Source organism: Terribacillus jepli, assembly GCF_047228925.1.
In the GTDB taxonomy this organism is placed as follows: Bacteria; Bacillota; Bacilli; order Bacillales; family Amphibacillaceae; genus Terribacillus.
The window spans coordinates 228,228-285,898 of record NZ_JBFEGH010000001.1; the positions used below are offsets into that span (position 1 = coordinate 228,228).

Annotated in this window: 58 protein-coding genes, 1 pseudogene and 1 other annotated feature (2 of these 60 cut by a window edge); of the genes and pseudogenes, 32 read left to right on the top strand and 27 right to left on the bottom strand. The window is 42.8% G+C overall.

Annotation, left to right across the window (positions count from 1 at the left end; genetic code table 11):
* The 4 genes from AB1K91_RS01185 to AB1K91_RS01200 form a co-directional block, all read right to left on the bottom strand.
* Positions 1-528, bottom strand: the beginning of a protein-coding gene (locus AB1K91_RS01185; RefSeq protein WP_413087503.1) for a DUF5068 domain-containing protein. It extends 816 nt beyond the left edge of the window; the window shows 528 of its 1,344 coding nt (coding positions 1-528); its start codon is at positions 526-528; its stop codon lies beyond the left edge, outside the window.
* Between the two features lie 523 nt (positions 529-1,051).
* Complete coding sequence (locus AB1K91_RS01190) at positions 1,052-2,056, bottom strand: FecCD family ABC transporter permease (RefSeq protein ID WP_093726166.1); 1,005 nt, start codon at positions 2,054-2,056, stop codon at positions 1,052-1,054.
* Positions 2,053-3,048 carry a FecCD family ABC transporter permease gene (locus tag AB1K91_RS01195; RefSeq protein WP_413087504.1) on the bottom strand — a complete coding sequence of 332 codons (996 nt, stop codon included), beginning with the start codon at positions 3,046-3,048 and terminating at the stop codon, positions 2,053-2,055. Before AB1K91_RS01195 ends, AB1K91_RS01190 begins: the two co-directional genes overlap by 4 nt.
* A 42-nt stretch (positions 3,049-3,090) precedes the next feature.
* The gene (locus AB1K91_RS01200; RefSeq protein ID WP_413087505.1) at positions 3,091-4,005 is read right to left on the bottom strand and encodes an iron-hydroxamate ABC transporter substrate-binding protein; all 915 of its coding nucleotides are present in this window, start codon (positions 4,003-4,005) and stop codon (positions 3,091-3,093) included.
* Positions 4,006-4,215: 210 nt separating this feature from the next.
* Between AB1K91_RS01200 and AB1K91_RS01205 the strand changes: the two genes are divergently transcribed.
* Positions 4,216-5,262 carry an NAD(P)/FAD-dependent oxidoreductase gene (locus tag AB1K91_RS01205; RefSeq protein ID WP_413087506.1) on the top strand — a complete coding sequence of 349 codons (1,047 nt, stop codon included), beginning with the start codon at positions 4,216-4,218 and terminating at the stop codon, positions 5,260-5,262.
* A gap of 352 nt (positions 5,263-5,614) precedes the next feature.
* Entirely contained in the window at positions 5,615-6,028 is a 414-nt protein-coding gene (locus tag AB1K91_RS01210) for a YjdF family protein (protein WP_413087507.1), read from the top strand.
* A gap of 37 nt (positions 6,029-6,065) precedes the next feature.
* Here the strand turns inward: AB1K91_RS01210 and AB1K91_RS01215 are convergent, their stop codons facing one another.
* Together AB1K91_RS01215 and AB1K91_RS01220 are read right to left on the bottom strand one after the other, a co-directional pair.
* The gene (locus tag AB1K91_RS01215; RefSeq protein ID WP_413087508.1) at positions 6,066-7,124 is read right to left on the bottom strand and encodes a tartrate dehydrogenase; all 1,059 of its coding nucleotides are present in this window, start codon (positions 7,122-7,124) and stop codon (positions 6,066-6,068) included.
* The gene (locus tag AB1K91_RS01220) at positions 7,121-7,327 is read right to left on the bottom strand and encodes a DUF3951 domain-containing protein (protein WP_413087509.1); all 207 of its coding nucleotides are present in this window, start codon (positions 7,325-7,327) and stop codon (positions 7,121-7,123) included. The genes AB1K91_RS01215 and AB1K91_RS01220 overlap by 4 nt, the downstream gene beginning before the upstream one ends.
* A gap of 307 nt (positions 7,328-7,634) precedes the next feature.
* Here AB1K91_RS01220 and AB1K91_RS01225 point away from each other — a divergent pair, with 307 nt between their 5' ends.
* Positions 7,635-8,966, top strand: a complete 1,332-nt coding sequence (locus AB1K91_RS01225) for a hemolysin family protein (protein ID WP_413087510.1) — start codon at positions 7,635-7,637, stop codon at positions 8,964-8,966.
* A 40-nt stretch (positions 8,967-9,006) separates the two neighbouring features.
* Here the strand turns inward: AB1K91_RS01225 and AB1K91_RS01230 are convergent, their stop codons facing one another.
* Both AB1K91_RS01230 and AB1K91_RS01235 read right to left on the bottom strand, forming a co-directional pair.
* Positions 9,007-10,383: a DUF4179 domain-containing protein gene (locus AB1K91_RS01230; protein WP_413087511.1), complete on the bottom strand. Its 1,377-nt coding sequence runs from the start codon at positions 10,381-10,383 to the stop codon at positions 9,007-9,009.
* Between the two features lies 1 nt (position 10,384).
* Positions 10,385-10,936 (bottom strand): RNA polymerase sigma factor, encoded by a 552-nt coding sequence (locus tag AB1K91_RS01235; RefSeq protein ID WP_413087512.1) that lies wholly within the window; start codon positions 10,934-10,936, stop codon positions 10,385-10,387.
* A 511-nt stretch (positions 10,937-11,447) separates the two neighbouring features.
* On the opposite strand from AB1K91_RS01235, the gene AB1K91_RS01240 reads away from it, so the two are divergent.
* The 4 genes from AB1K91_RS01240 (at position 11,448) to AB1K91_RS01255 (ending at position 15,970) form a co-directional block, all read left to right on the top strand.
* Positions 11,448-12,215 (top strand): DeoR/GlpR family DNA-binding transcription regulator, encoded by a 768-nt coding sequence (locus AB1K91_RS01240; RefSeq protein ID WP_413087513.1) that lies wholly within the window; start codon positions 11,448-11,450, stop codon positions 12,213-12,215.
* A complete protein-coding gene (locus AB1K91_RS01245; RefSeq protein ID WP_413087514.1) occupies positions 12,215-13,501 on the top strand; it encodes a four-carbon acid sugar kinase family protein in 1,287 nt (428 codons plus the stop codon). Before AB1K91_RS01240 ends, AB1K91_RS01245 begins: the two co-directional genes overlap by 1 nt.
* Positions 13,502-13,514: 13 nt before the next feature.
* Positions 13,515-14,525, top strand: a complete 1,011-nt coding sequence (gene pdxA, locus AB1K91_RS01250) for a 4-hydroxythreonine-4-phosphate dehydrogenase PdxA (RefSeq protein WP_413087515.1) — start codon at positions 13,515-13,517, stop codon at positions 14,523-14,525.
* A gap of 98 nt (positions 14,526-14,623) precedes the next feature.
* The gene (locus AB1K91_RS01255) at positions 14,624-15,970 is read left to right on the top strand and encodes a gluconate:H+ symporter (protein WP_413087516.1); all 1,347 of its coding nucleotides are present in this window, start codon (positions 14,624-14,626) and stop codon (positions 15,968-15,970) included.
* Between the two features lie 43 nt (positions 15,971-16,013).
* Here the strand turns inward: AB1K91_RS01255 and uppP are convergent, their stop codons facing one another.
* Complete coding sequence (gene uppP, locus AB1K91_RS01260) at positions 16,014-16,826, bottom strand: undecaprenyl-diphosphatase UppP (protein ID WP_413087517.1); 813 nt, start codon at positions 16,824-16,826, stop codon at positions 16,014-16,016.
* A gap of 186 nt (positions 16,827-17,012) precedes the next feature.
* On the opposite strand from uppP, the gene ftsW reads away from it, so the two are divergent.
* Together ftsW and AB1K91_RS01270 are read left to right on the top strand one after the other, a co-directional pair.
* On the top strand, positions 17,013-18,143 hold the full coding sequence (gene ftsW / locus AB1K91_RS01265) for a putative lipid II flippase FtsW (protein WP_413087518.1): 1,131 nt from the start codon (positions 17,013-17,015) through the stop codon (positions 18,141-18,143).
* 2 nt (positions 18,144-18,145) lie between these two features.
* Positions 18,146-19,327, top strand: coding sequence for an FtsW/RodA/SpoVE family cell cycle protein (locus AB1K91_RS01270; protein ID WP_413087519.1), 1,182 nt, complete (start codon positions 18,146-18,148; stop codon positions 19,325-19,327).
* Between the two features lie 54 nt (positions 19,328-19,381).
* On the opposite strand, the gene AB1K91_RS01275 is transcribed toward AB1K91_RS01270, so the two are convergent.
* Both AB1K91_RS01275 and AB1K91_RS01280 read right to left on the bottom strand, forming a co-directional pair.
* Positions 19,382-20,125, bottom strand: a complete 744-nt coding sequence (locus AB1K91_RS01275; RefSeq protein ID WP_413087520.1) for an SDR family NAD(P)-dependent oxidoreductase — start codon at positions 20,123-20,125, stop codon at positions 19,382-19,384.
* 560 nt (positions 20,126-20,685) lie between these two features.
* Positions 20,686-20,889, bottom strand: a complete 204-nt coding sequence (locus AB1K91_RS01280) for a hypothetical protein (protein ID WP_413087521.1) — start codon at positions 20,887-20,889, stop codon at positions 20,686-20,688.
* Positions 20,890-21,025: 136 nt separating this feature from the next.
* Between AB1K91_RS01280 and AB1K91_RS01285 the strand changes: the two genes are divergently transcribed.
* Both AB1K91_RS01285 and AB1K91_RS01290 read left to right on the top strand, forming a co-directional pair.
* Entirely contained in the window at positions 21,026-22,807 is a 1,782-nt protein-coding gene (locus tag AB1K91_RS01285; protein ID WP_413087522.1) for a LytS/YhcK type 5TM receptor domain-containing protein, read from the top strand.
* Positions 22,779-23,492, top strand: coding sequence for a LytR/AlgR family response regulator transcription factor (locus AB1K91_RS01290; RefSeq protein WP_413087523.1), 714 nt, complete (start codon positions 22,779-22,781; stop codon positions 23,490-23,492). The genes AB1K91_RS01285 and AB1K91_RS01290 overlap by 29 nt, the downstream gene beginning before the upstream one ends.
* On the opposite strand, the gene AB1K91_RS01295 is transcribed toward AB1K91_RS01290, so the two are convergent.
* The 5 genes and pseudogenes from AB1K91_RS01295 to AB1K91_RS01315 form a co-directional block, all read right to left on the bottom strand.
* Entirely contained in the window at positions 23,487-23,759 is a 273-nt protein-coding gene (locus AB1K91_RS01295) for a transposase (protein ID WP_489686326.1), read from the bottom strand. The two genes, AB1K91_RS01290 and AB1K91_RS01295, sit on opposite strands and share 6 nt — an antisense overlap.
* Before the next feature lie 68 nt (positions 23,760-23,827).
* Positions 23,828-24,451, bottom strand: a pseudogene (locus AB1K91_RS01300) (transposase); the annotation flags it as partial.
* 162 nt (positions 24,452-24,613) lie between these two features.
* Positions 24,614-25,180, bottom strand: coding sequence for a transposase (locus tag AB1K91_RS01305; RefSeq protein ID WP_413087524.1), 567 nt, complete (start codon positions 25,178-25,180; stop codon positions 24,614-24,616).
* A 70-nt stretch (positions 25,181-25,250) separates the two neighbouring features.
* Positions 25,251-25,832, bottom strand: coding sequence for an IS110 family transposase (locus AB1K91_RS01310; RefSeq protein WP_413087525.1), 582 nt, complete (start codon positions 25,830-25,832; stop codon positions 25,251-25,253).
* A 260-nt stretch (positions 25,833-26,092) separates the two neighbouring features.
* Positions 26,093-26,830: an SDR family NAD(P)-dependent oxidoreductase gene (locus AB1K91_RS01315; RefSeq protein ID WP_413087526.1), complete on the bottom strand. Its 738-nt coding sequence runs from the start codon at positions 26,828-26,830 to the stop codon at positions 26,093-26,095.
* 145 nt (positions 26,831-26,975) lie between these two features.
* Here AB1K91_RS01315 and AB1K91_RS01320 point away from each other — a divergent pair, with 145 nt between their 5' ends.
* Positions 26,976-27,578, top strand: coding sequence for a TetR/AcrR family transcriptional regulator (locus AB1K91_RS01320; protein WP_413087527.1), 603 nt, complete (start codon positions 26,976-26,978; stop codon positions 27,576-27,578).
* 70 nt (positions 27,579-27,648) lie between these two features.
* On the opposite strand, the gene AB1K91_RS01325 is transcribed toward AB1K91_RS01320, so the two are convergent.
* A complete protein-coding gene (locus AB1K91_RS01325) occupies positions 27,649-29,064 on the bottom strand; it encodes an MFS transporter (RefSeq protein ID WP_413087528.1) in 1,416 nt (471 codons plus the stop codon).
* Positions 29,065-29,722: 658 nt separating this feature from the next.
* Here AB1K91_RS01325 and AB1K91_RS01330 point away from each other — a divergent pair.
* Positions 29,723-30,148, top strand: coding sequence for a MaoC family dehydratase (locus AB1K91_RS01330; protein WP_413087529.1), 426 nt, complete (start codon positions 29,723-29,725; stop codon positions 30,146-30,148).
* Positions 30,149-30,183: 35 nt separating this feature from the next.
* Here the strand turns inward: AB1K91_RS01330 and AB1K91_RS01335 are convergent, their stop codons facing one another.
* Together AB1K91_RS01335 and AB1K91_RS01340 are read right to left on the bottom strand one after the other, a co-directional pair.
* Positions 30,184-31,044 (bottom strand): GNAT family N-acetyltransferase, encoded by an 861-nt coding sequence (locus AB1K91_RS01335; RefSeq protein ID WP_413087530.1) that lies wholly within the window; start codon positions 31,042-31,044, stop codon positions 30,184-30,186.
* Between the two features lie 56 nt (positions 31,045-31,100).
* Positions 31,101-32,165 carry a tetratricopeptide repeat protein gene (locus AB1K91_RS01340; protein ID WP_413087531.1) on the bottom strand — a complete coding sequence of 355 codons (1,065 nt, stop codon included), beginning with the start codon at positions 32,163-32,165 and terminating at the stop codon, positions 31,101-31,103.
* Positions 32,166-32,387: 222 nt separating this feature from the next.
* Here AB1K91_RS01340 and AB1K91_RS01345 point away from each other — a divergent pair, with 222 nt between their 5' ends.
* Positions 32,388-32,513: a hypothetical protein gene (locus AB1K91_RS01345; protein ID WP_413087532.1), complete on the top strand. Its 126-nt coding sequence runs from the start codon at positions 32,388-32,390 to the stop codon at positions 32,511-32,513.
* A gap of 229 nt (positions 32,514-32,742) precedes the next feature.
* Positions 32,743-33,159, top strand: a complete 417-nt coding sequence (locus AB1K91_RS01350; protein ID WP_413087533.1) for a YbaN family protein — start codon at positions 32,743-32,745, stop codon at positions 33,157-33,159.
* A gap of 46 nt (positions 33,160-33,205) precedes the next feature.
* Here the strand turns inward: AB1K91_RS01350 and AB1K91_RS01355 are convergent, their stop codons facing one another.
* A complete protein-coding gene (locus tag AB1K91_RS01355) occupies positions 33,206-33,589 on the bottom strand; it encodes a VOC family protein (protein WP_413087534.1) in 384 nt (127 codons plus the stop codon).
* Between the two features lie 770 nt (positions 33,590-34,359).
* On the opposite strand from AB1K91_RS01355, the gene AB1K91_RS01360 reads away from it, so the two are divergent.
* The 3 genes from AB1K91_RS01360 (at position 34,360) to AB1K91_RS01370 (ending at position 35,874) form a co-directional block, all read left to right on the top strand.
* Complete coding sequence (locus AB1K91_RS01360; protein ID WP_413087535.1) at positions 34,360-34,776, top strand: MarR family winged helix-turn-helix transcriptional regulator; 417 nt, start codon at positions 34,360-34,362, stop codon at positions 34,774-34,776.
* A complete protein-coding gene (locus AB1K91_RS01365; protein ID WP_413087536.1) occupies positions 34,761-35,105 on the top strand; it encodes a DUF3147 family protein in 345 nt (114 codons plus the stop codon). Before AB1K91_RS01360 ends, AB1K91_RS01365 begins: the two co-directional genes overlap by 16 nt.
* Positions 35,106-35,280: 175 nt before the next feature.
* The gene (locus AB1K91_RS01370; protein ID WP_413087537.1) at positions 35,281-35,874 is read left to right on the top strand and encodes a DedA family protein; all 594 of its coding nucleotides are present in this window, start codon (positions 35,281-35,283) and stop codon (positions 35,872-35,874) included.
* Here AB1K91_RS01370 and AB1K91_RS01375 read toward each other — a convergent pair.
* Positions 35,871-36,644: a phosphatidylserine decarboxylase gene (locus AB1K91_RS01375; RefSeq protein WP_413087538.1), complete on the bottom strand. Its 774-nt coding sequence runs from the start codon at positions 36,642-36,644 to the stop codon at positions 35,871-35,873. The genes AB1K91_RS01370 and AB1K91_RS01375 overlap by 4 nt on opposite strands.
* A gap of 88 nt (positions 36,645-36,732) precedes the next feature.
* Here AB1K91_RS01375 and pssA point away from each other — a divergent pair, with 88 nt between their 5' ends.
* The 5 genes from pssA (at position 36,733) to wrbA (ending at position 42,354) form a co-directional block, all read left to right on the top strand.
* The gene (gene pssA / locus AB1K91_RS01380) at positions 36,733-37,422 is read left to right on the top strand and encodes a CDP-diacylglycerol--serine O-phosphatidyltransferase (protein ID WP_413087539.1); all 690 of its coding nucleotides are present in this window, start codon (positions 36,733-36,735) and stop codon (positions 37,420-37,422) included.
* 534 nt (positions 37,423-37,956) lie between these two features.
* Positions 37,957-39,750: a carbon starvation protein CstA gene (gene cstA / locus AB1K91_RS01385; protein ID WP_413087540.1), complete on the top strand. Its 1,794-nt coding sequence runs from the start codon at positions 37,957-37,959 to the stop codon at positions 39,748-39,750.
* 219 nt (positions 39,751-39,969) lie between these two features.
* Complete coding sequence (locus AB1K91_RS01390; RefSeq protein ID WP_413087541.1) at positions 39,970-40,590, top strand: nitroreductase family protein; 621 nt, start codon at positions 39,970-39,972, stop codon at positions 40,588-40,590.
* A 21-nt stretch (positions 40,591-40,611) separates the two neighbouring features.
* Positions 40,612-41,547 carry a ring-cleaving dioxygenase gene (locus tag AB1K91_RS01395; protein WP_413087542.1) on the top strand — a complete coding sequence of 312 codons (936 nt, stop codon included), beginning with the start codon at positions 40,612-40,614 and terminating at the stop codon, positions 41,545-41,547.
* A 195-nt stretch (positions 41,548-41,742) separates the two neighbouring features.
* A complete protein-coding gene (gene wrbA / locus AB1K91_RS01400) occupies positions 41,743-42,354 on the top strand; it encodes an NAD(P)H:quinone oxidoreductase (RefSeq protein WP_413087782.1) in 612 nt (203 codons plus the stop codon).
* 41 nt (positions 42,355-42,395) lie between these two features.
* Here wrbA and AB1K91_RS01405 read toward each other — a convergent pair whose 3' ends face one another.
* From AB1K91_RS01405 to AB1K91_RS01415, 3 genes are all read right to left on the bottom strand, one after another.
* Positions 42,396-43,370, bottom strand: a complete 975-nt coding sequence (locus AB1K91_RS01405; protein WP_413087543.1) for a Gfo/Idh/MocA family protein — start codon at positions 43,368-43,370, stop codon at positions 42,396-42,398.
* Positions 43,371-43,622: 252 nt separating this feature from the next.
* Complete coding sequence (locus AB1K91_RS01410) at positions 43,623-43,814, bottom strand: hypothetical protein (protein WP_413087544.1); 192 nt, start codon at positions 43,812-43,814, stop codon at positions 43,623-43,625.
* A 15-nt stretch (positions 43,815-43,829) separates the two neighbouring features.
* Positions 43,830-44,882, bottom strand: coding sequence for a tetratricopeptide repeat protein (locus AB1K91_RS01415; RefSeq protein WP_413087545.1), 1,053 nt, complete (start codon positions 44,880-44,882; stop codon positions 43,830-43,832).
* 269 nt (positions 44,883-45,151) lie between these two features.
* Positions 45,152-45,424 (top strand) — a binding site (T-box leader).
* A gap of 113 nt (positions 45,425-45,537) precedes the next feature.
* Here AB1K91_RS01415 and AB1K91_RS01420 point away from each other — a divergent pair.
* Positions 45,538-46,383 (top strand): SAM hydrolase/SAM-dependent halogenase family protein, encoded by an 846-nt coding sequence (locus AB1K91_RS01420; protein WP_413087546.1) that lies wholly within the window; start codon positions 45,538-45,540, stop codon positions 46,381-46,383.
* Between the two features lie 372 nt (positions 46,384-46,755).
* Here the strand turns inward: AB1K91_RS01420 and AB1K91_RS01425 are convergent, their stop codons facing one another.
* Complete coding sequence (locus tag AB1K91_RS01425) at positions 46,756-47,439, bottom strand: restriction endonuclease (protein ID WP_413087547.1); 684 nt, start codon at positions 47,437-47,439, stop codon at positions 46,756-46,758.
* 701 nt (positions 47,440-48,140) lie between these two features.
* On the opposite strand from AB1K91_RS01425, the gene AB1K91_RS01430 reads away from it, so the two are divergent.
* From AB1K91_RS01430 to AB1K91_RS01455, 6 genes are all read left to right on the top strand, one after another.
* On the top strand, positions 48,141-49,430 hold the full coding sequence (locus tag AB1K91_RS01430) for a glycosyltransferase family 2 protein (protein WP_413087548.1): 1,290 nt from the start codon (positions 48,141-48,143) through the stop codon (positions 49,428-49,430).
* Between the two features lie 375 nt (positions 49,431-49,805).
* Positions 49,806-51,650, top strand: coding sequence for a beta-glucoside-specific PTS transporter subunit IIABC (locus AB1K91_RS01435; protein ID WP_413087549.1), 1,845 nt, complete (start codon positions 49,806-49,808; stop codon positions 51,648-51,650).
* A 5-nt stretch (positions 51,651-51,655) separates the two neighbouring features.
* On the top strand, positions 51,656-53,110 hold the full coding sequence (locus AB1K91_RS01440) for a glycoside hydrolase family 1 protein (RefSeq protein WP_413087550.1): 1,455 nt from the start codon (positions 51,656-51,658) through the stop codon (positions 53,108-53,110).
* Positions 53,111-53,140: 30 nt separating this feature from the next.
* Positions 53,141-53,989, top strand: coding sequence for a PRD domain-containing protein (locus AB1K91_RS01445; RefSeq protein WP_413087551.1), 849 nt, complete (start codon positions 53,141-53,143; stop codon positions 53,987-53,989).
* 105 nt (positions 53,990-54,094) lie between these two features.
* The gene (locus tag AB1K91_RS01450; protein ID WP_413087552.1) at positions 54,095-54,685 is read left to right on the top strand and encodes a Crp/Fnr family transcriptional regulator; all 591 of its coding nucleotides are present in this window, start codon (positions 54,095-54,097) and stop codon (positions 54,683-54,685) included.
* Positions 54,686-54,756: 71 nt separating this feature from the next.
* Positions 54,757-55,098: a darcynin family protein gene (locus AB1K91_RS01455; protein WP_413087553.1), complete on the top strand. Its 342-nt coding sequence runs from the start codon at positions 54,757-54,759 to the stop codon at positions 55,096-55,098.
* Between the two features lie 215 nt (positions 55,099-55,313).
* Here AB1K91_RS01455 and AB1K91_RS01460 read toward each other — a convergent pair whose 3' ends face one another.
* A complete protein-coding gene (locus AB1K91_RS01460) occupies positions 55,314-55,778 on the bottom strand; it encodes a DUF8821 family protein (RefSeq protein WP_413087554.1) in 465 nt (154 codons plus the stop codon).
* 22 nt (positions 55,779-55,800) lie between these two features.
* On the bottom strand, positions 55,801-56,280 hold the full coding sequence (locus AB1K91_RS01465; RefSeq protein ID WP_413087555.1) for a GyrI-like domain-containing protein: 480 nt from the start codon (positions 56,278-56,280) through the stop codon (positions 55,801-55,803).
* Between the two features lie 109 nt (positions 56,281-56,389).
* Here AB1K91_RS01465 and AB1K91_RS01470 point away from each other — a divergent pair, with 109 nt between their 5' ends.
* Positions 56,390-57,352, top strand: coding sequence for a helix-turn-helix transcriptional regulator (locus AB1K91_RS01470; protein ID WP_413087556.1), 963 nt, complete (start codon positions 56,390-56,392; stop codon positions 57,350-57,352).
* A 247-nt stretch (positions 57,353-57,599) separates the two neighbouring features.
* A protein-coding gene (locus tag AB1K91_RS01475; protein ID WP_413087557.1) for a hypothetical protein crosses the window boundary here: on the top strand, positions 57,600-57,671 show its beginning. 1,050 nt of this gene lie beyond the right edge of the window; only the first 72 of its 1,122 coding nucleotides appear in the window; it begins with the start codon at positions 57,600-57,602; its stop codon lies off the right edge, out of view.

Here is a 57,671-nt window from a genome sequence, read left to right on the forward strand (position 1 = left end):
TTGTTTTGGTGCTCCAGGGATGCTCATGTACATAAATGGCATGTAATGAACATCTTGGTCGGTGTCATTCGTAATTGTGAATTGAGCCAGGACAACGCCGCCATTGGTCTCGTCATTAAATGGGATGCTGTAATCCGTGTGGAAGTCGCTAAGACCGACAATCGAGTATGCGTCAAGGGAAGCAGTAATTCCATCCATATCATGTGTTTGTGGCTCTAAATCTTCATAAAATACTGTCGCATCAGCAGCTTCCGTAGTTGTTTTCATGTAATCAATCAATTCGTTAAAGGTATCATTATTAGAAGAAGTGCTTGCAGCTGATGATTGATCGGCAGAAGACTCGGAATCCGCCTCAGTTGTTGTATCTGCTGTGTTATCTTCACTTGCAGAAGTTTTTTCCTCTGATTTGTTATCCTCCGAAGCAGCTGGTTTCTCATCTGTGCTGGCTTCTTTGTTACCCATCCCGCAGCCACTGATAACGAAGATGGAAAGTATTGCTCCAAAAAGTAGCATTAATTTCTTATTCAATTTTTCATCCTCCATTCAAGTCTTATAATGATAAGTTACCATGTTCTATATTCTTACAATATCAGCAAAAAGTAGTAAAAAATCAGATGTTTCTCCCCTTTCTTCTGACAGGATGAATAGCATAGTATAAATTAACTAAATACTGGAAGAGTCAGTAATTTAATTACTCCTTTTCCAAGTTGGCATGTCCTGAAATACTTTCTAACATGCATTAAATCAGGAAACTCAGAATCTCAGCCTGTATTATGATTCCTTTTATAAAGCGGGAATTCCCAATACATAATATGGAAAAAAGTGGTTCGCGTGCATGTAAACTAACTATTTTGAAGGAGATTTGCACTACAGGACGAAAATAGTGATGGATTTTACTGGTTGCGGCTGAGACGAATGTCGGAGGGTAAAATTAAGCATTCCTCTGTCAAATTTCTTTGTCCAAGTCCTTGGAACGAAAGACAGAAAAAAGAACTCTGTCCCCTGTATCAGGTGAGAGAGTTCTTTTTTCTTAGCCATTGGCATCCTGTAATTACTTTTTCAGCAGCAGATAAAGGAAGTAGGGGGCGCCGATGAAGGCAACGACGATACCGGCAGGAAGTCCATCGGCTGTTGCGATATTCCGTCCAATCGTATCAGCCAATAATAAGAGCCAGCCGCCGATCAGCGAGGCAACAGGAAGGACATATTGATGTCTTGCGCCAACAAGCGACCGTGCAATATGGGGCGCCATCAGCCCCACAAAGCTGATACCGCCTGAAACTGAAACGGCTGCTGCCGCAATGGCTACTGCTGCCACCAGCAATATGATACGATCGCGGGTAAGCTGGACGCCTATTCCGACTCCGACTTCTTCGCTAAGTGCCAATATATTCAGTCGGTTCGCCATATAAAGGGTAAACGGCAAAATAATGATTATCCATGGAAGCAATGCAAGGACAAAAGGCCAGTCCGTTCCCCAAATATTCCCCGCCAGCCATTTGGCTATGAAATCGACCTTTTCCCTATCAGCTGAGGATATCAAGACGATCATCAAGCCTGAGAGCGCCATGGAAAAACCGACTCCGACTAATACAAGTCGAACTGGCTGCAATCCATATCTCTTACTATAGGAAAACAGATAAATTAACATGGCAGTCACCAATGCGCTGGCAAAGCCGACAAGAGGCAGGGCATATGCAAAGCTTCCGGCGTCAATCGGCATGAACAGGAAGAATACTGCTATGCCCAACCCAGCTCCTGAATTGATTCCGATGATACCAGGGTCGGTCAAGTCATTTCGGGTGATACCTTGAAGGATTGTACCGGCCAACGCCAGTGCCATCCCTGCAAGCAGGGTGACTGCGATGCGTGGAAGCCGCACATCAAACAGAACAAATGATTCGGGAAAGGTCCCGTTACCGAGCAGTGTCGGCAATAAACGATCATAGGAAAGGGAGGCAGGGCCAAGTCCCATCCCGATGATGATTGTGATCAGAATTAAAACAGTCAGGGATATCATCAGGATTGCCTGTCTGCTTTTTTTAGCTGTTTTCATGAATAAGCCCGACCTCCCCGATGAACGATGAATAAGAAGAATGGCAGACCGAGTGCGGCTACGATGGCCACAAGCGGTGTTTCATATGGCGCATTTATCGTCCGGGCAGCTGTATCGGCCAAAAGCATGAAGGTTCCGCCGGCAAAGAAGGACAGCGGCAATATATAGCGATAATCCGTTCCGGCAAAAAAGCGGACGATATGGGGGATCATCAAGCCAATGAACGTCATGTTGCCGACCAATGCGACAGATGCTCCTGCCAAGAGGATCGTTACAAGGAATAACAGCGCTTTGATTGTGAATGTCTTCTGACCAAGCCCGACTGCAACTTCATCACTTAAACTGAGCAGTGTCAGTTGATGGGAAAGGAATAACGACAATAGAATACCTGCCAGTATGATCGGTATGACAAGCTGCAGTTGTTTCCAGTTGACGCCGACTAAGCCGCCTGCAGTCCAGGCAGAGACTTGCTTGGATAGTTCAAAGCTCAAGCCGATTGCTTCAGACACCGCATATAATAGGGCGGATACAGCGGCACCAGCCAGCACGACCTTGACCGGGGAAAGACCGCCCAGGCGAAGGGAACCGATCCCGAATACAAGGCCAGCTCCAATGGCAGCACCGATAAAGCAGGCAATGATGATAATGATATAATTCACACCAGGTATAAATGCCATGGCAGCTGCGAGTGCTGCATTTGCTCCCGCTGTCAAACCGAGTAGTCCCGGATCTGCCAGCGGGTTGCGGGTCAAGCCTTGCATGATGGCGCCTGCCACCGCTAGAGCCGCCCCGACAAAGAAGGCCCCGACTTCACGTGGCAGCCGATTTTCACGGATAATCAGGATGTCATCATTGGTCTGACTGCTGAATAACGCATTCCATACATCACGTAAGGAAATATCTGCCGCTCCAAGAGATAAAGCTAAAACGAATGCTGCAATAGATAAAATCAATCCAACAAAAAGTTTCCAAGCAAATGGTATGTTCTTCATCAGCCACGCATCTTTCTATGTAAGGATAAGGGAAAAAGCTTCCTAATTTCCTAGGAAGCTCTCTTTGATAAACTCCAACTGGTAATCCAATGTATTGGAGTCGTTAAAGTAAAAGGCATCTCCGTCTACAACGTATACCTGATTGTTTTTTGCGGCATCAGTGTTTTGGAAGGACTCGGATTCTTCAACAGATGTGTCTGTATCATCGAATTTACTGAGGATCACGTAATCGCCCATATACTCTGGCAATACCTCGGTCGATAATGCCAGGTAGCCAGCTTCCAGTGCATCCTCTTTCACCTTCTGTGGCATATTCAAGCCCATTGCCTGGTAAAGCACTTCGGTTCCGCGTCCCCAATTATCGCCATATACATATAACTGTTTATCGAAATTCTCCACCACGGATACCGTTGCATCAGCTCCGATTTTCTCCTTGATCTGTTCACCAGCATCTGCTGCACGCTTTGTGAAGTCATCGACCCAATTCTGCGCGTCATCTTCTTTGTTGACTAGCTTGCCGATTTCCACATGCTGATCAAGATAATTCAGTTTGCCATAAGTGAAAGTTACCGTAGGGGCAATTTCTTTTAGTTTATCTAGATTTTTCAAGCCGGAAAGTCCGATGATCAAGTCCGGTTTGAGCTCGATGATTTTTTCTAAGTCATCTTCAGTGACTTCCTCTGCATCCTTCAAGCTATCTTTAAAACGAGGGTTCTGCATGGACCAGGCATCCGCGCCGACAATCGGTATATCCAAATCAATCAAATCACCAGCATATGAAGAAAGGACGACAACACGCTGCGGATCAGCAGGTACTTTAACCGGACCATCTTCAGATTCATATGTAATTGTTTCGTTCCCATTATCCGATGAAGACGCCTTCCCATCGGAATCATTGCTGCCACACGCAGCCAAAACAAGCAATAAAATGAATAATATCGGGAATAGCTTTTTCATTATGTATGTCACTCCTCGTACTATATGGGGGGAGTGCCCTGTTAGGGGGACAGGGCACAGGGTCATACGATGAGAATGAGAATGATTATCAATCTCGCTTAATTCCATCATAAAGGCAGAAAATTCGGATGTCAACATTGATTTTGAGAATTATTTCCGGTATATTTTAATGAGAATGATTATCACTATCGGATCAAAGGAGGAATCAGTGTGCAGGAAGAATTGCTATATGATGTGACGATCATAGGTGGAGGTCCCGCGGGATTATATTCCGCTTTCTATAGTGGGTTGCGGCAAATGAAGACGAAAATCATCGAGTTCCAGCCCTATCTGGGCGGTAAGCTTCATGTTTATCCGGAAAAGATGATTTGGGACGTGGGCGGATTACCGCCGCTTCCGGCAGGCAAACTGATTGATCAGCTGACAGAGCAGGCATTGACTTTTGATCCCGACGTGGTATTGAACGAGAAGGTAACAAGTATCAAACGCAATGATGAAAACATTTTCGAGCTCCACACCGCCAGTGGTACAATACATTATTCAAAGACAATCATTGTGGCTGTAGGCGGTGGCATCCTCAACCCGCAAAAGCTGTCCATCGAAGGTTGCGAAAGGTTTGAGGTTGCTAATCTTAACTATACAGTTAAAGACATGCAGCGCTTCAGGGATAAGACAGTCATTATCTCAGGCGGCGGAAACTCGGCTGTCGATTGGGCAAATGAATTAGAACCGATTGCAAAACAGGTATACGTCACCTATCGAAATGAAGCGTTAAAAGGACATGAGGCGTCTGTAGAGCGTCTTATGTGCAGCGGTGCCCGATGCTTCCTATGTACTTCGATTACGAAGCTGGTAGCATGTCCGAATCAGCAGCATATCGAACGTGTCGAGTTGACAAATCATGAAACCAATGAAATTACGCACTTACCGATTGATGAGGTTATTGTCAATCACGGCTATGATAGGGATATGGATCTGATTCAAAACAGTGAAGTGGATATCAAGTTAATGGACAATTACTATATCGCAGGAACGCCAAGCGGTGAATCTTCCGTACCTGGTCTGTTTGCTGCAGGCGATATCCTGAAGCATGATGGCAAAGTCCACCTCATCGCCGGTTGCTTCCAGGATGCGGCCAATGCCGTTAATAAAGCGAAACAATATATAGAGCCTTCAGCAGACGGATGGGGAATGGTTTCTTCTCATAATGTACTGTTCAAACAGCGGAATCGCGAGTTGGCGAAGAAATTAGTGTAAAGGAGCATCATTATGCTTCTTTTTTTTGCATTTATTTAGTCGAATGCACAAGAACGTGAAAAGGAATACCGATTGAGTTTCCGGGAAAGGCAAAAGACCATTAGTATGTCTGAGGAATTGATGATTTCCCAGGGATAGTCGTACCTGTTAGCAATGGCGTAGAGATAGGGAGAGTATAAATTGTTTTTATAAGGATTTTCCTGCGTATACGATGATGCTAAGCTTGAACTAAGAAAGTTTGCACGGCGTGAAAAATCACAATTCGGTTGGTAGTCCGGATGCATTTTTTGCTAGTAGCCTTCCCTCCTCGGGATGTCCATCATGCCAGTATGTGCACAGAGGAGGAGTAAGTATGAAATTGACAATATATTTTGACGGGCAATTTTATGCAGGGCTTGTCGAAATAGAAACATCTGGGCGCTATTATGCGTATAGACACTTATTCGGCAAGGAACCTAAGAGTGAAGAGGTTTTGTATTTTGTTAAACACGAATTATTGGGTTTGATAGAAAATAAAAGTGGATCCGGTATTCAATCCAAAGAGGAAAAGCAGAGACCTATTAGCCCGAAACGATTGCAACGGCTAGCTGCTAAAGAATCCCAAAAAACAAGCTTGTCTACGAAGGCAGAGCTGGCCTTGAAACAAAGCTATGAAGAGAAGAAAAAGATGAAGCAAATTAACAAAAGAGAATTCATGGAGCAACAAAAGGCTCACAAGCGTCAGCTTAAGGTCATGAAGAGAAAAGCAAAGCATAAGGGAAGATGAAAACGCCCCAGGCACCTACCACAGCCTGGGGCGTTTTTTACAGTTTAAGAATCCTCTCCGCGATTGCTCCCGTTATTTCCTTCGTTCCATATTTTCCGCCAAGATCAGGCGTCAGGATACCAGCTGCTGTCACATCTTCAATAATATCCAGCAGTTTATTGCCTAGCTCTTCTTCTCCAAAATGATCAAGCATCAGCTTTGCCGTCCAAATCTGACCAATCGGATTGGCAATTCCTTTACCCACGATATCCGGTGCAGAGCCGTGCACTGGTTCGAACATGGAAGGGTACTTACCATTCACATTGATATTGGCTGCCGGAGCAATCCCGATACTTCCCATGATAGCGGCGCCGATATCAGTTAATACATCGCCGAATAAATTGCTGGCAACAATGACATCGAAGCGCTGCGGCTGCGTGACAAAAAAGGCAGCAAGGGCATCGATGTGCTGACTGTCTGTCCCTATGTCCGGATAATCTGTTTTTACGGATTGAAAGACTTCATCCCAAAACGGCATGGAATGAACGATTCCATTGGATTTTGTCGCACTTGTGACATGCTTCCTGCGCTTGGCAGCCAGCTCAAACGCATAGCGCATTGCTCTTTCGGAACCACGTCTTGAGAAGACGGCGTTTTGGATCGCTACTTCATCTTCACCGCGGAAAATCCGTCCGCCTACTTCACTGTATTCGCCTTCACTATTTTCCCGCACCACGAGCAAATCGAAATCCTTCGGGTTGGCAAGCGGGGAAGTGATGCCCTTCAACAGCTTGGCGGGACGGATGTTGATCACTTGCTCGAATTCACGACGTATTTTAATCAGCATGCCCCATAGGGAGATATGGTCCGGGACAAGCTTTTGATTCCCGACAGCCCCGAGGAAGATGGCATCTGCATCCTGGAGTTTGTCCAATGCATCATCCGGCATCATCTGATCATGCTCCAAGTAATATTCACAGCTCCATGGATATTCGGTAAAGTCGAACTGTAATCCGCCATGCACCTTGGAAATCGCCTTCAAAACGGTTTGTGCGGCTGGAACTACTTCTTTACCAACCCCATCTCCTGGTAAGCTTGCTATCTTTAATTTCTTCATACGTCTCCTCCTTGTTTGGCTTCTGTGATTGTTTCTTGCTTTTCTTCATGAAATTCATCCCGTGAGGCAGAGGTAATGTAATCAAACGGTGTGTAGCTGTTATCTGGTACAGCTCCATGGCGAATCCGCTTGTAAAAACTAAATCCAAGCAGCAGGATGACTCCGAAACAGAAAAAAAGTGTGAAGGATAATAAGAAGAGCATGCAATCCCCCCCCTATATTGTTAACGCTTACTATTATTCTACCTGAATGAAATAAAGTTCGAAATTATTTCACGCTGATTTGATTGAAAGTACTGCATAAATACCTTATAATCTCGATAAGCTAATAAAAGAACGGAGAAGAAGGCCTCCATCCCGGTAACGAGATGGAGGCCATTTTTCAAAGATTGAAAGGAGGCGATTCCCTTGGGAAGGTGAAGGTATGGAATATATTGCCGCTGCGGAAGAAGACACCAATATAGACAGTAAACACAATTTACGGAGGTGAACCCCTGTATAGGGGGAAAATTTGGACCCATTATTAGCACTTAATTTAGCTTTAGTCGCCTTGTTCATCATTCTGACGGCATTCTTCGTCGGTGCCGAGTTTGCAGTCGTGAAGGTACGTATGTCACGAATCGAGCAGCTCATCGAGGAAGGGAACAAGACCGCCTTAGTCGTACAGAAGCTTGTCCGTGATCTTGATTACTACTTATCTGCTTGTCAGCTTGGAATCACTGTCACTGCACTAGTGCTTGGTGCACTCGGTGAGCCGACTGTCGAGAAGATATTACACCCAGTATTCGAGTACTTCGGTTTATCAGAATCTCTTTCTACCATTCTTTCATTCGCCATTGCCTTTGCGGTCGTGACATTCTTGCACGTCGTTATCGGTGAGCTGGCCCCGAAAACATTGGCTATTCAGTACACAGAAAAGATGACGCTTATCCTGGCGCGTCCGCTGTACTGGTTCGGAAAGCTGATGGCACCCTTCATCTACACACTGAATGGATCTGCACGCGTATTTCTTCGCATGTTCGGCGTCAAACCAGTTGCGCATGAGCAGGCCCACTCCGAAGAGGAACTGAAGATCATCATGGCACAAAGCTTCCAGAGCGGTGAAATCAACAAGACTGAGCTGGATTATATGGAGAATATTTTCACATTCAACGATCGCGTCGTGAAGGATATCCTTGTACCGCGGACACAGGTCATTGCAATCTCTGATACCATGACTCGCCAGGAAATCCAGGAAGTGATGGTCGAGCACCAATATACGCGATATCCTGTTTCGGAAGACGGAGATAAAGATAGGATTTATGGTTTTGTGAACGTCAAAGAAATGCTAACCGACTTCACTTCAAAAGAGGATAAAAAACTTGATGACTTCATTCACCCAATTCCGACAGTGCATGAAGGAACGAGTCTTAATGACACACTGCTGATAATGCAGAAAAAGCGTGTCCATATCGCGCTTGTCGTTGATGAATACGGTGGAACTGCTGGTATCGTGACGATGGAGGATATGCTGGAGGAAATCGTCGGGGAAATCCGTGACGAATTCGATGTCAATGAAAAGCCGGATATCCAAAAAGTTACCGAGAATAAGTACCGTCTCAATGGCCGGGTATTGCTGGAGGAAGTGGAGGAGCAGTTCAACATCCGTTTTGTAAACGAAGCAGAAGTCGATACAATCGGCGGCTGGATGCTCACCAATCTGCGCAATATCGAAGAGCATCGCGTAATTGAAGCTCATGGCTATGATTGGGAAATAACCGAAATGCAAAATCACCAAATCGTTGAAGTGGAAATGCGCAAGCAAACCCAGATTGAACAGCTGGAAGAAAGCATCTCCAATTAAAAAGGCGCCGCCCTGCCTGCAGGGGCGGCGTTTTTTGCTGCTATTGATCCAAATCTACCGTAAATGCTTCATCAAAGAAATACGTATTTGGATTATAGATAGTATACTCTCCATCTAATAGATTTCCTTCCATAACTGCAATTGCATCTTTATTTGCGTGTGAGTGGACACTTTCCTCTAATATTCGAATATGGTCTTCTCCGTTTTTATCTTTGATGATGAAAGGCAGATATTCATTTACCGGGACATCAGTGTGATAGGAGATATATGTTTTGCCATCCTTCACTTCTACTTTGGAAATGGTAATGTCGTGGCTTTTACTTATAGGTAGCTTTGTTTCTCCATTTGGCTGGAATACAGTTGAATTTTCTTTTGTCAATTTGGCGTCCATATCCAATTTATATGGGATAATTTTTAAGGATCCCATTAAAGGATTATTATTCTCAAAGTCGCTCAACATTCTTTCAGTACCGTTTTTACCGACTCCAACTGACCCGCTTAACCAATGTTTTGACTCTCCATGGTTGTCTTCCAGCAGGTAGTCGATTTTGCCGGATTCTTCATGCTGTACGCCTTGCAAGTGAATTCTAATAGGAGTTAGTACTAATTTCTCTACTTTTACATCTGTTCCAAGCTCAGGTAGATTTTTATGCACTTCCACAGTCTTGCTATTATTTGCTGCTTTCTTCGTATCCACTCGAATTGCAAATTGCCATTCCCCTTTTATCTGTGCAGTCTCTTCTTGGCCTAAAGAGGTTGCTTTCATTTGCAGCTCAAATTGTTTTGGCAGATCTGATATGTTGATTTGATTACCTTCTACTAGACTTGCGTCACGATCTATATGTATATCAGCATCACTGACAGTGAATGTCTCTGTATTTAAAGGGAAAGCCACCATACCATCATAAGCTTTCTTATTTTTATCCAGGAACTCACCTGTTTCATTTGAGGGAGAGATGCTCGACTCAAAATCGTCATATACAATTTTGGCTTCTTCCGGGAAGAGGCTTGGTGTTACTGAAAAAGGCTGCTCACTTTCCGCATGATAGGACACCAGTAAGTAATAGCCATCAAAAATCGCATTGGTGATAGATACTTTTACACCATTACTTTCTTGCATGATGTTAGTCTCATTAGCCACTTTCTCAAAATCATCACCTAGTGATAGTTTATTTATAAGCGAATTAGGAACGCCAATACTGCTTGCTAAAGATGGATTCAATTGAATACTCACCAAAGCGATTACGAGAATAGCAGCAGCAACCCATGAGATTGTCGTCTTCTTTCTTCTTCTGTATGGCGTTTTTTCAGGTAGATTCGCCAAAGTATCGTCTATCTTTGCCTGAAGGCGTTCAGGTATTTGATTAGGATACCCCTTCAATTTGCGTTTGAAGTTTTCATCAAATTCATTTGTCATTTTACTGCTCCTTTCTATTTTCGTTTAATTTCTTTTGTAAAAGTTCTCTCGCTTTCGATAATCTGGAGCGAACCGTTCCATCAGGTATGGATAATAATCTTGCAATTTCTTTTGTGGATAGATCCTCATAATAAAAGAGTACGGTGACAATTCTCAGTTTATCCTTGAGTGAATAGAGAGCTTCCTGTAACTCCAGATTTTCATATGTATCCGTATAAGAAACTGCTTCCTGGTTCATGTTTTCTAAATAAACCGTTCTGTTTTTTTTCTTTAACATACTCTTGCATTCATTGATGAGTATTCGAATGAGCCAGGTTCGGAAGTAATCAGCCACTCTTAACTTTCCTATATTTTCATAAGCTCTTAAGATAGTCATCTGAATGGCGTCTTCGACATCGGCTTCATGATGTAATATTCCTTTCGCTACACGATATAAGTTCCGTTTGTTTTCTTGAATCAGTGATGAAAATGCTTCTTTATCACCATTTATTGCTGAAAGTGTTAAATCCATTTTTCTCTCCATTTGCATATCTTTTAAAATTGCTATTTTCACTTCACTGCCTCCTTTCCACATATTAGAGAATCCAATTGGCAAATATGTTCACTTTTTTAACATGGCCTTTTGAAATAAATAGGTAGTAAGATAACGCGTATCCAATAAGAACGAAGATAGTGATGAATGATCATATGATTTGTTATCATTTCACAGTCTGATAAATATATGTTTTGTTCCGCTGACATTAATGTCAGAATCACATATAGTAAACCACTTTCAAGGGACCCTCGCCATCCCGATATATAAATACTTTACTTAGTAGATAATTGTTTTTTTTATTGGAGAGTGAAGCAGGAGTAATAGTTTAATAAATAAGTATAACCATGGTATAGTTAATATTTTTATCGGCAAATCGTTTCCCTTAATCATCAAGATAGTCGATTTTGTGATTCATTAACAATCGTGATGTTAATTATGAAAATTATTAACATTTTGTTGTTGACAATTAACATAAATAAGCATATCATGAACACATAAGATGTTCATGATTAACAAAAGGTGATGTCTAATGCAGCCAAATGAACGCAGAAATGTGATTTTAGAACAATTGAATAAAAATGAGAAAATAGATATTGACGCACTCGCAGCAGAGCTGAATGTATCAGCCATGACGATCCGTCGTGATTTGAACTACCTGGAGGAACAAGAGCAGATCATTCGGACGCTGGGCGGTGCGATCCTGAATAAGCCGCTGGTAATGGAGTCTTCCTTCCAGGCAAAAGAAGGAAAGCATGCTGCAGAGAAGCGCTTGATTGCCAGACGTGCTGTTGAGTTGGTCCAGGAACACTTTACCATCCTGCTTGATTCGGGGACGACGACACTGGAAATCGCAAAGCTATTGAAGCAGAAGCGGAATTTGACAGTCGTAACGAATGACATCAAGATTGCGGCTGAACTGATGGAAAGTGAAGTCAAAGTGATTTTGACTGGCGGAGAGATGCAGAACAATATCGGGGCGCTGTTTGGTCCGCTCACAGAGCAGACATTGCGCAATCTGCATGTGGATTTGTTTTTCCTGGGTGCTCATGCCGTCCATCTTCAAGTCGGTGTGACTGCGCCTACCTTTGAGAAGGCTTCCATCAAGAAATTGATGGTTGAATCAGCGCAAGCGACTTGGCTGGTGGCGGATTCGAGCAAGCTGGATCAGAAGGCGCTGGCTAAGGTTTGTGATTTGGAGGCAATATCCGGTGTCATTTCGGATAGTGGTATAAAGGCTTATCATCCGAGAGAATTACCGGAGCTTTTGGAGGTCGTAGCAGCAGAGGAGGAAGCCTGATGAAGATTGGTGTAATTGCAGATGATCTGACCGGTGGAAATGGAACTGGTGTTAAGCTGACGAAGCTTGGATATGACGTTGCGACGATGGTCTTTTACGACCACCTGCCTTCCTCGGAGCAGATCAATGGGGTGATTGTCGATACGGATAGTCGCTATGTGAAAGAGGAAGTCGCGCATCGTCGGGTGAAAACGGTCGCGGAGAATTTGAAGAAATGGGAGACAGATATTGTCTGTAAGCGGATTGACAGTACAGTCCGCGGAAACATCGGTGTCGAACTTGATACCCTGCTTGATGAGCTGGGACCGCAAGCAGTTGCTGTTGTCGTACCAGCTTATCCGGATTCCGGACGAATCGTGTCCGGCGGGTACTTGCTCGTTCACGGTGTACCGGTTCAGCTTTCGGATGTCGGTAAGGATCCAGTCAAGCCAGTGACAGAATCGCATGTACCGAAGCTGGTAGAAAAACAGAGTAAATACACAGTGGCAGGCATTGGTCTGGAAACAATACTCGCAGGCAAGGAAGCTATCGAGCAAAAGATGCAGGAAGCAATTGATGCAGGTGCCAGAATTCTTGTGCCGGATGTCATCACGAATGAAGACATTGACGCAGTGGCAGGGGCCATGGCTGAGCTGGAAGCTTACCAGATGGTGCCGGCTGATCCTGGTCCGCTGACAGCAGCATTCGCAAGAGCTTTCAGCCGCAAGAGAATGAAGGATAAGAAAATTATCGTCACAGTCGGCAGTGTAACATCAAACAGCTCGAAACAGCTCCAATACTTGATTGACAAGACGAATTTGCGACCTATCTACGTGGACTCTAAGCAGCTGGCGACCGTAGATGGCGTGTGGGATAAAGAAGTCGATCGGGTCATTGCCTTGGCGAAGCAGGAGATGGAGAAACAGGACATCTTACTGATTACGACTGATGCACCGGGTGCTGAGATCCTTGATTTGAAAACGCTCGCAAAGAAGCAAGGTGTGAGTCAGGACGCATTAGCAAAGCGAATTGCTGACGGTTTAGGAAAAATTACGAGAGTAGTGGTGCAAGAAAGCGAGTTTGAAATTGGCGGGTGTTTTTCCAGTGGCGGAGATGTAACCGCTTCACTCTGTTCGATCAGCAGGGCGGAAGGAATTCAGCTGATGGATGAGATCTTGCCGCTAGTTGCTTATGGAAAGTTCATCGGCGGCTATCTGGATGGCATTCCAATCGTGACCAAAGGCGGAACTGCTGGCGGAACGAAGGCGATTTATACGAGTGTGAAATATTTGGAAGCTAAATTTTAAGGAGGAAAACATTATGTCAGAAAGAGCTATTATCGCAATTCCAATGGGAGATCCAGCAGGTATCGGGCCAGAAATCACGATGAAGTCATTAGCAAAGCAAGAAATCTATGATGTGTGCAAACCATTAGTCATCGGCGACACTGCGGTTATTAAAAAAGCGATTGAAATCGTTGATGCGAATCTGGAAGTGAACGAAGTATCTGCACCTTCAGAAGGTAAATATGAACTCGGCACTGTCGATGTAATCAATTTGGATAACATCGATATAGAAAAGCTAGAGTATGGTCAAGTTTCCGCGCAAGGCGGTCAGGGAGCTTTCGAATATATCAAGAAATCAGTTGAGCTTGCGATGGATGGCCAAGTGCAGGCTCTTGCAACAACACCAATCAACAAAGAGTCCTTAAAAGCAGCCAAAGTTCCTTACATCGGACATACAGAAATGCTGGAAGATCTAGCTGGTTCTGATGATCCGCTAACAATGTTCGAAGTGAACGGCATGCGCATCTTCTTCCTTACGCGTCATCTTTCTTTAAAAGATGCTATTGGACAGATGACAAAAGAAAGAGTGCAAGATTACTTGATCCGCTGTGACAAAGCACTTCAACGTCTAGGTGTGCAGACTCGCCGCTTTGCAGTGGCAGGTTTGAACCCGCATAGCGGAGAAGGCGGCTTGTTCGGCTGGGAGGAAGTAGAACAGATCAAACCTGGTATCGAGCTTGCTGTTAAAGATGGCATCGACGCAGTTGGACCTGTTCCTGCTGACTCTGTCTTTTTCCAAGCACTTAACGGTAAGTACGATGCAGTTCTTTCCCTGTACCATGACCAAGGACATATCGCAGCAAAAATGACAGACTTCCATCGTACTGTGTCCATCACAAATGGCCTGCCATTCCTGCGCACATCCGTTGACCACGGGACGGCATTCGATATTGCAGGGAAGAACATTGCGGAAAGCATCAGCATGGAAGAATGCATCAAAGTTGCAGCTCAATACGCACCAAATTTCACACGTACGACGCTGTAAGCAAGACAATATACTGCCAGAAAGGAAGGATACGTTAATCCTTCCTTTCTGGCGGACAACAATGAAAACACTTACAAAGATATTTGGGGGAAATCATCATGCCATTACTGATCATAGCTTTAGGTGTACTATTATTGCTTATCATGATTATGGGTCTCAAGCTCAATACATTTGTGTCCTTGATCATTGTTTCCTTTATCGTTGCATTACTGCTTGGCATGCCGATGTCAGACGTTGTTGGTTCTATTGAAAGCGGTTTAGGCGGAACACTCGGGCATATTGCGCTGATTTTTGGTATGGGTGCCATGCTTGGCCGTCTGATCGCTGATGCTGGTGGTGCCAACCGGATTGCGACTACGCTTATCGATAAATTCGGTGAAAAACGGATTCAATGGGCTGTTCTATTTGCTTCCTTCATCGTTGGTATTGCTTTGTTCCTTGAAGTAACCATTGTCTTGCTTATCCCGATCATCTTCTCCATCGCGAAAGAATTGAAAGTATCCATCGTCCATCTCGGGTTGCCAATGGTTACAGCTGCACTTGCAACCCATGCTTTCCTTCCGCCGCATCCTGGTCCGACTGCAGTTGCTGCGGAATATGGTGCAAATATTGGACTTATGCTGATTTATGGAATCATCGTTGCAATTCCTACCGTAATCCTTGCAGGCATTCTGTATCCTAAACTTGCAAAACGAATCGTTCCGACAGCTTGGACACGCGAGGGCAGTGAATCCTTTGGCGTCGCAAAAACTTTTAAAGAAGAAGAGATGCCAGGTTTCGGCATCAGTGTGTTCACTGCGTTATTTCCAGTTATCCTCATGGCAATCGGTGCTGCTGTGGATATCCTGCAATCGGAACTGGAGTTTGATAACAATCTGTTGATAGATATCATCCGTTTTGTGGGTAACTCCTCTACAGCAATGGTCATCTCTCTATTAGTTGCGATATACACAATGGGGATAAGAAGAAACATCCCAATCAAGAAACTCATGGATTCCTGTGGATCAGCCATCAATGCGCTTGGTATGCTGCTGTTGATCATCGGTGGAGGCGGAGCCTTGAAGCAGGTTCTTATCGATGGTGGTGTTGGTGATTACGTAGCATCCATCTTTGCCGATACATCCATGTCACCAGTGTTCTTCGCTTGGATGGTCGCTGCTATCCTGCGTATCTGCCTTGGCTCTGGTACGGTTGCGACACTGACAACGGCTGGCTTGGTCATTCCGTCCTTGGGAACGATGCCGGATGTGAACCTGGAGTTGGTAGCACTGGCGACAGGAGCAGGCAGTGCGATTGCTTCCCATGTCAATGACGCCGGATTCTGGATGGTAAAAGAATCCCTTGGCATGACATTGAAAGAAGCTTTTGGTACGTATACAGTGCTTTCGACAGTCGTTGCTGTCTCAGGTTTAGTGTTCACAATGATTCTAGATATCTTCATTTAAAACAATAAGAAAACAACACCCCGTCCTTGGCGGGGTGTTGTTTTTATAATATAAACAAAGTGATAATCGCTAAGAATAAGCAATAGATGGAGAAATAAATCAATTTGCCTTTCTTCATGATATCAATGAACCATTTCAGTGCGAAATAAGTGCATACAAGTGAGGCAAGAAATGCCGCGGCATAAGCAATCAAGTTCTCAGAAGTGAAATTCTGGTGGAATAAATCGGGAATCTCAAGGATGCTCGCTCCCAAACTTACGGGAATATAAAGCAAAAAGGAGAACATCAGAGCGGTATCCCGGTTCAATCCGGTCAGCATGGCAGTCACGACGGTTGCTCCGGAGCGGCTGATACCGGGGATGAGCGCAATCGCTTGCCCGAGTCCTATCAATAGAGCTTCTTTCCAGCTCATTTTATGCATATTCTTCGTTCCTTGTATATTTCTGATGAAGAATAAAGATATTGCAGTCAACAGAAGAGCAACGCCGACGGTGAAGGTGCTTTTTAGATTTTCCCCGATAAAGTCATTAAGTAGAAATCCCAGAACAGCAGCTGGTATCGTTCCGATAATGAGATAGAGGACGAGTTTAAAGTCATCTTTCTGTGAATCTTCCCGTTTCCAAAGGTATTGATAAGAGGAAACAGCCAATCTGGTGATTTCTGATTTATATACAAGTATTACAGCTATAAGAGAAGCAGTGTTGACTACCACTTCGAAACTTAAGTCTTCGACACCCAAACCAAGCAGATGCTGTGCAATGATTAAATGTCCGCTTGAACTGATGGGAATCGGTTCAGATATTCCTTGTATGATGCCTAACACGATATATTTCCCCAGCATAATCCAAAAATCCATATTTAAATTCCTCTCTATTATTTATCCAGCTTTGTTTTCTACTTGCCTACGATATAGAAATGTTGATATTTTGTCAATCTTTCATAAGGAAAATAGCGATATTGTTGACAAAATGTCAACAATATCGCTATGCTTGCGGAAGCCGGTAATCTTCTGGCCAATGTTTTGAAATTGGAGTTGCTTTATGTGTTATCTAAGATCAGAGAGCTAGATAAAACATTACTGTTTTTCATCATATGTATCTGTTTATTCGGCTTGATCATGGTATATAGTGCCAGTTACCCGTTGAGTTCTGTTAAATATGACGTATCAACCTATTTTTTCCATCGGCAGTGGATATCTTTTTTAATTGGCCTGTTTGCTATGTCTGGCGGTTTTTTCTTACCTTACAAGCTATACCGCCGATGGAGTCCGCTTCTGGTTATAGGATCAATGCTAGTATTGACGCTTGTCCTCACGCCTTGGTTTGGAGAAGAGCGGAATAATTCCCAGCGTTGGCTGCAGGTTGGTCCTATCGTCCTTCAGCCTGCCGAATTCGTTAAGTTTACGATGGTCGTTTATTTTGCATCTGTTTACGGAAAAAAACAAAAAATACTCACCAGTTTTAAAGATGAAGTACTGCCGCCGCTCTTACTGTTAGGTATGGTATTCCTGCTCATACTCATGCAGCCGGACTTAGGAACTGCTACTTCCATAGCGATCCCCTGCATCTTTATCCTGCTTTGCGCGGGAGTTAAACTGCGTCATCTGCTGGCAATAGCCATGGTCGGCTCTGGCGGTGTCATTTATTTAGCTGTATCCGCACCTTACCGGTTAGCACGTATTTTATCATTCCGGGACCCATTCAGTGATTCTGAGGGAAAAGGCTATCAACTGATCAATGGATACGAAGCCATTGCTTCAGGAGGAGTGTTCGGGAAAGGAATAGGGGGAGGAGTGCAAAAGCTGGGATTTCTTCCTGAAGCCCATACAGACTTTATTATGGCGGTGGTTCTGGAAGAGTTGGGGATATTAGGATTAGTAATAGTGTTCTTCCTATATTTCAGCCTTTTAGTAAAAGGAGTGTACATAGCTTTACGAGCTGAGGATCATTTTGGGACCTTACTTACAATCGGACTTTTGTTTCAGATAATGGTACAAGTAGTCTTTAACTTGGGTGCGGTTTCTGGTCTTTTGCCCATAACAGGGATTCCCTTACCCTTTATAAGTTATGGTGGTTCCTCTTTAATAGTGAATCTGTTTACGATGGGTATTATTTTACAGATATCACGAAAATCCAAACAACATAGTATTTCCCTGGCGGAAAGAAGGTATTAAATATGTTTGTAAAGAGATTACGGTTAGGCGAAATCGATAAGGTAATCGTGACCATATTATGTTTGCTGTGCGGAATCAGTATTTTATTCATTTACAGCACGCAATCCGGAGGTCAATTTGGCAGCCAGAACTTTGCGTTGAGGCAATCCATCAACTATATGATAGGCTTTAGCTTATTGTTATTATTCAGGCTGTTGGATTTGAATCAACTTCGATTACTGGCTTGGCCATTCTATATTGTTTCCGTGTTAGTTTTATTTTTCCTGACAATCGCTCCTGAGTCGATAGCTCCTAACATACTGGGTGCCAAAAGATGGTTCAGCATCCCGCTTGTGGGTTCTGTTCAGCCATCAGAATTTTTCCGGATTGCATTGATTTTATTGGCAGCCAAATTGATATTCGACCATAAGGAGAAATATCCCAACCACGCAATCCAGGAAGATTTGCTGCTCCTAGGCAAGATATTACTGATTGCCATTCCCCCTAGTCTACTAGTTTACCAGCAGCCTGATACAGGTATGGTGATGCTCTATATGTTTGCAATAGCAGCGATGTTAGGAATGATAAAACTAAATAAGATTGTAATGATTATAGGCATCTTGGGACCGTTACTGCTTGTCAGCATAATTGTTTGTTTCTTCCTCTTTAAACCAGAGATAATTTACGAGGAGGTCATACCGAAGCTAAAACCCCATCAACAGGAACGGATTATTGGTTGGCTGGATCCAAGTGATAATCGCAACCAAGCTTTTCAAAGCAGAAGATCTGTCTTGGCAGTTGGAACCGGTGGTCTGACGGGTAAAGGAATAGAAGGAGGGAATGTGTATGTACCCGAGAAGCATACTGATTTCATCTTTGCATCCATTGCGGAAGAAGGCGGGTTTCTTACCGGATCGGCAGTTATTCTTCTCTTCTTCCTTTTGATAGGGAGGGTAATGGAAATAGGATCAAAGACGAGTGATACCTTTGGAACCTATATATGCGCAGGGCTCGCATTAAGTCTGACAATCCAGATCGTACAGAATATCGGTATGGTGGAAGGAATGCTGCCGGTCAAGGGCATATCGCTTCCTTTCTTGACATATGGAGGCAGCTCTCTGTTCTCTAATATGATCCTATTGGGGATAGTCATGTCCGTGCGGAATACATATGCCTATCAGTTTTTTGAAAAAGTGAAAGATTAGACTTCAACAAATGGAAAAAGCCTGCAATGCATTTTGCAGGCTTTTTTTTCGGATTTATTGAGCTAGGTAACCGCCATCCACAACAAGTGTTTCGCCAGTTACAAAATCATTTTCAGTCAAGAATACGATAGCGTGGGCAATTTCGCTCGCTTTACCCAGGCGGCCGATTGGATGTTTTGCTACAAGTCCATCATAGAAGTCTCCAAGCGCTTCTTTGTTTACCATGCCGGATTCCACGAAGCCTGGATTTACCGCATTTACACGGATGCCTTTATCGCCGTATTCAACAGCCAGGGATTTAGTCAATGTGTTGACAGCTCCTTTGCTGGCATTGTAAGAGAATGCGCCAGGCTGTGCAACGAAGCCTAATACAGAGGACGTATTGATGATGACGCCGCCGCCTGATTTCAGCATCTCTTGAATTGCAAATTTGGAAGCTAGGAAGATACCATCTTGGTTGATTGCGATTACTTTACGGTATTCCTCATAAGACAGCTCATGAGTAGCACCCATGCCGCCGATACCGGCATTGTTAACAAGAATATCAACTTGGCCGTAATGTGCTACTGTTTGATCGATCAAGTTTTTAATGGAATCTTCTTCTGCAGCATTGAACTGAATGAATAAAACATCACCGCCAGCGGCTTTCAATCTGTCGGTTTCTCTTTGTCCTGCTTCTGCATTGTAGTCCGCAATGACTACTTTACCGCCTTTATTCGCATAAGCTTCAGCAGTGGCAAGACCAATACCAGATGCTGCTCCAGTTACGATTGCTACTTTTCCTTCGATTGTTGCCATTGTTCTCTACCCCCATTGTATTAGGTAATTTAACCTACAACTTTATGATGAACTTATTGTTGAAACAAGTCAAGAAATTGACACAATCTTAAAAATATCAATAAAAAAGATCACCTGATAGGTGACCCTCGGTTCATTTCATGTACTTATACACAAATGCTTCATAAGGTTGCATGACATGTAATTATCCACATGTGGATAATTGCTGATGACGCAATGCTTATTATCCCAATCATCCACAAATTTGCTGGGGATATCGTATAAAGCAGCTTGATCTGTCATATTCAGCAAAATGGTCCATTCTTCATCATCAAGCCGAAGCAAGTAACTAAAAATTTGATCATGATCATGGAGTATGATTTCGAAATCACGTATACCATGATTGAATTTTCGTTACGCAATCTAATGAGCTTTCGGTAAAACTGCTGGACTGAATCCGGATTGTCCAGTGATTTCTAGATAGTCAGGGGTTGTACGAAGACATTACCGCTTCGCCATCTCCCTTTATAATCGGTGCAAAGCCTCAAAAAGTGTCCCCACGAAATATGAAACGGCATCGATTATTCTTTGGAGTCAGTTTGTGTTGCAGCACGTTTTTTCGCTCTCCGGTATAGTAATGTCCCTGCCAAGCCATAAACTAGGCCGAGCACGAATAAAGCAATCCCTAAATAAAATTTATCGCCAGCCCAAATCATGACACCTATCCCTGCAAGGATACAAAGTAATCCAAGGAAGAGGATGTAAAGGGCGTTCTTCATCAACATAAGTAAACAGCCTCCTAATAAGCGGTTAAACTTGTACTATTATAACAGAAAGCGGCTTTGATTTTTATGTGTTATCTGTTAAACTGGCAGACTTTCCGATAAAATGGTAGTAATACAAACAGCGAGGTGCGATAGCATGCTGAGCTTGGTTCCATTGATGATTGAACGAGTGGGAATCATCCTGATAACTGTTTTCCTTTTTTCACAATTGAAAGCGTTTCGACGATTGATTCTTCATAACCAATCAATGAAAGAGAAAATGCTATTACTGCTGATTTTTGGTTTCTTTGGTGTGTTGAGTAATTATACTGGCGTGGAAATACATGGAGACAGCCGGATGGCCAATACGTGGTTATTGGATATTGAGCCGGATAGTGCGATTGCGAATACAAGGATTCTTGGCGTAACCATTGGCGGGCTGCTTGGCGGTCCTTTTGTCGGATTGGGCATTGGATTGATTGCAGGTGTGCACCGGCTGTTCCTGGGCGGCTTCACAGCAGATGCTTGTGCAATATCCACTGTACTGGCAGGATTGGCAGCGGGCATTCTCGGAAGACGGCGCAAACAGCGGAAGCAGTCGACAGCAGGATATGCCATTCTGATCGGCGTTTCCATGGAGATCATCCAGATGGCATTGATTCTGCTTTTGGCAACCGAGTTGGAACCAGCTTGGCAGCTTGTGCAAATTATCGGAGTGCCCATGATTGTCATTAATGGTATCGGTATGCTTCTGTTCATGCTGATCATCCAAATCATCCTTCGCGAGCAGGAGCGGATGCGAGCGCTGCAAACGAATGCAGCTTTTGCCATTGCTGACCGTACTTTGCCGTACTTCCGCCAAGGCCTGAATACGGATTCCTGTAATAAAGTAGCCGAAATCATGCTGGAATGGACAGAAGCTGATGCAATCGCGATTACTGATAAACAGGGTGTGTTGACTCATGTTGGTGTCGGCTCTGATCATCATGTGCCGACAAATGGTTTCGCCACCGAACTGACAAAGCGTTCGCTTCGCGAAGGTCGTGTGCTGACAGCCAGGTCGCAGGAAGAAATCGTCTGCTCTCATCCGACTTGTCCGCTGCAGGCAGCTGTAGTCCTGCCGCTTCGAGCCGGGGAAGATACAGTAGGGACGCTGAAACTGTATTTTACAAATCCAAATGACCTTACTCGTGTGGAACAGGAGCTGGCAGAAGGGTTGGCTAATCTGTTTTCCACACAGCTCGAGCTTGCAGAAGCTGAGCAGCAGAGCAAACTGCTGAAGGATGCGGAGATTAAAGCCTTGCAAGCACAGGTGCACCCCCATTTTCTATTCAACAGCATTAATACAATATCCATTCTGTGCAGAACAGACCCAAATCAAGCACGCCGCCTGCTGCAGGAGCTTAGCCGCTTTTTCCGCAGCAATTTGCAGGGGGCAAGGCATATGCTGATTCCACTTGAGAAGGAGCTTGAGCATATTAGGGCGTATATCTCGCTGGAGCAAGCAAGATTTCCAGAAAAGTTCACCTTGCAGATGGAGATAGAACCAGGCTTGGAGCAGACGCTCGTTCCGCCATTCCTGCTGCAGCCATTGGTCGAGAATAGTGTAAAGCATGGATTCCGTGATACGGAAGCAGACGGATCAATCATGGTAGGCATCAAAAGAAAAGACCAATATGTCAATATCACTGTGAAAGACAATGGGCACGGAATGGAACAGGATAAGCTGGATCAAGCGGGTCGGCAGACGGTGGATTCGGCGACAGGAACAGGAACAGCACTGATGAACATACGGGAACGTCTGGAAGGTATTTATAATCACGAAGCTAAATTACTTATTACAAGTAAGCAGGACGAAGGCACGACTATCCGTATTCAGCTGCCGAGCAATCAGAAAGGGGAGATACCATATGATGACAGCCTTTATCGTCGAGGATGAGCCTCTCGCTCGAGAGGAGCTTGCCTTCCTATTGGAAAACAGCGGAGAAGTGGAGGTTGTCGGAGAAGGATCGACTTTGACCAAAAGTTATGAGGCTATCCGGAGCGCAGCGCCTGATGTCGTCTTTTTGGACATTGAACTAGCTGAAGGAACTGGATTACTGCTAGCGGAGAAGCTGCAAAATCTGCCAAAGGCTCCTTCTTTTGTATTCGCTACTGCGTATGATGAATATGCATTGCAGGCATTTGAGTTGCATGCAGCCGATTATTTGCTCAAACCATTCGATGAGCAGCGGATCAATCAATGCATACATAAATTGCAGCGGATGATTCCAGCTGCTCCAGAGCAGAAAGTGCCGATGAAGAAGCTTCCCGTGATGGAGGATGAGCGTATTTTCCTTCTGGATATCCAGTCCATTGTCTATATCACAACGCAGGCTGGTAAAACACAGATAAAAACACATCAAAAGCTTTTTCACTTGAATGAGCCACTGGCATCTGTGGAAAAGAAACTGACAGAACCTGCTTTTATGCGAGTCCATCGCAGTTATATCGTTCATCTTGAACATGTGACAGCATTGGAGCCATGGTTCAATTCCACGTATAACCTGGTTTTTGGGGATGGCTCCAAGGTGCCGGTAAGCAGGACTTATGTGAAAGAAGTGAAGGAGCGGTTTGGATTATGAGAGAGCTGTCCGAGGCGATTCAATTGAGAAATGAAGGACACCTGACAGAGGCAAATGAAAGATTGGTTCAGCTCGCTTGTATGTATCCAGATAACGCTGAAGTACAATATCAATGTGCGTGGAGTTTCGACGTGCTTGGACAGGAAGCTGCCGCAGTTCCTTATTATGAGCGGGGAATTGCGCTGGGATTTTCCGGTTGTTGCTTTCTTTCGCTTTTGTACACCGGGTGCGCAGTGGGCAATAAGAACAATTCTCACATTCATACACACGATACGTCCGGGTGAATCCATCTTTATCCTGCTTATGTGAGAGGTGGCTGAAAGTGAGCGTACATTGATTTTTCGGTCATATTCTTGCACCTTATCGTCCAATCTTTCGACAATCTGCATCATTTCTTCGGATGATAAGCTATCCGGATCTTCTCGTTCGATGGACGAATGATTTCTTTTTCTACTAATTCCTTGTATCTCTGGTTCGATTTTTCCACCAATTGTGCACTATATTCCTCGATGGAATTGCGCCAGGCAAATGTAAACTTATTGGCGTTCGTTTCGATCTTCGTACCATCGATGAAAATGGCTTCTTCTTCGATCAGCTTCTCCTCGACAAGCTGACAGTGAAACTGGACAAAACACTGCCGTAAAAGTTCTTTGACGTGCGGGTTAACTCGGAAAAGGTTGATAGTGCGATAGCTCGGTTCATAGTCACATCATACGTATACTATCTTGGAGTAATGCTTCAATTACGACCGGAAAAGACCGATTGCGTATAGGCACATAAAATCACTTTCATCATACGAGGATGGTAAGCAGGATGCCGGTTTCTCGGATGAAGCCATCGAAGGCTTCATCTGGAATACTCTCCACCAACTGATTCACCGTGTAGGCAATATCGTGTTCCGGTAATTTTCTACCATGAAATAGGCAGTCATCTCCAAAAAAACGGAGATGACTGCCTATTTCATTTAATTACTTTACTGGGTTTTGTCCCAGCCCCTTTCCTACGATTAGTCAAGTATCTATTTATCTTTTTAATATAGGTTATAGCCTTTTTTTAGGTATAGGAAATAAACCTCGTTGTATTTATTTTTAAAACGAGGGAGAATTCGTGATATAATGAAATTAGTGGTCCATAGAGACCGTGTGCGAGTAATCGTACAATGTATTATTCTTGATCATGGAATAAATACATTTAAGAAGCTTGTTCATGCAAGCTACCGTGGCAACCTTATCCTTTTTGGGTATTGGTTGCTTTTTTAGTTTGTAATAATAGTCGACAATGTGATTAGGAGCTGCTTTTTGTTGGCGAATCATATTCCGTACAATGAAATAAAGTATTTTCCTGCCCTTAGGGTTCCCGCGTTTATTAATACGGTCTTGCCCGTGATACTTTCCAGATTGATATCTTCGGATATCAATACCTATAAAAGCGTTGACTTTCTTATGATCAGAAAAGCGGGACAAGTCACCAAACTCGCCGATAAAAAGAGCAGCGCTAATTTCACCTATACCAGGGAGACTAACTAGTAACTCGAACTCTGGCAGCTTTTTGGAGCTCTCAATTAGTTGAAAAGAAATTTTCTCTTTCTCTTCTAACAGTTGAAGTAGCTGATTCGCGTAATACTGCACTTTTTGGGTTTGAATACTATTGGGAGATACCGCAGGATAGGATTCCTTGGCGTAATCCATGATTTGAACAGCTTTTTGTTTTGAGCGATTTTCCGAGATCTTCTTCGTGGTACTTTTGGATAGTAAATTCTTAATTTTGGTCTGGCTCGAATCCAAAACAAGTGCCGGATGCGGAAACAAACCGATTAGCGTTAAGGCATATGGTGTAATCCTGCTTTGAGAAAAATTGTTCCAGCTCCGGGAAACTTAACTGAAGGGCATGATGCAGGTACATGCGCATACGCTTTATTTCTTCTTCTACTTCTTGATAGAAACGCGCAAGGTCACGAATCTGGTGATACATATCGGACTGTAGTACTTTTTCTTCCCTGGAATGCAGGTAATGTGCTTGTGCTAATTTGTGCGCATCATTTTTGTCTGTTTTCCAGCTACGAAGCGTTGCCATTTCGAGCTGTTTTTTAGCCGCAAGGGGATTCAACAGACAATAACGCAACTGATTCTTTTGACAGAAGGTTTCCACTGGTTTCGAATAAATGCCAGTGGATTCAAACACAAGAACATGGTCACCAGGGAGATTCCGGATTTCCTCAAGTAAGGTGTTAAAGCCTGTCTGCGTGTGCCTTACTTCTCCTTCAGCTAAACAGATTTCACCCTGATAGATGACTTTATAGCTTTTCCCCATTGATACATCTAAAGCAATTACATACTCCAATTTATATCTCCTCTCACGTATTTTGAAAGGTCTTCACTTTTTCATTTCGATTCCAATTTCCTATACACGAGCTCAAAGGCCCCAACATACTTAAACCTGATTCAGAAATGAAAGTGAAGAAGCTCAGTTTATTATTCGGATTCAATATCCTTGAGGCTGATCGAGCTTTCTTTCACCTCTCACTATACTCCTAAAAAGAAAAATAGTGGGCAAAATCATCCGTCGATGACCTTACCCACTAATCTTAGTATGTTTTTTAATTATTGTGCCGTATAACCGCCATCGACAATCAAGCTGTTGCCAGTCATGTAAGAAGAATCATCAGAAGCCAGGAACAGAACAGCTTTCGCCATTTCCTCTGCTTTTCCGAGGCGTTTCATTGGTGTCATCGTGGAAAGTGTCGCTTTATCGTCTTCCGGGATGATCGGTGTGTCGATGAATCCTGGACACAGTGCATTTACGCGAATGTTTTTGTCCGCATATTCAAGTGCAAGGGAGCGCGTAAGATTTACAACGCCGCCTTTTGCCGCATTATATGCTGCAGATCCTGGTGAGCCGACCCAGCCATACATGGAAGCTGTGTTGACGATATTGCCGCTGCCGTTCAGAAGCATCACGCGAAGCGCTTCGCGGGCAACAAGGAACACACCATCCAAGTCCACATTTACTGTGTTGCGCCATTCTGCATAATCCAATTCATGCGAAGGATGGACACGGCCGATACCGGCATTGTTGAATACGATATCGATTTTGCCGTAAGCAGCAACTGCTTGCTTGAAAAGATTTGCTACTTCTTGTTCACTTGTAATATTCGTTTGGATGAAGACTGCTTCTGCACCATTTGCTTTCAGCTCTTCCTCCACTGCTTTTCCTTTTTCTTCGTTCAAGTCGACTAATACGAGCTTAGCACCTTCTGCTGCGAAAAGACGAGCTGTAGCGGCGCCAATCCCTGATGCTCCCCCTGTAATCAGTGCAACTTTATTTTCTAATTTCCCCATTTTTGTTTCCCCCAGTATAATGGAATAAAATCGGTTACAATTTAATTGTAATACTTTGGACACATATCTCAATCAGTAGCTGAAAAGCAGATGTCTAAGTATTGGACAGATAATCCAATACTGTCCGAAAAAAGGGGGTTTTTTTATGGAACATGAACAGGATTCGACATCTAACCGGCGCAATCGGACAAAAATGCATTTTCGTGAAGCGTTGATCAAACTGATCAAGAAAAAGGGGTATCATGCGGTCACAGTTAAAGATATTGTCGAAGAAGCAGCTTATAACCGAAGTACGTTTTATTTCCATTATCAAGATAAAGCAGAATTAGCAGAAGATCTGCTCGACAGGATGTTTACGGGACTTGAAGAGTCCGCTGGTATCACCTATACCCTAGGAAAAGAAACATTTACAAAAGATCTAAATAATTCCTCATTCTCTATCATCACTTATTTTTATGAAAACAAAAGCTTCTTTGAACTGATTAATTATGAGGACACGCTTCCAAGCATGCATACGCGATTACCGAATGTGATTCGGAAAATTTATAAGGAGCAATTCGAATTCAAAACATTAAATGATTTGCAGGTGAATATGGACTACTTCAAAGTCTATGCAGCGTTAGGTTTTTATGGGCTGATACGCGACTTGATTGCAGAGGATTTCCAAACGCCAAAGGAACAGTTCGCAAAGGACGTTATCGAATTATCACAAACACATATTCAATCAGTTACATATATTGGGCGTTAGGACAAACAGTAGAAAAAAGCTCAGCCTCATCAAATGAAAGGGAGACTGAGCTTTTTTGCATGAACGCCTATCAGACAGGTTTATTTTCTTCTTCTTCCTCTGCTTTCCACCATAATGCATCTTCTGGATTCTCAACAGCTTCTTTATATTCGGATTTGGTGGAGACGGTTGGATAGGACCCTTTCAAGGATTTTCCTGATGTACTCTTGAACAAGAATAGAATCACTAGGAATCCGATAATGCTGACGATTGTCAAATACCATGCAGGTGCTAAGTTATTCCCTGTTTGGTGGACGAGCCATGTGGAAATCAATGGCGTAGTACCACCGAATATGGATACCGAGACATTGAAGGTCACAGATAATGTTCGATATCTGATATCTGTATAAAACATCGTTGGCAGTGATCCTGGCATTGTGCCTTCATAAGTAGCAAGTAACACACCCAGAATGAGAATACCTAACGAAATAAATAGTAAACCATCCAAGTTCACCAAATAAAACGCAAATGCAGATAAGAGGGATAAGCCTCCTAAACCAATTAAGAACACGGTTTTGTTTCCGATCATATCACTGAGCTTACCGAACATCAGAGCCAGCGGAACCATGATTATCATTACAATTGTGATCAGAACAGTTCCGACAGTACTGGATAATCCTACAATCTCATCTAAGTAGGAAGGCATGTAGGATAACAGCATATAGTTTGTCACATTAAAGAACGCTACGGCTACAAAACAAACAAGAATATCTTTTTTGTGGTTCTTTAATATCGAAAGGAAGCTTTCTTCCTCTTGACCATCATCACCTGAAAGATCATTTTCAAAAATCGGTGATTCTTCCAGGCTCTTTCTTAAATACAGCCCGACAAGTCCTAATGGCAAACCGAGTAAAAACGGTATTCTCCAGCCCCATGAAGCCATTTGTTCATCGGACAATGTAATAAAGAGTAAACTGGCGACCAGTGAGGCGAATATATAGCCTGTAAGCGTACCGATTTCCAGTCCGCTTCCCAGAATGTTACGCTTATTATCTGGGGAAGATTCAGCAATATAGACCATTGCACCAGCATATTCACCGCCGGTGGAGAACCCTTGTATAATTCTGGCAATCAAGAGAAGTATCGGCGCCCATACTCCAATTTGATCGTAAGTAGGAAGCAAACCGATAAGCAATGTAGAACAAGCCATTAAAATGATTGTGGTCGTTAAAACGACTTTTCTCCCCAACTTGTCACCTATCCTGCCAAATATAACACCGCCTAGCGGGCGCATTAAGAAGGCAATCGCAAATGTTCCGAAGGTAAATACTAATTTCAATTGATCATTCTGAACGGCAGTAAAGAAATTTTGACTGATGATAACAGCTAAATAGGAATATAAACCAAAATCGAACCATTCCATCGCGTTTCCTACACCTGTAGCAAACACACTTTTCTTCGCTGTTTGGATATCCACAACGTTAATCTTCTTCTTGTTGAATTTCATTTTTTGTCAACTCCATGTTTATACGGTTATACAAGGAAAATACAGTCGAATGGGATAGAAGCAGATTTGATTGATTTCTGTCTGTGTTTTCGCAAGCTGTATTGAATTCAGCAAAGCTATAGGAAGATGTATCCATCATTCGGGGTATAGGGAAATCCTCCACTTTTTTGATTTATTGTTCATCTTCTTCGTATGTGAAGTTATTGTGCACCAAAAGCTTCTTGGCCATACTGCGAAAGCGAAAGAACGAAGCTTAACTGCAATAAGATAATAATTCAACCCAAAAAAGCTTTTCAAATTGATTTGAAAAGGGCCATTTATTTGGTGAAATTATTCAATCTAAATAAATCAATCAGCAAGTAAAGGAGAGATTATCCTTCTTTCCGCCATGATTAGTACATACACCTTTGAACAAACAGCTAGGCTAATGATGACCCTTGTATTTCCGCTCTTTTCGACTTATATTAATTATCCTGATACGCGGCGGTATAAACATCAAATGATACAACTTATCTAATTTGTATGGTAAGCTGTCCTATACCATAGTATTTTTGTGATGTCATCTTTGAATTCAGGATGAAGAAGGACGTATATGCCATTGACTGTAATCGGATGACAAGCACAAATGCAGCAGAACAGACGAAAAAGAGGTGCTGGAATGAGATTCAGTGAATTTGAAGTAGGGCAGCGCTATGAAACAAAATCGATCAAACTATCCAAACAAGATATCATCGACTTCGCACTAGTATACGATCCGCAATATATGCACATAGATGAAGAAAAAGCGAAGCAAGGACGCTTTGGCAATCTGATTGCGTCAGGGATGCAAACGATGAGTGCATCATTCAAGCTGTGGGTCGAGGAAGGAATTTACGGTGAAGAAGTCGTAGCTGGCACCGGTATGAACAATGTCCAATTCATCAAGCCGGTATTCCCCGATGATGAACTGAGGGTGGTCGTGGAAGTGATCGAAACTGTGCCAAAACGTCGCGGCAATGGTATCGTAACGGTACAGCTGACTACATATAATCAAGATGACAGCAAAGTATTTCAAGCTGAACTAAGTGCGCTTATAAATAATTAAATGGAAAAGGAGGCATCTGCTACAGATGTCTCCTTTTAGCTTCCGGTTATTTCATTGGCGGCCTTCTCGAAGCAAATATTCACGGTTCGCTGATTGGAACGAGTCCGATGCATGACGCCAGCTGGAATGGTAAATAGGTCACCAGGCAGTAAGCTGACTGTCCGATCTTCCAGGTCTATGTATAGCTCACCTTCCAGGATGAAGAAAGATTCATCACAATCGTCATGCTTATGCCAATGATATTCCCCATCTATCACAGCGAGACGAACAACATGATCGTTCACCTCACTAACGATTTCATTCATATATAAAGCGGAATCTTTCGTAAGCTGAGCCAATGGCAGCAGCTCAAGCTGGCCAATCGGCTCAGCTATAGTGGAAGAGCGGAATTCACTTTGAAGCAGGCTGAAAAGGAGGACATCCTGAAATTTCCCTTCCCATTTCCGTCCTTGGCGGTTGATGCCCTCTTGGCGGAAGCCTGCACGTTTGACCAATCGCTGGGATGCAATGTTATCGGCATTGACCTTAACCTCGAGCCGGTTCAATTCCAGTCTGTCAAAGCCGATGTGCAATAGTTCGTGCAAGGCAGCCGTCATGAAACCTTGGCGCCAATAAGCGCTGCCCAACTCGAATTCGATTTCGCCTGTCTCATGCAGGAAGTTCAAGCGCTTGAACCCGCATGTGCCAATGACAGTCTGATCATCATGTTTCCGGATAGTATACCTGCTTGCGTGCTTGGTCTGTTCCAACTGCTTGATCCGGGCTTTCACTTCTGACAGTGATAGCAAGATGCTGTACCGCGTCCATTTGGTTACGACAGGATCTGACCAGATTGGAAGCAATGCATGGGCATCCTCCTGGGAGATCGGCTTAAGTAAAACTAATTTATGAGACATTTTTTCCTCCTTCTCGTTATGCGACTGCCTGTCTCGCTGTGTCTCCATTACAACTGCTAAGATTGCAAAGACAGCTTGTAATAATAGATGGCCAGATCGTTCTGTCCTGTTTCTGTATAATAAGCAGCCAATTCATTGGCGTAAGTCCGGACATTGTAATGGTCGCCCTTCTGCCGGAATAAATCGATACCCTCTATCCATACTGTTTCGAAATTAGCACGATCGACATACTTTTTGTGCAGCATGGCAAATTCCCACTTGAATATTTCATCCTTCTCATCGATGCTGAGCTGGAATCCTTCCTGATAGGCATCCATTGCCAAATCTTTCTGTCCTGTCTTCCAATAGGAATCAGCCAGTAGGAATAGCGTCTGCAAATAAGCATTGTATGTCCGGTACTTCCTTGCAGCTGTTAAATATGGAATAGCTGCTAATGGCGTTTGCTGGACAGAATACAGATAACCAATATTATGCTGAATCAACGCGGCCAGGTGACCTTCATGCTCAAAATCGGTATGTGATAAAGCATCATTTAGCGTATTTTCTGCTAAGGTGAATTCCTTTTGCTCGATAAAATTCAGCCCTCGCATCAATTCGCTGCGAGCAAGCAGATAGCGATAATCAGGATATCTCTCAAAGGTTTTCACTGCATATTCAGTGTGGAAAACAGCGAGGGATGTAATATCCAAATGATGATATGTCATTGCTTTGCGGAAGTGGAAATCTCCATGTTCCACTTCATCATCCATGGAAGAGAGATATTCCTCTGCTTTTTCAAAAGAGGCCAGTGCACACATATATTCTTTCTCCTCACACAAACACATTCCTTCTGCAAGGTGATAATAATAATGCAATGCTGGTACAAAGGCATGCTTATACTTGCCTGCTTCCCTATGGTATATTTTGCTTTTTTCCAAATCGGATACAAGCACATGAAACCTGCAGGAGAGTAGTAAATACACGATGTAGAGCGTATCCTCCTGTTTCAGTTCCTCGATTCGTCCTGATAATGCATGATACAAATCCGATGCTTCCTGCCGCTTCCCAAGCCTGATTGAACGAAACCAATCTTCCAAATCTGCCGTCAAATTCTGGTCTAAAACGAGCAAACTCCTGTCCATACGTGTCCCCTTTGTTATAGTCTTTCGTTATATTTTACCATTTTCGTCGAAATTTGTAGATAAAGTTGCAATGGTTGGTAATTTTTTTGAGTGGATCAGGGCTGTCGGCAAGCCGAGAGAGTACCATATTTTTATGAATGCACCATTGAAATTCCATAGTAAGTTGTAAGAGGCATAACCAGTAAAGGGTGTTGCGGGAAACCATGAAGAGGAAACTAGAGCATGGTCAAAGATTTATCTGTACCTATGATTCCGTTCATCGTGCCGAAAATCGGTTTACTTACAGGGTTACGTACGATCTTTGTTGGCTTTTTGGCCAACAACCGTTTTGTCCAACTCCGGATTTAAGGGATTCGAGTTGTATTCCAATTTTACAAGCGAAGGGCTGAAGATCTTGTTGAAGAGGTGCCAAAAAAGAGTTTTCACATTGTGGAGCCTCTTTTTTACTAAGCTTTCCCAGTTTATTGACAGATTTCTTACAGTTGCCGGGTTTCTGCCAGAATCGCCGCCTAACTGCTTACTTTCGATCTTGAATTTTTGATATAATGCGAGGTAATCAAAGTTAAATAAAAGTAAGGTGATAATCATAAAAAAGCTTAAAAATGCTCTATTCTTCCTGCTTGGGACTATTTTCTTGGGCTTTGGTATAGCGGGAATCGTTCTGCCTGTATTGCCTGGAGGTCCTTTTTTAATGGTTGCCACATTTTGTTACGCGAAAAGCTCCAAACGGATTGACGATTGGTTTAAAAGCACCACTTTCTATACAAAATATGTACTCGCAATCAAAGAAAAGAAGGGCATGACTCTCAAAGAAAAAATCCGCATCAACATAATCGCGGATGCTTTCATCCTGTTTTCGGTATTTTATATTGATATATGGCTTGTGAAAATATTGTTGATTGTACTTGGTCTGATTAAGCATTATTACTTCATAAAAAAGATAAAAACGATAAAACCGGAGCAAGCAAGCGACGGTATCAAAACTCGTGCATAGTTAAAAATCAAAGGAAAGACCGTTTTCTGAATGGGAAACGGTCTTTTTACGATATTTTATTTCCAACTGCAATCCACCGGCCATCAATATCTTCAAATACAAATTCCTTATTGCCATAATCGGTCATCATCAAAGGGCGCACAATGGTTATACCCGCATCCACAAGTTCCTGCTGCATCGCCGCCAGCTTCTCCGTGATGAAATATGCATCATAACCATAGCCATACTGCAAGCGATTCGGGAAAAATCTTTGAAGGGCGGATTGCGTCAGAACAAGCTCGATATTATCCCGATAGAGGCATATATGCGGTTCTGTGCTTTGGAGATAAGGTATAGCCTGAAAACCAATTTTCCCGTAAAAATGAGCCGTCATATGCAAATCAGGACAGGGGAATATCTGCAGTAAATGGGAAAAGGATGGTTTTGTCATAAAGACGCACCACTGACTTTAAATCCGATATGTAGGGTATTCATGTTCTTTCCTCCTTAATTCTATATACGCTCTTATCTGCGGTTTCTCCTTCTATTGACTCCCCTTGTCATCATCAGGCATATTTATGAACAAAAAGTGTATCGCAGCAATCTTTATTCGACAGGAAACGTATATACAGTATAAAGAGGGAAATAGGGGGATGTGGATGACAAAGGTTTTATTTGATCTTTGGTATCATTTGCATATTGAATCTGGAGCTTTTCACCGAATGGCATCGTATCATCTTTTTTATTTTGATACTTTCAGTGTATAAAAACAACATGTCTCATTCTATATTTTGAAAGATGCAATTTGTCAATTTGAGGTTGCAATGCTGTTAAATTGCGGTTTTTATGCAGGGATTTAAGATTTAAGCGTAATAATGAAAAACCAAGCCTGGGCAATCAATCTGTCCGGGCTTGGTTTGTTGATTTACCATAGCCTGTGATTATAGCAGCAGTAAAAAAGAATCGTCATGATAAAGCCAGTCAATGGATAATCCATTAAAATTTCCAATGTCAGCATACTTAATCCGGCGAGGATGAACAATAGCTTGCTAATCAAATTTCTCATATTTCCACGGTAACATTTCCGTTTAAATGGAAGTCAAGTGAGGATTTACATTTTACATTATGGTGTGCGAATTGCTGATCATTGTTACTAGCTTATATACATGTAGTTTATTTATATCGTACATTGCGATATAATTGCTAGGAGGGAGTGATGATTTGTCTATTCAACAATTAAATGAGCTATATATGAACATATACCATCAGCTTCGTTTTACCTATCAAGATAAACTGACCCACCAAGCTGTACGGATTCTCCAGACGATCAGGATGGAGGAAGAAGTGCATGTATCCAGGATTGCTGCGGCCTTGGGGGTTTCCCATAATACAGCATCGGAGCATGTGAAGCGTCTCATTCAGAAGGGATACATCCTAAAACAGCGGGATACAGCCGATGAACGAAAGGTCTATCTCCAGCTAACCGAGCGGGGCACGACGAGTGTAAAACAGCATACAGAATTGGATGAAGAGAAGCTGGGTATTGTGATGCAGTCACTTTCACAAGAGGATCAGGAGACAATTGTGGCTGGATTCCGCTTATTGGAGGAGCAGGCGAGAAAATGTTTTTCATCGTAAAGATTCTCGTCAGTGCCGTCATCATTGGGGGCGTTACCGAAGTTGCAAAAAGATACCCGACCTATGGAGGAATCATTGCAGCGCTTCCGCTTGTGAGCTTACTTAGTATATTGTGGCTTTTCATTCAAGGACAAACTGCACCACAATTATCCCGTTTTGTCTGGGGAGTCGTGACAGGTCTGCCAGCGACCATCGTAATGCTTGTCTGTTTGTATATAGCTTTACGGATGACCGGCCATTTGGCTTTTTCATTGCTGATAGGAGTGATTAGCTGGCTGGTGTTTTTGTTTGTACAACAGAAAGTAGTTGCTCTCCTTTCTGGATCCTGAAAAGAAGTCATCACACTGATTCTTTTCATTCTTCGTTTCTTGTAAGAAATAAATTAAAATCCAGTTAGAGATGTTGCCAAGTTTTGTTCCAGGGATTTGACAAATTCTATCAGAATCTTTAACCTGAAAAAGGTTTAACCAAGTTATGATATTCTGGTAGAATCGAGTGATAAGAATGAATGATTTAGGTAATTTGATAGAGAATTATGGATATATTGGAATCTTTATCATCTTAGTGCTCGGAATAGTAGGCTTACCTATCCCTGATGAAGTGCTTCTGACTTATGTTGGTTATAATATCTTTATCGGAAGAATGAGCTGGATTGGGGCAATATTGGCTGCTTTAGCTGGGGCTCTGATAGGTATATCAATCAGTTATTTGCTCGGGAAGAAGCTTGGACTGCCATTTCTTCGTCGTTTTGGTCCAAAAGTCCATATCACAGAAAATAAAATTGATTGGACGCAGTCGTACTTTGAAAAACACGGTGGTTTGTTATTGATGTTCGGTTATTTTTTGCCAGGAATTCGTCATATAACGGCATACATAGCGGGTATAGCGGATTTTCGGTTTGGCAAATTCGCCATTTTTGCTTATTTAGGAGCCATATTATGGGTTAACGTCTTTATTATGCTCGGAATCTTGTTGGGAGACAATTGGACTGTCATTGAGACAATATTGCATGATACCACCAAGATTGCTGTTATTGTGATATGTGTGGCAGCATTACTATTCTTCTATTTCAGATATCGGAAAAAGAAAACGGACTAAGAAAAATGTCCGATTCTATCTCCTACCTTAATTGATTGATTTAGAGAAATCCCTGAGAAAGATAGCTGTGTGAATAATAGAATAACAGTAGACCCGAAGGAGAAGAAACCCATTTCTTCTCCTTTCTCCAGCTTATCTGATTGATAAGTCACATGAATACTATTTACGTTTAAAGCGCCGACTTTGATAACAGCGCATTTATTTTTGTTGTGCGTATCGATTTCTGTAATCTTGCGGAAGTTGGTGGTCAGGGGACGCGTCCCATATTTTAATCCAAAGTTGTTAACTGGATATGATTTACCGCCTAATGTCCGGCTGTCTCTTATTTGTCCATTCACAGGACTGTGTATCCGATGGTAATGGTGTGGAGAAAGATAGACTACTATATAATTACCGTTATTATAGTTAGCAGCATGACTTTCCCCACCAAGCAGCTCTGCGATGGATAGCTGCTGGTTTTTGACAGAAACGGTCATCCCATCCCTAATTGAGCCGTAATCATTGATCAGGCCATCAACAGGACTGACGGCACTGGAGGGATGGTTGTCAATTGTACGAACACCGGGTTTTAATTGTCTAGTGAAGAGTGCTTGCAGGCTTTCATATGAAGCTGGCGGATAGCGCATATCCTCCTTATTCAACTTATAAACGGAAGTGAAAATAGGTATGAGGAATCGGCTGTACTTGGAGCTGGTAAAAGCAGCGATCCCCTTGGATATATATTTGTTTCCAGTTAACTCTACGAGTGATTTCAAGCATGGTTTTAACACGATAAGGTAACCCCTAACAATCTGAAATTTAATAGTCTAATTGGAACTGTAATATAAAATTATCAATTTGTAAAAGGTGTGAACAAGGATGAACATCAAAAAACATATACCAAATGGAATAACACTAGGAAACTTATATTGCGGCTTTTTGTCAATTGGATTGACAATAGGGGATTATTACAAAAGCGCAGCATTCCTGATTTTTTTTGGTATGATCCTAGATGGATTGGATGGGCGTATCGCCCGTATGCTCCATGTGAAAAGCGACATTGGTGAACAACTGGATTCACTAGCAGATCTAGTGACATTCGGTATTGCTCCAAGTATTCTCTTTTCATATACAAATAGAATTGATGGCAACTATTTCGATTTTGCATTAGCGGGACTGTTTCTGCTTTGCGGTGCATATCGTCTGGCACGATTTAACTCTGAATCAACAGAGGATAATTCTTATTTCATCGGGGTGCCGATCACTGCTGCGGGAGGCATACTAGCTTTAACGACTTTACTCTACTCGCACATTCCAGCGGCAGTTAATATCCTTATCATCAGTATACTCAGTTATATGATGGTAAGCCGTATCAGAGTTCCAAGTTTTAAGAATCTCTCTCTTCCAAACTATGGTACGTTAGTGACAGTTCTTATCGGTATCGGTGTGCTATTGATTGATATAAGTCCATATCTACCGCTGGCCATCTCCCTGTACCTTGTTACACCTATTTACTTTCTATATGTTTCTTATCGAGTCATTGTTTTGAGGACACGTCGTAAAGGATAAATGCTGCCTAGTCTAGCCTTCCCATTCCTTAGTTTAGGGCATTATTGGACGTTTCCTCCGGTTATGCTTATGGATTTGAGGGGATTTTACTCCATTGGCATTACTATAAATCGATAGCTTTAATCGATTTAATTTATTCACGACGTAGTAATATCTTCAACTTGGAGAAGCGAATATGCATAAGGATGGCGGTAGATTGAGGCCTTTCTTGAATAAACAATAATAATTTGACAGCCCAGAGTGCATATTTCATATTCTCTAATGAGCTGAGAGAATTATATGTAATCCAACAACTATATTTAACAATCTATTCTGTCAGGATAAATCTATCGCATAATAACCTGGCTGGTGTTTTTAGTGATACAACCGAAATTAGCCGCCCTCCTTTTTGATGCCTTCTTTTGCATTTCATCCTGCCAATCCTGCAACTCATCCCCATAAATTCCGCTTTCTATGATGTAAACGCTATCAATGACGACTTTATCTCGTATAGTGGAGGGGTAGATAACTTCTGCTTTGAGGGGGCGGAATGAAATGAATGCGATTACAATGGTGATCGGCTCGATTTGTATTTTGATGATTGTCTACCGCTTATATGGAACATTCATGGCGGTAAAAGTGCTCAAGCTGGATGATTCAAAAAAGACACCGGCGCATGAGCTGGAGGATGGCAAGGATTATGTGCCGACGAACAAATGGGTGTCATTTGGACACCATTTTGCGGCAATTGCGGCAGCGGGTCCGCTTGTCGGTCCGATTCTGGCGGCGCAGTTCGGCTACTTGCCTGGTTTGCTTTGGCTATTGATTGGTGCAGTTATCGGGGGAGCTGTCCATGATATGGTCGTCTTGTTCGCATCCATGCGGCAAAAAGGAGAGTCCGTAGCGGAAATCGCCAAACGGGAGCTTGGTCCGGTAGCGGGTTTCTGTACAGGACTTGCCATGCTATTCATCATCACGATTACGATGGCAGGCTTATCCTTGGTTGTATTGCATGCATTGGAAGAGAATCCGTGGGGGACATTCTCGGTTGGTATCACGATTCCGATTGCCATGGCTGTTGGCTTGTATCATCGTAAAACGGGTAATCTGAAGCTTGCTACCATAGTTGGTTTTGCGCTGATCATGGCAGGCGTATTCGTCGGACCGCTTATCGTCGATACGCCATTAGGGGACTTTTTGACATTAGATGTAAAGACATTATCCATTCTTTTACCGATTTACGCATTTTTTGCGGCAGCACTGCCGGTATGGCTATTGCTGGCACCGCGTGATTATTTGAGCAGCTTCCTGAAAATCGGGGTGTTCCTGGCTTTGATCCTTGGTGTATTCGTCGTGAATCCTGGAATTCAAATGCCTGCTTTCACAGAATTCGTCGGCGGGGGAGGACCGGTGATGAATGGTCCTGTATGGCCGTTCATTTCGATCACGATTGCATGCGGTGCGATTTCAGGTTTCCACGCATTTGTTGGTTCCGGTACGACACCGAAGATGATCAATCGCTGGAGCGACATCAAACCAGTTGGCTTTGGCGCGATGCTAGTAGAGTGTGTGGTCGGTATCATGGCCTTGATCGCAGCAACAGCTCTTCATCCAGGAGACTATTTTGCAATCAACTCCACGCCAGCTGTATTCCAGACGCTCAATATGAGTACGGTGAACCTGGCAAGTTTGAGTGAATCCATCGGACTTGACCTGGAAGGCAGGACTGGAGGAGCCGTTACATTGGCGGTGGGGATGACGTTTATCTTCACGTCGATCTCATGGTTCGACAATTTGGCATCGTTCTTCTTCCAATTTGTGATCATGTTCGAGGCATTGTTCATCCTGACAGCGATTGATTCCGGTACACGTGTCGCACGTTACTTGATTCAGGATTTCGGCAGCGTGTTCTACAAGCCGCTCAAACGCGTCGACTGGCTGCCAGGTAATATATTTGCCAGTGCGCTTGCTTGCTTCCTGTGGGGATACTTGCTGTTTTCCGGAGATATCAGCTCCGTCTGGGCACTGTTCGGTGTATCCAACCAACTGATGGCTTCCATCGGTTTGATCATCGGGGCAACCATCATCTTGAAAATTGCGGATAAGCGCCGTTATATGCTGACTTGCTTGATCCCGCTTGCATATTTATACGTAACGGTTAACTACGCTGGTTACTGGATGGTAACGAATGTGTACTTGAATGCAGATGCAGCAGGCTATAATGTATTGAATGGCGTTTTGTCGATCATCATGCTGATATTAGGGCTCGTCATCATGGTGACGGCTGTCCGCAATTGGATGCAGAATTGGAATCGTCCAAATGTAGCATTGAGAAGGGAATCTGTATAAAAGGGGGAAAGGCCGGCATATGGTGCCGGTCTTTTTGCGTACAAAAAATATTGATAATAACCTGTTGACACAGTAATTTTAAATGATATATAATTATCTCGAATTCGAGGTAAATATCTTCTAGCGTTTTCATATTTTTTTATCCCAATATCTCGAATTCGAAACAATTCTTTTGATGATATATCTCGAATTCGAGGTAATTGAGGAGATGAAGAAAATATGGCGCAATTCACCGATTTAATCAACCAGAGGAGATCTGCAAGTAACTTTCTTCCGGATCACCCAATTTCGAAAAATGAACTTGATGAAATTTTCAACTTAGTAAAGCTGGGGCCATCAGCCTTCAATCTGCAGCATACGAATTACGTAGTTGTACTGGACCAAGTTAAGAAACAGAAACTAAAAGACGCCGCAAATGGACAGTACAAGGTCGAAAGTTCCTCGGCAGTCATTCTTGTACTCGGCGATAAACAAGCCTTCCACCAAGCTGCCGACATATATAAAGGCTTGAATCTGTTAGGTGTCATCAATAAACAGGAATATGATCTGATGGTGAACGATACAGTCTCCTTCTATGAAAAACGCGGAGAAGTATTTCACCGGGACGAAGCAATCCGCAATGCTTCCCTGTCTGCCATGTTATTCATGCTGGCGGCCAAAGAAAAAGGGTGGGATACTTGTCCGATGATCGGCTTTGATGCCGAAAAAATAAAAGAAATATTGCATGTTCCTGAACAATATGAAGCCGTACTGATGATCACCATCGGCAAAGAGAAAACAGCAAGCAGAAAACCAAGAGGATATCGCAGGCCCGTCAGTGAATTTGTAAGTTATCAATAAAGAATTGGGGAGGGATTATAAATGACAAAACAAACGCAAGGCATTCATCATATAACCGCAATTGTAGGCCATCCTCAGGAAAATACCGATTTCTATGCTGGTGTACTGGGACTTCGCCTCGTGAAAAAGACAGTGAACTTCGATGATCCAGGAACATATCATCTTTACTTTGGCGATGAAAAAGGTAAACCAGGAACGATCATCACCTTCTTCCCGTGGCCGAATGCATATCAAGGTCGAATCGGCGACGGCCAAGTCGGGGTTACATCTTATGTCGTACCAAAAGGCGCACTGGCATTTTGGGAAAACAGACTGACAAAATTCGACATAGCTTATACAAAAACGGAACGCTTCGGCGAGACATATTTGCAGTTTGATGATGTGCATGGATTGCATCTGGAAATCGTGGAAAGAGAAGCAGGCGAAGCAAACACATGGACATTTGGCGGTGTGACGCCCGATGTTGCGATCAAAGGATTCGGCGGCGCCATCCTTTATTCCAGTAGACCTGGTGAAACAGGGCAGCTACTAGAGCAAATGGGTCTTGAGAAAGTCGGCGAAGAAGGCAGCTATATCCGTTATCAGGCAGCTGGTGACATCGGTAACATAATTGATATCAAACAGACAACGAGCGGCAGGAGTCAAATGGGTGTCGGAACTGTCCACCACATCGCATGGCGTGCAAGTGATGATCAAGACCAGTTTGATTGGAGTGAATATGTATCTAGCTTGGGTTATGGCGTGACGCCCGTCCAGGACCGCAACTATTTCAATGCCATCTATTTCCGGGAGCACGGCCAGATTCTTTTTGAGATTGCAACGGACCCACCGGGATTTGCGATTGATGAGTCGGGGGACACAATGGGTGAGAACTTGATGCTCCCGTTGCAGTATGAACAGCATAGGGAGAAAATTGAGAACCATGTGCTGCCATTTGAAGTGAGGGAACTGGATTAACTGCGCATATTTCCTGACGATCCTGATATCTCGAAATAGAGATGAATGACATAAGAATTACATGCAGAACTATTGAAGCAATCAATGGGGGTGGTTCTTATAAATTAATGAATAGAGGCTAACTATATAAGAGGAGTGTAAATTTACATGGGATTTTTGGATAAATTATTCGGAAAAACAAAGGAGAATGAAATGATGGAAAACGTTAAATTGGCAATAGTTTATTACAGCATGGGCGGCACGAACTATCAAATGGCAAAATGGGCAGCAGAAGCAGCAAAAGAAGCTGGTGCAGAAGTAAGAGTACTGCAAGTACAAGAGCTTGCGCCACAATCCGTCATTGATGCAAACCCAGCGTGGAAAGCGCAAGTAGAAGCAACAAAAGACGTACCAGTGGCAGCTTCTGAGGATTTGGAATGGGCAGATAGCATTATTTTCAGCGTACCGACGCGCTTTGGTAACATGCCATCCCAAATGAAACAATTCCTCGATATCCAAGGCGGTCTATGGGCAAATGGCAAAACAGTGAATAAAGTAGTCAGCGCCATGACATCCGCACAAAACCCGCACGGCGGACAGGAAGCAACACTGCTTTCCCTTTACACATCCATGATGCATTGGGGCGCAATCATCGCAACACCAGGCTATACAGATCCGGTTCTATTCGCAGCTGGAGGAAACCCTTACGGCACAAGCGTGACTGTCGGCCAAGACGGCAAGATGATCGAAGATGTGGAAGCTGCGGTGAAACATCAGGCAAAACGAACAGTTTCTGTTGCAGAATGGGTTAAAAAAGGGAACCAATAATGATAAAGAGGACACTTCGCGCTCAGGAGTGTCCTCTTATTTTAGTTTATGTCGACACCCATTTGTTGTCTTGCCTGGTCGAGTATCTCGATTGTAATGATGGAATTGTCCCATGTATTGATCGAAGACTGCTGTTTGTTCGTTTGGATGAGCTGGATGAATTCAGCTATTTCGTAGTACATCGGGTCGTATCCCTGCGGTTTGCTGATATCTTCTTTTGTTCCGTCAGGCCAATGTATTTCCGCTCCTTTGGGGCTGCTTATATGATGAACCACTATCGTACCTTTTTCGCCGATGATCTCAGTAGGCAGATAGGAATTTGTAATACACGAAAACATGACACTTGCTTTGACTTCTTCATATTCAAGCTGCATATGCCCTTGACCGTCGACACCCGACTCAAGGACGGTTCCGATCGCCTGAATGGATGTTGGTCTGCCGAACAGCGCAACCAAGGGGGCGATCGTGTACACGCCAAGATCCATTAAAGCGCCGCCGGATAATGCTGGATTGAATAGGTTTGGCAGTGACCCTTTCTTCAAATCATCGTAAAATGCAGAGTACCGGCAGCTTGAAGAAAAGTAAGATCGTACAGGGCCGATTTTATGCAGATGTTCTTTGACTGCCAGAAAGTTCGGCATAAATGTTGACTTCATGGCTTCCATGAGAACGACGCCTTCTTGTTCTGCTTTCTTGATCATGGATGATACTTCTGCACTGTTGGAGGCAAATGGCTTTTCGCAAAGCACATGTTTTCCGTTTTCCATAAACAAGATTGCTTGCTTTGCATGCAAAGCATTGGGCGTCGCGATATAGATGGCATCAATTCCATCATGCCTGGCCATCTCACTGATATCAGTAAATGATAAAGGAAGCTGATGCTTCTTGGTAAAAGCTTGTCCTTTTTCTTTCGAACGGGAGTAAACAGCTGTGACATTGAAATCGCCATGCTGTCTGCCAGCCGCAATGAATCTTTCGGTTATCCAATTTGTTCCGACAACACCAAAATTGATCAATCTGCGTCCACATCCTCTCTGGGGTGTATACAATTTATCTTATACGTTCATAGTACTCCATATCATCGTTAAATAGCAGAAGAAACAGGTTAAGTTCCGTTTTTTAATGATAATCTTGCTGCAGTAACGTTCCGCAGGGGAAGATTGATAGCAAGAGTTATAGTAAATTATAAAAATGGTTTATTCCGATTCAATAAACGTTTAAGTTTTTATGATTTGATCAAATCATAGAAGCATTTGCTGATTTCAAGGTTAGATAATGTAAAGCCTGCTTCCATAAAAGGATACAGGCTGTTTGTAGGGATTATTTATTCCATGCATTGAAAAAACGATGCTGCCAAGGTCGGTTTGCTTCTCTGCGGTATCATGATGATTTGCATATCCAACTAAGCTACTTATAACAATCGTACCGATCAGTACCAATGCAAAAATAACTTTCTTCATACAAATCCTCCTCTTTTACTTAAGAGTCAGCAGATGATATTTCATTGCAAGTTCGTATTCCTTCTTTTCCGTGTAATAGCGGGCTAACTCTTTTGAGAAAACCCTGACATTGTAAAAATCCTCTACATTGTGGAAATAATCTATTCCCTTCTGCCAGACGCTTTCAAAATTCAATCTGTCTTCATACTTTTTATGGAGCATTGCGAATTCCCATTTCTTCGTCATATTATCTTCTTCAATGCTGATTCGAAATCCTTCTTTATAGATTTCCATCGCTTTGGAAGGTTGATTGATTTTCCAATAACAATCAGCTAATAAGTATAGGATTTTCAATTTGATACGGTCTTGTTTTCCTTGTAAGGCGGCGTTGAGGTAGGGAATGGCTGCAGCAGGCAGATCACGCTCTGTATACAGCACACCGAGATTAAGGTTCGCAGAAGATATGAAGTTTTGATTATCGATTTTTTTAAAAGTTGCTAAAGCCTTCAGGAGAAATCCTTCAGCTAGTTCGTAGTTATGTTGATCCATATGGTTTGCACCCTGCAGCATCTCTGTGCGAGCCAGCAAAAATTCCAGACTATCAGAAGAGCTGAACTCTTTTGCAGCTCTTGCTGCGTGAAGAACGGATAGATTGGTAACATCAAGAAAATAGAAGGTCATAGCTTTCCGGAGGTGAAATTCACCTATCACTACTGGATCTTCCAGCTGCTCTATATAATTCTCGGCTTTCTCAAAGTAAAGTAGTGCACTTTGATAATCTCTTTTATCGTAGAAAAATATACCTTCTGCCAGGTGCAGGAAGTATCGATGGGTGTCATTGAAGTGAATATCGTATTCCTTGGCATTCTCAAGCGAGAGCATGCTATTCTCAGCGTCTCCCATTGTCAAAAAATGATGGCTTTCAAGCAGAAAATATGTGATAAGTGTCTCGTCATCAAACCCATTAATATGATTCTTAAGCTCTTTATGGATACGTGCGGCAGATTCTTTGTTATCAAATCGAATTCGAACAGCCCAATCATTCATTAGAGCTGCAATATTAAGGTGATTCGAGATGTTCCGTCCCATCAAGCAAAGCTCCTTTGAAAAAGTTAGTAGTAAAATAATTCTACCAGTTTTTGTCGGTTATTGGCGAAGTGGATTTTTTATGCTTATTTGAGTTTTCTATTTTTGTACTGTGTCCCGGCAAATTCTTCTGAAGGCTTAAAGGAAGAAAGGAACAAATAAGTCAAATTGCGGTTCGGGCATGGAAACAGTTTAACATCTTAAAGGAAAGACTTGCATACTTTATCCCATCAAATTATAATAGTCAATAAATTGATAATTATTTGAATATTAAATCGGCGATGAAGAGAATAAGTAAGATTCAGTCATTCTACACAGAGAGCTTCGGCAGCTGAAAAGAAGCGATTATGCGAATCTGAACAATGGTCTCGGAGTTCTGTGCTGAAAACACTATTTTAGTGCTAGTAGGTTCCGGCGAGGGTTGGTGCTCGTTATCCATACCACAGTATAAAAGGGGACCTATTCTTTTGTACTTGATGAGGCTGTCATGCGCAAGCATGCAGTAAAGTAAGGTGGCACCACGTGTTCATAACCACGTCCTTATCCAATTGGATAAGGACGTGGTTTTTTGTTTTATTCAACAGTAAACAAAAGGCAATCTGCATCAAATCAGTACTTGGTAAATAAGATTGTTACGGATGAGAACGGGGGAGTAAGCATGAGTGAATTTCTGGTTTTACAAACAGATTTCGGATTGGGTGACGGGGCTGTCAACGCGATGTATGGAGTGGCATTATCAGTGGATCCGTCAATGAGGATTTTAGACCTTACGCATGATATTCCGCCGTACAATATTTGGGAAGGCGCCTATCGTCTTTATCAAGTGATAGCGTATTGGCCAGCGGATACGGTATTTGTTTCTGTCGTTGATCCCGGCGTGGGGACTGAACGGAAGAGTATCGTCGTAAAAACCGAATCAAATCATTACATCGTGACACCTGATAATGGAACACTGACTCAAATAAAGAAGCATATTGGCATTAAAGAGGCAAGATTGATCGATGAAGATAGAAACCGTCTGCCAAAATCAGGTGAATCGTACACATTCCATGGCCGTGACATTTACGCCTTCACAGGTGCGCGGCTGGCTGCAGGCGTGATACCGTTCGAAGAAGTCGGACCAGTGATTGCTGTAAAGGAAATTATCGAACTGCCGGTAACGGAGGCAGTTATCTCCGAAGAAATTATTACGGGCACGATCGATATCCTTGATATTCGCTTTGGCAATCCATGGACGAATATCGATCGTGAGCTGTTTAAGCAATTAAATGCAGAATATGGGCAATCATTTGAAGTGAAGATTGAAAATGGCACAAGACAGGTATATAAAAACAATATGAACTTCGGCCGCTCTTTTGCAGACAGCCATTTGGGCGAACCGCTGCTTTACGTGAATTCACTGGATAAAATCGGTGTGGCCATGAATCAAGGCTCATTTGCACAAGCTTATCACGTGCAATCAGGTCCGAATTGGAAGATATGTATTCGGAAAGTTATCTTATAGAAGAACGACGGATTTTACAGTATCGTACAGGGGACTTTTTCTAAAGAAGATTGACAGACGCCTGCTTAATAAAACCAGGTACCCCTTATTTTGTTTTTCCTTTGAGTATAAACTGAAGAAGAATTAAAAAAATACCAAGTATCCCCGATATAAGTGGAAACAATAAAGAACCTGTACTAAAGTAGCCTTGCATTACATCTTCATCAAGCAACATTACTTCCTGCGGAAAAATCCTAGAGAACAAATCGATAAAAAAGAACATGACGATCGAAGCGGAAATGAAAATAGCACCAGAGATAAAGTACATTAGCCTAAGCCCCTTTAATTTATGTTAGAAATGTCTTCAATATATATTGGTTGAATGAACTGGAATTAGCTTGTACTCTCAGTGATGGAAGTGTAGGGAGCGGTTTGTCTGCAGGAAGGATAATTGGAACAACCCAAGAATTTCTCTTGTGTAGCTTTCTTAACTCTTATGATGAGTTTGCCCTCACATCTCGGACAAGGGGTTTCCTGTGTATGAAACTGCTGTAAAATGTCAGAAGCTCTGATTTCTGGATTGATTTTATTAACAAATGAAACGAGGTCATTGCGATCCAGGACTTGTACGTTACAAGCTGCCGCAAGTTTTAATGCGGAAGGATTGTAAGCACTCGTAGTGATAATCCAGCTTTCATCAGCCTGATAGTATGTCTTGGCAGCAAATATTTGCTGTACAGCATCCATACCAACAGTATTTTTTAGTTGATATCGCTTTGCTTGTATGACAATTTTTTCATTATCTTTTTTTAACACAAGATCCGCCCCAAAGACATGCGAAGCTTGTGTAACAATTGACTTGTAACCTAATTCGTTAAAGAGGGTCTTCAAATAATGCTCAAATTGAATCCCATCCATCTGATCGATTTCTTTCATTCCAGACTTTGATAAACGATCCCTATAAGTCAATCGTTTTATCACCTTAAAAAGAAATAACAGTAAATTTAAAAGGAATAATAGCATAACAATACAAAAACCATAAGCAAGTAACTGTATGATGACGGGATTATCAAGCAACAGCAACACCTCTTTACCGAATCTTTTAAATATATATTACCATAATGAAATGGGGGAAAATGTAAAATGTTTAAAATGAGTTTGGGGCGTAGAAATATAAATCAGAAGAAATAAATTAACCCGAGGGACAAAGATCTCTCGGTTTTTTTACGTTTATTAAAGATTCTCTTCCCCCCAGAACTTAAGATCATATCTGGAGGAGCCACAGTTGGTGTTGGCATGTTTGTTACCAGGGTGATGTTTGTATTTGAAACAAATAGTCATTGGACAATGCTTTAGAACACAGAACTTTGTACAGCGGCCATAATTAGCTACTTATTGATGTATGCGGAGCTTTTTATTGAACATTTAATAAAATCTTAATAGAAATAGCCTTTTAGAACACAAGCCAATTTTGTTACATTCTGTATGTAGGTACAGAGAAAAGAATTTTATAAGATGGTCACCGTGTTTGATATCAGCGTATTTCAAAATGATTAATAAGAAAGGCAGTTCATTAGGTATCTGAAGTTGGTGTATCTACTCAGCAGGATGGAGGACTTCACTCGCAATATCGGAAGCAGTCAAAAGGTAAGGAATGAGTCTGGGACTCATATGTTTTTTACAGATTCTTAATAAATTATTTAAGAAACAAATTGTTTGTGCAAAAACAGAAAAATAAAAAACTATACTACCAGGCTAGATTCTGAGATGTGGGGTGTATGATGGTCAGAGATGTGTTAGATATTTTAAGTCAATTTGTTTTTTACATAGGAATATTATTTTCCCTGATTTTTGTCTATAAAGTTGTGTACATCCTTATTGCGTTCAAAGCAAGAAGGGAAAAACATCCAGGAGGGAAGGAAGTTCCGCTTCGTAAATATGCTTTTTTAATTCCGGCTCGGAATGAAGAACTTGTCATTGGGCAGCTGATCAAAAGTATTAAAAACCAGAATTATCCGAAGGAATTGTTTGATATCTATGTGATAGCTGATAACTGTACAGATCACACAGCCCAATTTGCCAGGGAAGCTGGGGCGATCGTGGCAGAGCGCTTTAACCAGAAGCAGGTCGGGAAGGGGTACGCGCTGAACCACTTGCTGAACGTCATTGAGACGGATTATGCATCCAAGCATTATGATGGATATTTTGTATTTGATGCTGATAATCTTCTTGATGAGAATTATATGGCAGAAATGAACAAAACCTTTGATCAAGGCTATAAGGTCATTACAAGTTATCGGAATTCCAAAAACTATGATCAGAATTGGATCACCTCTGGATATGCACTCTGGTTTTTGTATGAAGCCGAGTTTCTTAACCGGCCAAGAATGTATCTCAACACGAGTTGCGTCATTTCAGGAACGGGATTCTTGGTTCATTCGGATGTCATTAAAGAAAATGGCGGCTGGGTGCACCATCTTCTTACCGAAGACATCGAATTTACCGTCTCTCGGATCATCAAGGGTGAAAAGATAGGATACTGCGGCCGTGCTGTATTCTATGATGAACAGCCGTCTACATTCAGTCAGTCCTGGAAGCAGCGATTACGCTGGGCAAAAGGATTTTATCAGGTGTTCATCAAATATGGGAAAGAGCTATTGCTAGGTATGATCCGCGGAAAAGGATATCGATTTTCCTGCTTCGATATGATGATGACGATCCTGCCGATAGTGATTGTATCCATGCTCAGCCTTATCGGAAATGGATTGATCCTTCTACTCGTTCCATTCGAAGGAAAAGGACTGCTCCAGACGTATCTGATAGGGGGATTGACCGGCATTTTGTGGGTTTATTGCCTCCTGCTCGGAATCGGCCTAATCACAACAATCATGGAGTGGAAAAAAATCCGCTGCCCAAACTGGAAAAAAATATTTTATCTCTTCACTTTCCCGCTTTTCCTATTTACGTATTTGCCAATATCCATCGTTGCGCTCTTCAAGAAAATTGAATGGAAGCCGATACCTCATACGGTTGTGAAATCGCTCGATGATCTGCGTTCAAGGTCATGATTAGCAAACACTTTACAGCCTTCACGTATGGAGGAGCGTGATTTTAACCAGACCTATAATGTGGGTCTGGTTTTTTATGATCAGATTATTATTTCTATAATTTTAAATCAAATGTTATTTTCAGTAAGGCGAATAAACGCAAGCCGAGCTGTTGTCGTCTCCCGTAGGATATGAATAAATTTAACCATATTAATCAAAGAAAAATGTTGACGCTTACATTTTTATCGCCTATACTGAAGTCAGTTAAATATAAACCATTAGACATGTGACTGGTAATGCAGGCAGGATCTAATTCGGCAAGATATTTCATTTGCCGTATTAGGTCCTTTTTTGTTTTCTTTCTACCCGTCGCATTCGAGGAAGAGAGGGTTAGGAATGGATTACAAACAGGTCGCAAGAGATGTTCTGCAGCATATCGGGGGCAAGGAAAATATCGCCCATCTAGGTCATTGCTCGACGCGTCTTCGCTTCTCGCTTGTCGATAACAAGAAGGTGGATATAAAGGCGCTAGAGAGTACACCAGGTGTAATCGCTGTCCGAATGACAGCACAATGCCAGGTTGTTATCGGGAATGATGTGGTTGAAGTTTACAAGGAGCTGCAGAAGCTTGTCGGAGATGTTGGCGGGGAAGAAGCTGCTGAACAGCCGAAAGAGAAGAAAAAAATCGGCGCTACGCTTCTTGATTTCATCGTCGGGGTATTCCAGCCGCTCGTACCAGCTATCGCCGGCGGCATCCTGAAGTCGCTGTTACTCTTGCTGGCTTTGTTCGGAATCTTGGAATCCGACAGTCAGACGTATCAGATATTGAACATGGTCGGAGATGCGCCATTGTACTTCCTGCCATTGCTCGTGGCTGTTACCACTGCTAATAAATTGAAGGTCAATCCGTTGGTTGCGTTATCAGCAGTCGGCGCCTTGATTTTGCCGAACATGACTGCTCTGCTGACAGAAGGTGCACAGCTGTTTTCGTTCGATCTGCAAAATATCGCGTATGCCTATCAAGTATTCCCGGCGATCCTGACTGTCCTTTTCTATGCACAGATGGAGAGGCTGTTCACGCGTTTTTCACCGAAACCGATTCGAATTTTCTTTGTACCGATGATGTCGCTTCTAATTACAGTGCCGATTGCATTGCTATTGCTCGGTCCTGCTGGTTACACATTCGGTCAAGGCTTCGCAGCAGTAATTCTTTGGGTCTTCAAGTATGTCGGCTGGTTAGCGGTCGCATTGCTTGCTTGTGTGCTACCGTTCATGGTTGCCATGGGTATGCATAAAGCTTTGCTGCCTTACGCACTGACAACTTTGAGCGGGACTGGACGTGAAGCATTGTACATGCCAGCTTCCTTGGCACATAACATTGCCGAAAGCGGCGCCTGCTTTGCCATCGCATTGCGCACGAAGGATAAACGACTCCGTACAACAGCTGTTTCCGCCGGCATCTCGGCGTTCTTTGGAATCACAGAGCCAGCACTCTATGGTGTCACATTACAAAACAAAAAGGTGCTTACGAGTGTTATGATTGGAGCATTCGTAGGCGGTACTTTCGTTGGTATTGTTGGTTTGCAAGCATTCGTTGTCGTCGGACCAGGTTTGGCAAGCATGAGTATGTTCCTATCCGAGGATCTGCCTCGTAACATACTGTATGCTGCAATAGGATTTGTCCTATCGTTCGTCGTTGCATTTGTCGCTGCGTTCATACTGGGCAAAGACAAAGAACAAGTGCAGCCAGAAGAAGAAAAGTTCGCGGAGAAAATCGGGAAAGGTGAAACATTCACCAGCCCAGTAGCAGGTAAAATGATACCGCTGTCACAAGTGGATGATGAAGTATTCTCGTCCAAAGCAATGGGGGAGGGCATCGCAGTGATCCCATCCAAAGGGGAGCTATATGCACCGGTGGACGGAGAAATCTCGATGATCTTTGAAACAAACCATGCGCTCGGCATGAAGACAGCAACAGGAGCGGAAATATTGTTCCACGTCGGACTCAACACGGTACAGCTTGGCGGGGAGCATTTTACGCCACGGGTCCAGGTTGGCGATCAAGTGAAAGCAGGCGATGTGCTGCTCACATTCGATCTCGAGAAAATCAAAGCAGCCGGCTTTGATCCAGTCACACTCGCAATCATTACGAATACCGACAAATATGATGTTCAAATCAACAAACAAGAAAACGTTACCCATCAGGACAAGCTGATGGTCATTACCCAACTAGGAGGCTGAATCAGATGACATTTTCAAAGGATTTCTTATGGGGCGGCGCCATTGCCGCCAATCAGGCAGAGGGTGCTTGGAATGTAGACGGCAGGGGTATGAGTGTTGCCGATGTAGCGAGCTACCGTTCCGATCTGAGTCTTGATGATTACGAAGGCCATGTAGCAATTTCCTCCGAGGTCGTCCAAAAAGCGATGGACGATCCGACCGATAAATATTATCCAAAACGCCGCGGCATCGATTTCTACCATCATTACAAGGAAGATCTGGCATTATTCGCTGAAATGGGCTTTAAAGCATTGCGTGTCTCCATCGCCTGGAGCCGCATATTCCCAACAGGAGAAGAACAAGAGCCAAACGAAAAAGGTCTCCAGTTCTATGATGATCTGTTCAAGGAAATGAAAAAGCACAACATTGAGCCGATTGTGACGCTGTCCCACTATGAAATGCCATTGGCACTCAGCGTAAAATACAACGGCTGGGTCGAGCGCAAAGTAATTGATGATTTTGTCCGCTTTTCTAATGTGTGTTTCCATCGCTATAAGGACTATGTGAAGTATTGGCTTACATTCAACGAAATTGACAGCATCAATCGTCACCCATTCACAACAGCCGGCATCATTCCGGACAAGTGTCCAAAAGGCAAGGAAGAAGAACAGGTATATCAAGCGCTGCATCATCAGTTTGTCGCTTCAGCCCTTGTCACAAAAGACTGTCATGAAATCATCCCTGGCAGCCAGGTCGGCTGTATGCTGACAAAGCTTACAACATATCCGAATACTTGTAAGCCGGAAGATGTGGAGATCACGTTGAAGAAGAATCTGCAAAACTACTTTTATGCGGATGTTCAGGTATTCGGGGAGTACCCGCGCCTGACACTGAAAAAGCTCGAGCGCAAAGGCATCCATATTCAAATGGAAGATGGTGACTTGGAGATCCTGAAGGAAAACACAGTCGACTATCTATCCTTCAGCTACTACATGTCCCTGACAGAGTCTATGGAAGATGGCTTGGAAAAAACAGCGGGTAACACAGTTAAGGGAGTCAAAAACCCTTATCTACCAGCTACTGACTGGGGCTGGCAGATCGACCCGATCGGGTTGAAGATCAGTTTGCTGGAGCTGTATGATCGCTACAGAATACCGCTTATCATCGTCGAAAATGGCATGGGAGCCAAAGACGAAGTCGAAAGCGATGGCAGTATCCATGATGATTACCGCGTTGACTACTTCCGCGAGCATTTCCGTCAAATGAAGGAAGCGGTCGAAGAGGGTGTTGAGCTATTCGGTTACACGAGCTGGGGTCCAATCGATATCATCAGTGCCGGCACATCCCAGATGTCGAAACGCTATGGCTTCATTTACGTCGATCAGGACGACGAAGGCAATGGCACACTGGAACGTAAACGCAAGGACTCCTTCTATTGGTATAAAAAAGTGATAGAAAGCAACGGGGAAGACCTCGACTGATAGATAATCCGCAGAGGATAGGTGAGGCTGATGATCAAGATTAAAAAAGTACTCAATTCCAGCGTCGTACTGGTAGAGGACAAGGAGAAACAAGAATTCATTCTGTTCGGCAAAGGAATCGGCTATGGCCAGAAAGCTGGCAGTACCATCAAAGAAGATCAAGCCGACCAGACATTCATGCCGATCGAAAATGCCAAAGCCAAGGAGTTTCTGCGCCTGCTGGATTCCATTCCGCAAGCATTTATCGACCTGACTCAGCAGATCGTCCAGCACGCCGAGCAGCAGCTCGGCACCAAGCTGAACACCGGCATCTATTTCACATTGATGGACCATTTGCATTTCGCAGTGGAACGCTATAAAAAGAATATCAATATTACGAATCGCGTGTTCTGGGAGATCAAGAATTTCTACCAAGAGGAATTCGAAATCGGCACGTATGCGTTGGAGCTGATCAACAAGCAGTTCCAAATCGAGCTGCCGAAGGAGGAAGCAGCCAATATCGCTTTTCACCTAATCAACGCCCAAGGCGAAAAGCAGGAATCCAACGATGGGATGAAGTACGCCAAAATGATCGGCGGCATCGTCAACCTTGTCCGCTACGCCCTGCAAATCAAAATGGATACCGACAACATCCATTACGGCCGCTTCATTACCCATGTGAAATTCTTCGTCGAGCGCTTCTACGCAGACAGCATGCTCGACGACCCGGAAAATCTATTGTTCGAACAAATCGCCAATCTGTACCCGCAAGCCATGGACATTGCCTTCAAGATTGAGAACTACATCTCGCAGGTACACGGCACGATGCTGCCGAAAGAGGAGCTGGCGTATTTGGCGGTGCATATCCATCGATTGGCGTCTTATCAGCAGTTGAAATGAAGAGAGCCCCTTCTGTGAGAGCAGTGGGGGCTATTTGTTTACTGCATATAATTGGATTATGCTGATAGTAGATAATTTTACATTGCAAATGGAGAGTGCCAATCAATGGATAAAACAACAGATCCATATTGTATTTTACAGGGTATACTATCACGGTTTTCAATAGAAGAAAAAGAGTGGCTAGCATTCAAGGATGGAACGTCGATAAAACAAATAAAAACAGGGACATGTATCATCGAGACAGGTCAGCTTGTCCAGCATGCTTATTTTTGTACAAGTGGACTGTTCCGCCTTTTTTGCCTATTGCCGGACGGCAGGGAATACAATGTAGCCTTCACCTTGGAAAATGATTTCGCCACATCCTACGCAAGCATGATTGATGGTCAACCGTCCACATTCAGTATTGAAGCCATGGAAGACTCAATAGTTATCGAAATACCTTATTTGTTACTTCAAGAACTTATGAATAAAAGTCATATGTGGGAACGGTTTGTCAGAATAAGTGTTGAGAGACTATACACAAGAAAAGAGGAGCGTGAAAGGGAGCTGCTGTATCTTCCGGCTTTAGAACGATACCAAGCCTTCCTATTGAAATATCCCGGGTTGGAAAAGCGTATTGCGCAATATCATATTGCATCGTATATCGGTATATCGCCTGTTTCACTGAGCAGACTGCTGCATACGGTTGGAAATTAACCTATGTTAATGCACATTCTATAGCTCGTAAGTAAACTAATGACATTACAGGGAAATCGGAGGCATGCATTATGCGATATATGATGATTGTTTTACTAGAGTTCTATCCATCCTGGCTTGCTTTACCACGTGAGGAGCGCAGAAGATATGCTTCCTCGCTGCAGGAAATCATGCAAACATATGAAGAACACGTGAAGGTGCGTTTCTTTGATGCAGAAGCCCTGCCGGGAAAGGACTACACAGATTTTGTAATATGCGAAACAGATGATATGAAGTCTTATCACTTTATGTGGGAAGAAATTAGAGACTCCATTCCATACACTAAAGGGTATATGAAAATTAAAGATGTTATTATGGGTATGGAAAACGCATTTCAGTCTTATGAAAAGGAAAAATTAGAACTGGATAATTAACTCAGGTTTGTAATTATAATGATGCTGTAAAAATAGCCCTCCCTGTGTTTTCGGGAAGGGCTAATCCTTTTTATTTTTGAGTGACAAGTGAGGTTTTATGAAAAAAATATCAGCATCTCTAATTTGTGGAGAGAAGTTGTTTTGTTATTTGAATTGTCTAGATGGACATTTGGTACATGAATGGTTGTTGGTGTTTTTTGAATTTTTTGCTTACTTTAATATTCTCCTTTAATTACAAAAAACGAGCCCCTGATTGTACCAGCTAGTTTAGACTTCTGTCTAGCAAACTTAAACTTTCCTTCTAACTCCTTTGGTACCTCCATCCCTTCAGAAAGCTTAAAACCAACGGCTCGCTTCTTAGGGTTATCAACCGTATACATGACGTTGACCTCAAGGCCATCCTCATAAAAGACGTAGGCCCATTTGATATTTTCCACTTGAAAACGCGACGTTTCCAAAGGTTTGGCTGCAAACTCGATCTTACGTTCTTCTTTCAGAATTCGATTCACATAATCAAGGGTCTCCTGACTTTCGCTAGCTGGTACAACCGTAAATTCATGTTTGTATTTATTCATAAAGTAACGAGCTTCATTAGCACGCAAACCAGCAAGGGCTTCTACTACAGGTGAAGATTCTAAACCAACTGAAGATACATTTTTAAAATCAACGATATAGGACATTTCCATCGCTCCTTTTATCTCTTTATTTCCTTACAACAGGAATCCACATTTCACCAAAAACTACGCCGTTACGCTGCCCCATCTCAACCGTTGCATTTGGCCCGCCAACATAGGCAAAATTCTTTGCTTCTGGCAGGACTTGACCAAAGGCAATGCCAGTAAGCTTGTTACTCAACTCATCAGCCGTTTGTCCATCCCCTTTCACAACCAGGTATTCTCCTTTGGGAAATTGGATAACCCTGGATTCCTCTGATATCGAAGCCTCTGTCATGACACCAGCATAATACATCATCTTGTCATTCACCGCTTCGTTCACGGCAAAAATGTAGTCATTTGTGGCTATAGCCTTTAATGTATCAAGCCTTCCATCTTCTTTTACCGCCTCCCAAAAGTCTAGCTTTTCCTTGTTTATGCCAGCATAGTCTGTGTAATCGCTCTTAAGCTCCGTTCCAATACCTAACACAGTGAAGCTGTCTTTTTCTTCTAGAATATAATTTTTCATAATCAAAACCTTCTCCCTTTTTAAATTATAAAATGATTTGCCTTTTCGCTTGATGAGTTTATAATACCCTTAAATCATGTCAAAAAATGATACTGTTTAGGAGGCTCAAATGAAAAAAGTTGAACGGATTAATATCATCATGCGGTATATCAATAATCGGACCCACTTTACAATTTCTGAAATCATGCGGGAATTTAACATCTCCCGTTCGACAGCTATTAGGGATATTAGAGAAATTGAAGCCATGGGGATGCCGCTTGTCGCTGAAGTTGGTAGGGATGGTGGGTATTTTGTTATGAATAACTCTGTCCTGCCAACTGTTCGCTTTACTGATAATGAGATTAAGGCTCTATTTATAGCCTTTATGGCCACAAGAAATCAACAACTCCCTTATCTAAAGAGTCGTCAGTCTTTAGCTGAAAAATTACTAGGCCTCATTTCAGAAAACCAGCAAGATGACCTTGTTCTTTTAAATAAAATCTTACTTTTTGAAGGGACCAACCCCAATAATCCCGACCTACTTGAACTTTCAGATTTACCCCATCCTATGTTAGAAAAACTCATCGAAACCCTTCTTTTGGATAGCTATTTATTGATTTTCATCAAAGAAGGGAAGGAAATACAGTCTTATCCCATTTATCTCTTGCACCTTTATCATGAAAAAGGATTTTGGCTGATTGAGGGCTTTGACTTAAAGGATGAAAAGAGGCTGACTTTCCCTGTCGACAATCTCACCAATGTCAAAACATACCCTGCGAAAAAAAGATTAAGTAAGAAAAAGATTTTAGAAAAACTAAGTAAGCAGGAGGAAGAAATTAACCTTGTCCTTGAACTTGGACCAAATGCGATTGCCCAATTCAAAAAATACCATCCTTTAAAAGTTTCTCTTTCCTATGTGAATCCTTACCAAACTACAGCCATTCTAAAGACTTTCATCCATGTTGATAATTCAGAAGAATTGACCGAAATAATAAATTGGCTACTTTTCCTTGGTGGAGATATCAAGGTCAAGGAAGTTCCAAAAGAAGTCTTAGAAGGTTTACAAGAGAGATTAGGATTATACTGCCCATAATCAGAGCAGGATAAAACACAAATGATTTTGAGCTTGGCAAGTTGCTAGTTACCCCTATTTTCAAAACGTGCTTAAAACACGCATGATCCGATTTTAAAGGGAGAACTTTCGGCGAAGGTTTATTTTAACTTTCAGGTGGTAAGTTTAATATGCAGCTTTTAATTTATGATAGATTTATAATATTCATTTGTTTGATGCAGAATCACTTTCAACATATGAAATACTCTTAAACAACAGGTGGGATAAAGTGAAAAAACGAATTCTGGCAGGTGCTTGCCTTGCAGTCATTCCGGCTCTTTTGCTATCGGGCTGTTCGCAT

Bases quoted from the DNA above. Each gene is read 5' to 3' on its own strand.
- wrbA (WP_413087782.1), top strand. From the start codon at position 41,743: ATGGAAAACGTTAAATTGGCAATAGTTTATTACAGCATGGGCGGCACG.
- AB1K91_RS01450 (WP_413087552.1), top strand. From the start codon at position 54,095: ATGGATAAAACAACAGATCCATATTGTATTTTACAGGGTATACTATCA.
- AB1K91_RS01275 (WP_413087520.1), bottom strand. From the start codon at position 20,125: ATGGCAACAATCGAAGGAAAAGTAGCAATCGTAACTGGAGCAGCATCT.
- AB1K91_RS01230 (WP_413087511.1), bottom strand. From the start codon at position 10,383: ATGACAAATGAATTTGATGAAAACTTCAAACGCAAATTGAAGGGGTAT.
- uppP (WP_413087517.1), bottom strand. From the start codon at position 16,826: ATGGATTTTTGGATTATGCTGGGGAAATATATCGTGTTAGGCATCATA.
- AB1K91_RS01335 (WP_413087530.1), bottom strand. From the start codon at position 31,044: ATGTCTCATAAATTAGTTTTACTTAAGCCGATCTCCCAGGAGGATGCC.
- AB1K91_RS01445 (WP_413087551.1), top strand. From the start codon at position 53,141: ATGATCAAGATTAAAAAAGTACTCAATTCCAGCGTCGTACTGGTAGAG.
- AB1K91_RS01415 (WP_413087545.1), bottom strand. From the start codon at position 44,882: ATGGGACGGAACATCTCGAATCACCTTAATATTGCAGCTCTAATGAAT.
- AB1K91_RS01345 (WP_413087532.1), top strand. From the start codon at position 32,388: ATGGTCAAAGATTTATCTGTACCTATGATTCCGTTCATCGTGCCGAAA.
- AB1K91_RS01280 (WP_413087521.1), bottom strand. From the start codon at position 20,889: ATGTTGATGAAGAACGCCCTTTACATCCTCTTCCTTGGATTACTTTGT.
- AB1K91_RS01215 (WP_413087508.1), bottom strand. From the start codon at position 7,124: ATGAAGAAATTAAAGATAGCAAGCTTACCAGGAGATGGGGTTGGTAAA.
- AB1K91_RS01330 (WP_413087529.1), top strand. From the start codon at position 29,723: ATGAGATTCAGTGAATTTGAAGTAGGGCAGCGCTATGAAACAAAATCG.
- AB1K91_RS01365 (WP_413087536.1), top strand. From the start codon at position 34,761: ATGTTTTTCATCGTAAAGATTCTCGTCAGTGCCGTCATCATTGGGGGC.
- AB1K91_RS01470 (WP_413087556.1), top strand. From the start codon at position 56,390: ATGAAAAAAGTTGAACGGATTAATATCATCATGCGGTATATCAATAAT.
- AB1K91_RS01370 (WP_413087537.1), top strand. From the start codon at position 35,281: ATGAATGATTTAGGTAATTTGATAGAGAATTATGGATATATTGGAATC.
- AB1K91_RS01435 (WP_413087549.1), top strand. From the start codon at position 49,806: ATGGATTACAAACAGGTCGCAAGAGATGTTCTGCAGCATATCGGGGGC.
- AB1K91_RS01290 (WP_413087523.1), top strand. From the start codon at position 22,779: ATGATGACAGCCTTTATCGTCGAGGATGAGCCTCTCGCTCGAGAGGAG.
- AB1K91_RS01270 (WP_413087519.1), top strand. From the start codon at position 18,146: ATGTTTGTAAAGAGATTACGGTTAGGCGAAATCGATAAGGTAATCGTG.
- pssA (WP_413087539.1), top strand. From the start codon at position 36,733: ATGAACATCAAAAAACATATACCAAATGGAATAACACTAGGAAACTTA.
- AB1K91_RS01190 (WP_093726166.1), bottom strand. From the start codon at position 2,056: ATGAAAACAGCTAAAAAAAGCAGACAGGCAATCCTGATGATATCCCTG.
- AB1K91_RS01355 (WP_413087534.1), bottom strand. From the start codon at position 33,589: ATGACAAAACCATCCTTTTCCCATTTACTGCAGATATTCCCCTGTCCT.
- AB1K91_RS01195 (WP_413087504.1), bottom strand. From the start codon at position 3,048: ATGAAGAACATACCATTTGCTTGGAAACTTTTTGTTGGATTGATTTTA.
- AB1K91_RS01340 (WP_413087531.1), bottom strand. From the start codon at position 32,165: ATGGACAGGAGTTTGCTCGTTTTAGACCAGAATTTGACGGCAGATTTG.
- AB1K91_RS01465 (WP_413087555.1), bottom strand. From the start codon at position 56,280: ATGAAAAATTATATTCTAGAAGAAAAAGACAGCTTCACTGTGTTAGGT.
- AB1K91_RS01455 (WP_413087553.1), top strand. From the start codon at position 54,757: ATGCGATATATGATGATTGTTTTACTAGAGTTCTATCCATCCTGGCTT.
- AB1K91_RS01395 (WP_413087542.1), top strand. From the start codon at position 40,612: ATGACAAAACAAACGCAAGGCATTCATCATATAACCGCAATTGTAGGC.
- AB1K91_RS01200 (WP_413087505.1), bottom strand. From the start codon at position 4,005: ATGAAAAAGCTATTCCCGATATTATTCATTTTATTGCTTGTTTTGGCT.
- AB1K91_RS01245 (WP_413087514.1), top strand. From the start codon at position 12,215: ATGAAGATTGGTGTAATTGCAGATGATCTGACCGGTGGAAATGGAACT.
- AB1K91_RS01430 (WP_413087548.1), top strand. From the start codon at position 48,141: ATGATGGTCAGAGATGTGTTAGATATTTTAAGTCAATTTGTTTTTTAC.
- pdxA (WP_413087515.1), top strand. From the start codon at position 13,515: ATGTCAGAAAGAGCTATTATCGCAATTCCAATGGGAGATCCAGCAGGT.
- AB1K91_RS01305 (WP_413087524.1), bottom strand. From the start codon at position 25,180: ATGGATTACGCCAAGGAATCCTATCCTGCGGTATCTCCCAATAGTATT.
- AB1K91_RS01285 (WP_413087522.1), top strand. From the start codon at position 21,026: ATGCTGAGCTTGGTTCCATTGATGATTGAACGAGTGGGAATCATCCTG.
- AB1K91_RS01255 (WP_413087516.1), top strand. From the start codon at position 14,624: ATGCCATTACTGATCATAGCTTTAGGTGTACTATTATTGCTTATCATG.
- AB1K91_RS01420 (WP_413087546.1), top strand. From the start codon at position 45,538: ATGAGTGAATTTCTGGTTTTACAAACAGATTTCGGATTGGGTGACGGG.
- AB1K91_RS01440 (WP_413087550.1), top strand. From the start codon at position 51,656: ATGACATTTTCAAAGGATTTCTTATGGGGCGGCGCCATTGCCGCCAAT.
- AB1K91_RS01410 (WP_413087544.1), bottom strand. From the start codon at position 43,814: ATGAAGAAAGTTATTTTTGCATTGGTACTGATCGGTACGATTGTTATA.
- AB1K91_RS01320 (WP_413087527.1), top strand. From the start codon at position 26,976: ATGGAACATGAACAGGATTCGACATCTAACCGGCGCAATCGGACAAAA.
- AB1K91_RS01240 (WP_413087513.1), top strand. From the start codon at position 11,448: ATGCAGCCAAATGAACGCAGAAATGTGATTTTAGAACAATTGAATAAA.
- AB1K91_RS01315 (WP_413087526.1), bottom strand. From the start codon at position 26,830: ATGGGGAAATTAGAAAATAAAGTTGCACTGATTACAGGGGGAGCATCA.
- AB1K91_RS01460 (WP_413087554.1), bottom strand. From the start codon at position 55,778: ATGTCCTATATCGTTGATTTTAAAAATGTATCTTCAGTTGGTTTAGAA.
- AB1K91_RS01390 (WP_413087541.1), top strand. From the start codon at position 39,970: ATGGCGCAATTCACCGATTTAATCAACCAGAGGAGATCTGCAAGTAAC.
- AB1K91_RS01325 (WP_413087528.1), bottom strand. From the start codon at position 29,064: ATGAAATTCAACAAGAAGAAGATTAACGTTGTGGATATCCAAACAGCG.
- AB1K91_RS01210 (WP_413087507.1), top strand. From the start codon at position 5,615: ATGAAATTGACAATATATTTTGACGGGCAATTTTATGCAGGGCTTGTC.
- cstA (WP_413087540.1), top strand. From the start codon at position 37,957: ATGAATGCGATTACAATGGTGATCGGCTCGATTTGTATTTTGATGATT.
- AB1K91_RS01220 (WP_413087509.1), bottom strand. From the start codon at position 7,327: ATGCTCTTCTTATTATCCTTCACACTTTTTTTCTGTTTCGGAGTCATC.